Genomic DNA, 57,671 nt, shown 5'->3' on the forward strand with positions numbered 1-57,671 from the left:
GTGGAATTTAATTATAACGATTTATGGAATGATATATTATTAGAATTAAAAAAAAGTCTTTCAGATATTAGTTTTAATACCTGGTTTTCAGATGTAAAAATTTTAAATATTTATAATTCTAATATTATCATTGGTTGTAATAACTCTCTAATATCAGAAACTATAAATCTTAGATATTTAGATTCATTAACTTCAATAATATTTAATTTAACAAAACAACACTATACTGTTAAATGTATCTTAAAAGATTCCTTTAAGAGTGAATACTCTAAAGATTTAAATAAAACTATTACATTAAGTGCTCACGATAACGTTTTAAATACTGCATTAAGCTCTAATTTAAATTCTAAATATACATTTGAAACTTTTGTTGTTGGGAATAGCAATAGATTTGCTCACGCTGCATCATTAGCTGTAGCAGAATCTCCATCTAAAGCATACAATCCACTATTTATATATGGGGGAGTTGGTTTAGGAAAAACACACTTAATGCATGCCATAGGTCATTTAATTAATGAAAATAACTCTAACTTAAAAGTTGTATATGTTACCTCAGAAAAATTTATCAATGAGCTAATTAGTGCAATAAAAGATGATAAAAATATAGAATTTAGAGATAAATATAGAACTGTAGATGTTTTACTTATTGATGATGTTCAATTTATTGCTGGTAAAGAACGTACTCAGGAAGAGTTTTTCCATACATTTAATTCTTTGCATGAATCTAATAAACAAATTATATTATCAAGTGATAGACCACCCAAAGAAATAAAAACACTTGAAGAAAGGTTACGATCAAGATTTGAATGGGGACTTATTGCTGACATACAACCACCAGATTACGAAACAAGAATAGCTATATTAAGAAAAAAAGCAGATGTGGATAAATTAAACGTTCCTAATGAAGTACTCATATATATAGCAACAAAAATTAAATCAAATATTCGTGAATTAGAAGGAGCTCTCTTAAGAGTTGTTGCTTATACAAATTTAACAAACAGCAACATTTCCCTTGAGTTAGCTAAAGAAGCACTAAAAGATTTAATTAATATTAAAAATTCAAAAATTATTACAATTGAATACATACAAGAAACAATATCTAATTACTTTGATTTAACTATAGATATAATAAAATCCCAAAGAAGAACCCAAAATATAGCTTTTCCTAGACAAATTGCAATGTATTTATGCAGAAAACTTACAGATTCGTCTCTACCTAAAATAGGTGAGAAGTTTGGAGGAAGGGATCATACCACAGTAATACATGCTTATGAAAAAATATTAAATAAAATAGAATCCGATCCTGAATTTAATAATTTAATCATTGAATTATCTAATAAAATAACTAATAATAAATAATTTTCTAAATAATGTTTATAACTTATTTTTTTATTATTTAAAATTATAAATTTCCACTTAATAATTTACTATATTTTTTACATTATTCCAAATTAATATCAACAAAATTATTTCTATTAAACAACTTATTTTGTACAAAAAATGTTGTTTCCACAAAACTAACATAACCTACTACTATTACTACTAATATTTTATAATTTTTTATTTAATTTTTAAGGATGGTTTAAATATGAAATTTTTTTGCAATAAATTAGAATTAGTTGAAAAAATAAATATTGTTCAAAAGGCTATAATTAGTAGGGGAAATTCTCCTGTTTTAGGTTGCATATTTATGCAAGTTGATGATAATAAATTAACAATGACTGCTGTAGATACAGATTTATCAATTGAAACAAATGTTAATGCAGAAGTTATTGAAAAAGGAAACTTGCTTTTAGATTCTAAATTATTTGGGGAAATAGTAAAAAGATTACCAATGGAAAAAATAGAAATTAAGAATAATGAATTAAATAAAAAAAATATAATTATTTCATCAGGTAATACTGAATTTAATTTATTAAATTTAGATTCTGAAGAATATCCTAAAATACCTCAAGTGGATTTTAAAAATAAAATCTTTTTAAAACAATCTGTATTAAAAAATATGATAAAAAGCACAACATTTTCAGCATCATTTGATGAATCAAAAGGCATAATTACGGGAGTTCTTATAAATATAAAAAATAATATTTTAACTTTTGTAGCTCTTGATGGATTTAGACTTGCATTAAAAAGTGAAATTGTAGATAATAGTTATAATATAAATATAATAGTTCCTGCTAGAACTTTGAATGAATTAAATAAAATACTTAAAGAAACAGATGATTTAATTGAAATATATCTTACAAGTAATTTCATAATGGTAAATATAAGTAATGATAAAATAATATTAAGATTACTTCAGGGTGATTTTATAAAATATGATTCAATACTTCCAAAAGAATATAAATTATCTATTATTGTATCTAAATATGAGTTAATTAATGGATTAGAGAGATCAACATTATTAACTAAGGATAAAAATAATAATTTAGTTAAAATGGAAATAAAAAAAGATAAATTATTATTGAAATCTCACTCATCTTTTGGACAATTAAAAGAGGAAATATTAATAAAAAAAGATGGAATAGATTTAGATATAGCGTTTAATTCTAGATATCTTGTAGATGCAATTAAATCGATTCCAGAAGATGAAGTTGAATTAAAATTTAATAATAATATAACCCCATGTATAATTAAAAGCATTAAAAATGATAATTCAAAATATATGGTTTTACCTGTTAGATTTATTGTTTAATATATTTAGATTTTAAGATCATTTATTTTAAAATAAATGATCTTAAAATTTTATTTGGAGATAAAATGTATTTTAACGATATAAGATTAAAAAATTTTAGAAATTATAAAAATATAAGTATTAATTTACATAAAGATTTAAATATTTTAATAGGTAATAATGGTGAAGGGAAAACAAATATACTAGAGTCAATTTATTTTCTTTCACTATTAAAGTCTCATAGAACAATAAAGTTAAATGATTTAATTAATTTTAAAGAAGAATATACAGAAATATTTACTAATATCACAAATGATAATGATAAAAAAATAGTAACATATTTAAAATTTGATAAATTAAAGGGTAAGAATGTTAGCATAAATAATTTGGATATTAACAGATTAGCAGATTTTATAGGTTATATAAAAGTTGTTATGATTGCTCCAGAAGATATGAGAATAATTAAAGATTCACCAAGTATTAGAAGGAAATTTTTAGATATTAACATATCTCAAATTGATAAAATATACTTAAAATCTATTCTTAAATATAATAAAGTTCTGAATTTAAAGAACAATTTGTTAAAAGAAAAAAATATTAATGATAAATTATTAGATGTGTATGATGAACAAATATCTTTATGTAGTGGAATTATAATTAACAAGAGATTACAATATATAGATATGTTAAATAAATTTTCTAAAAGTATACATAACGATATATCTTGTAATAAAGAAAATATAAATATAGTTTATAAATCTTTTATTGATTTAGATGTATATAAAAATAATGAGAATATGAAAAATAAAATTTTAGATATATTAAAAAATAATAGAAATATTGATAAAATTAAGAAAAGCTCTAGTAGTGGGATACATAGAGATGATTTTATGATTTTCATAAATAATAGGGAAGCTTTGAATTATTCATCACAAGGTCAGCAAAAAAGTGCAATTATATCTATAAAATTAAGTATAGTAAAAATAATAAAAGAAATTACAAAAGAATATCCTGTTTTGCTTTTAGATGATATATTATCAGAACTTGATAGTAAAAGAAGAAAATTTTTGTTAAATTTCCTTCCATATGTTCAAACGTTTATAACTTGTACTGAAATACATGAAAAAATTTTAAGACCATGTAAGATTTTTAATATATCTAAAGGTGAAATCTTAGAGGAGTGTTAAATTGTATATTCAAATAGGAAATGAAGTTAGTGTTAGGGAGCGAGATATAGTAGGAATATTTAATGTTGATACAACATTTAGGTCTAAAGATAGTAATGATTTTTTAAAGATATCTGATGAGGAGGGATTTGTATATAAATCATATGATTATTATATTAAATCTGTTGTAATAACAGAGATTGATAATAAAAGTAAGATTTTTTTATCACCAATCTCATCTCATACATTAATTAAGAGAATTGGTGATGGTAAAAATTAAATTTTAATATAAACCGTTTGGAGGAATTTGATTGCAACATAATAATTACAATCAATATGATGAAAATCAAATAGAGGTTTTAGAAGGACTTGAAGCTGTCCGTAAAAGGCCAGGAATGTATATAGGTAGTACTTCAAAAAAAGGGCTTCACCATTTAGTGTATGAAATAGTAGATAACAGTATTGATGAAGCATTGGCTGGGTTTTGTGACGAGATAACTATAACAATAAATGATGATAATTCAATACTTATAGTTGATAATGGAAGAGGAATACCTGTTGGTGAACATCCAAAATTAAAAAAGTCTACATTAGAAGTTATTATGACTGTATTACATGCTGGTGGTAAGTTTAATGGTAATGGTTATAAAATTTCTGGTGGATTACACGGTGTAGGAGCGTCAGTTGTTAATGCTTTATCAGAAAGATGTTATGTGAAAGTTAGTAGGGGTGGTCATGTATATTTTCAAGAATATAAAAGAGGAAAGCCGGTAGACTCTGTTAAAAAAATTGGGAATAGTATGTATACCGGTACTGAAACATATTTTATTCCGGACAAAGAAATTTTTACAGAAACAACAGAGTATGACTTTGACGTTTTAAGTCAAAGATTGAGAGAATTAGCATTTTTAAATGCAGGAATAAAAATAAATTTAAATGATCTTAGATTTAATAATTCTGAAGAGTTCTTCTATAGTGGAGGAATAAGAGAATTTATAAAGCACATAAATAAGGGGAAAAAGGCTCTTTTTGAAGATGTTATATTTTTTGAACACTCGAAAAATGATTTAAACTTACAGATAGCTATACAATATACCGACAATTACAATGAGAACATATTAACGTATGCAAATAATATATTCACCCAAGAAGGTGGTACACATCTTGTAGGGTTTAAAACTTCTCTTACTAGGTGTGTTAATGATTATGCTAAAAAATTTAATTACATAAAGGAAAGTAATAAAGACGAAATAAAAAGTTTGATTGGTGAAGATATTAGAGAAGGCTTAGTGTGTGTATTATCAGTTAAAATGGCTAATCCTCAGTTTGAAGGACAAACAAAAACTAAATTAGGAAACAGTGAAGTTAGGAGTATTGTAGATAATATATTTTTCAATTGTTTTTCTGAATTTTTAAATGAAAATCCTAATATTGGAAAAATAATATGTGAAAAAGCTATTATTGCAGCTAAGGCTAGAGAGGCTGCGAAAAAAGCGAGAGAAACAACAAGAAAATCTGTTTTAGATAGAACAGCATTACCGGGTAAACTTGCTGATTGTTCGTCAAAGAATCCAGAAGAATGTGAAATTTATATTGTTGAAGGTGATTCTGCTGGGGGATCAGCGAAGCAAGGAAGAGATAGAAAATTTCAAGCAATATTACCGTTATCAGGTAAAATTATGAATGTTGAGAAGCAGAGAATTTTTAAAATATTATCATCTGAAACTATAAGATGTATGATAACGGCATTTGGTTGCGGAATAGGTCAAGATTTTGATGTAGATAAGATAAGATATAACAGGATAATTCTTATGACTGATGCCGATGTTGATGGATCTCATATTAGAACCCTTTTATTAACATTTTTATATAGGTATATGCCTGAAGTCATAGAAAAAGGATTTGTTTATATAGCAAGACCGCCTTTATATAAAGTTTCAGAAGGCAAGAAAGAATTTTATTGTTATACGGAAGAAGAGTTGAATTTAAAATTAAAAGAGATAAATAAGAACAATCTAGTTATTCAGAGGTATAAGGGCTTAGGAGAAATGAATCCTGTTCAATTATGGGAAACTACTATGAATCCGGAATCAAGAACTCTTTTAAGAGTGACAATTGAGCATGCTAGTTATGCGGATGAAATATTTTCTATATTAATGGGAGATAAAGTAGAACCTAGAAGAGAATTTATACAAAATAATGCCAAGAACGTTAAAAATTTAGATATCTAATCATGGGAGGATCTATATATGTCAAATAATGAAGGAAGAATATTAAATATAGATATAAGTTCAGAAATGAAGAAATGTTATATGGAATATTCTATGAGTGTAATAATAGGCAGAGCACTCCCTGATATTAGAGATGGATTAAAACCGGTACATAGAAGAATTTTATATTCAATGTATAGTTTATCTCTTTACCCAGATAAACCATATAGGAAGAGTGCAAAGATAGTCGGAGATGTTTTAGCAAATTTTCATCCTCATGGAGATTCATCTGTTTATGATGCCCTAGTTAGAATGGCACAGGATTTTTCAATGAGAAATCCTTTAATTAATGGTCATGGGAATTTTGGATCAATTGATGGAGATTCTGCTGCAGCTATGCGTTATACAGAAGCTAAAATGAGTAAAATTACTTTAGAAATGATAAGGGATATAAATAAGGAAACAGTAGACTTTTTGGATAATTATGATGGATCTGAAAAAGAACCAGTGACTCTCCCAAGTAGAATACCTAATCTACTTATTAATGGATCATCAGGTATTGCTGTTGGTATGGCAACTAATATACCTCCACATAATTTAGGGGAGGTTATAGATGCTATAATTTATTTAATTGATAATGAAGAAGAAAATATAAGTATAGATGATTTGATGAAGTATATAGAAGGTCCTGATTTTCCTTTAGGAGGTATAATATTAGGTACGAGAGGAATCAAAGATGCCTATGAAAAAGGAAAGGGTAAGATAATAGTAAGATCTAAGGTTTTGATTGAGGAAGTAAACAACAGGAATTGTATAATAGTTACAGAAATTCCATATCAAGTTAATAAGGCAAGATTGATTGAACATATAGCTGAGCTTATAAGAGACAAAAAAATTATTGGGATACATGATTTAAGAGATGAATCAGATAGAGAAGGTATAAGGGTCGTAATTGAATTAAAAAAAGATGTTAATGCTAATATAATATTAAATCAATTGTATAAATTAACTAAACTGCAAGATACATTCGGAGTTATAATGCTTTCTTTAGTTGATAATGAGCCTAAAATTTTAAATCTTAAAGATATTTTGATTCATTATTTAAATTACCAAAAAGAAGTTGTAACGAGAAGAAGTAAATTTGATTTAAAAAAGGCTGAGAATAATAAGCACATATTAGAAGGATATAAAATTGCTTTAGATAATATTGATGAAATTATTAAAATAATAAGAGAATCTAATAATAATGAAATAGCTAAGCAAAGTTTAATAGACAGATTTAAGCTTACAGAGATTCAAGCTTTATCTATACTGGAAATGAGACTCAGAAGATTAACTGCCTTAGAGAGAGATAAGATAGAATCAGAATTACTTGAAAAAATGAATCTTATAAAAGAGTTAAAAGAAATATTAGATAATGAAAGATCTTTATTGAATCTTATAAAGGATGAATTGCTGGAAATAAAGTCAATACACAATACTGACAGAAGAACTTATATAGATAAGACGTATTATGAAGATGATATAAATAAGGATAATTTGATACATAGAGAAGATATAGTTGTTACCTTGACTCATGATGGTTATATTAAGAGAATGGCGTCTAATACATATTCTAGCCAAAAAAGAGGAGGAAGGGGTATGCAAGCTATGACTGTAAAAGAAAATGACTTTATAGAAAATATTTTTCATACAACAACTCATCATAACTTGCTATTTTTTACAAATTTAGGAAGAGTATATAATATAAAGGCATATGAAATACCTGATTCATCAAGGACGGCTAAGGGAATAAATATAATTAATTTAATAAATTTAAATAGTAATGAAAAAGTTCAAGTAGTTTTATGTTTAGATGGATTAGATAATTGTGGTTACATATTGATGGCTACTAAACTTGGATTAATCAAGAAAACTAAAATTTCTGAGTTTTCTAAGATAAGAAAAAATGGATTAATCGCTATAGGAATAAAGGATAATGATGAATTGTTAAATGTAAAACAAACAAAGGGTGATGCTAATATTGTAATGGTAACTAGTGGTGGATATGCTATAATATTTAATGAAAAAAATATACGATCTATGGGGAGATCTGCAGCAGGAGTTAAAGCTATTACTTTAAGAAAAGGAGATAGTCTTGTTGCAATAGATCTTGCTACAGATGGAGAAGATTTATTAATTACAAGTGAAAATGGATATGGTAAGAGAACTCCTTTAAAAAGTTATCCTATACAAAATAGAGGTGGGAAAGGTATAAAAACCTATAAAATAACAGAAAAAACGGGTAAAGTATCTTGTGCATGCGTAGTTAATGAAAATAATGATGTTATGTTGATTAATTCGAATGGTGTTGGAATACGAATAAAAACTAGTGATATTTCTAAAATAGGAAGAAGCTCATTAGGAGTTAAACTTATGAAAACAAACAATAATGAAAAGATAACAACTATAGGTAAAATAAAAGAATAATAACATTAAAAAATAACTAAGAAAAGCATTGACAACTTATATTATTTAATATATAATTAGCGTATAAGTTGTTCTTAGTAAGGATCTTTAGCTCAGTTGGTTAGAGCAACCGGCTCATAACCGGTTGGTCCGGGGTTCGAGTCCCTGAAGATCCACCATGGGGGTATAGCTCAGTTGGGAGAGCACCTGCCTTGCACGCAGGGGGTCAAGGGTTCGAGTCCCTTTATCTCCACCATTATAAGTATAGAAAAGAGCGCGTATTGTATACGTGCTCTTTTCTATTTGCTACGAAAAATATTAAGTGTTAGGAAATAAATAATGAATAGAATAAAACAATTTATATTTTACATGTTTAGTGTATTCTATAAAGTAGACAAAGACTTTTTAAATCTATATTTAAATAAAAAAGAATTATATTATTTTAATAAACTTTTAAAAAGTGAAAAACAGCATTGTATAAAAGTTGCTAAAAAATGTTTAAAGGTATATGATAAGTTTGGGATATATAATTATGAAATTAATTTAGTTATAAAGATGTGCTTACTTCATGATGTTGGAAAGATATATTCGAAATTAAATTTGTTTTTAAAACCGTTTGTTGTTATTGTTATAAACAATAGGAAAACAAGAAAGTTAGTGTTATTTATGAATAAAAAACGGATTTTTAGATATATAAAGCATTCAAAATACAGTTATGATATTCTAAAAAATTTTGAATATTCCGATGAGTTTTTAGATTCTATTAGATATCACCATTCTGAAAAAAGAATAATAAATAATAAATACATAAATTTGTTAAAATATTGTGATTCTAATTATTGTTAATCTTAAAAGTGACAGTTTAATATTTTACAATTAGAGAAATTAAAAATATTTAGTATAGGAGATTTTTATGTTAGATTTAAAATTTATTGTTTCAAATAAGGATTTTGTTAAACAGAAGCTTACTAATAGAGGAGAAGATTTTCCTATTGATTTAATAGATGATCTCATTGAATTTTATAAAGAAAAAAATTCATATATACTTAAAGTGGAAGAATTGAAGAATAAGAGAAATATCTCATCTAAGAGTGTAGTTTCATTAAAAAAAACTGGTAAAAATGTTGATAGTATTTTTAAAGAGATGAAAGATTTAAGTGATTATATTAAAGAATTAGATAAAAAAATATTTATTTTAAATGATAAAATAAATTATATTATGCTTAGAATACCTAATATACCAAATAACAATGTTCCAGAAGGAAATGGTGATGACGATAATGTTGAGATTAGGAGATGGGGAGAGCCAACTAAATGTGATTTTGAGATAAGATCGCACTGGGATATAGCTAAAAATTTAGATATATTAGATTTTGAGAGAAGTGCTAAGGTTACAGGATCTAGGTTCGTATTTTATAAGGGATTAGGTGCGAGATTGGAAAGATCTTTAATAAATTACTTCTTAGATGTACATACAATAGAACATGGGTATGTTGAGCTTATTCCTCCATATATGGCAAATAAAGATAGTTTTATAGGAACAGGTCAATTACCAAAATTTAAAGATGATGCATTCTCAGTTGAAAATAGAGATTATTTTTTAATACCAACTGCGGAAATACCAGTGACTAATTTTTATAGAGATGAAATAATATCTTTGAATGATCAAAATCCTGTACAAAAGTTTGCAGCTTATAGTGCTTGTTTTAGATCTGAAGCTGGTTCTGCCGGTAGGGATACACGAGGATTGATAAGATTACATCAATTTAATAAAGTTGAGTTAGTTAAGTTTTGTCGAGAGGAAGATTCATATAATGAATTAGATAGTCTTGTTAATGATGTTGAGGTTTTATTAAAAGAATTGAAATTACCATATAGGGTTGTTAAGGTATGCAAAGGTGATTTGGGATTTTCACAGGCTTTTAAATATGATATAGAAGTTTGGATGCCAAGTTATAATAGGTATGTTGAAATATCTAGTTGTAGTAATTTTGAAAGTTTTCAGAGTCGTAGGAGTAATATAAGGTACAAAGAAAATAGCTCGTCTAAAGCTAAATTTGTTCATACTTTAAATGGATCGGGCTTAGCAGTTGGCAGAACATTTGCTGCTATACTTGAAAATTTCCAAACATCAGAAGGTAATGTTGTTATACCAGAAATACTCAAGAAATACTTTAATGGATTGGAAATTATATCTTAATTGGTATTTAATTTCTAGGAGGTTATTGATGACTAAAAATATTAAAAAAGGAATTGTTTTAATATTAGTAGTATTTATTTTGGGGATTATTTCCATTTTGATCAATTTAAATAGTTTAACTAAGAAAGTATATATGTATAATAATGGTATTATAGAGTTTGATAATGAAGAGTTCATAAAATTATACAATGATGATTTTAATTATATAGGTTTAAGTAATAATAATTATCCCAATATAGGGTATTTGGATAAGAACAATTACTTTAAAGAAAATATAAATATTTTGGAAGTAGATTCCAGAAAAATTATATATATAGACCCATTCCAAGATTATATAAACGTTGAGGATCCGTATTTATACGGAGGTGTATATGTTTATAGTAATTATTATAATGAATTTATATTGGATTTTGATTTTACAAAGTACTATAAAGAATTGTCAAGTATAGATGGAGGTAAAAGTTTTGATTTATCAAACGAAGAGTCTGAAATTATTAAGAGTATAGTTTTAGATAATGTTTATAATGAGATGAGTTATAATGGGATAAAGCAATATTTATCAGAATATTCCTATGATTTAAATATAAAACATAAAAAATATCCTGATATTTATTTAAAGTTAAGAATTTATAGAGATAAGAACGATAATTTAGTTCTTAGATTTAATGATAAAAATTACTATGTTAATGAATTCAAAGATAATAGAGAAATAGATTTGAATACTCCTTATTATACATATAGAGGTGATGATTATGGATATTTATATAACAATATAATTAGTAATGAGGATCTAGAAAATTTTGCATTTCATGATTATATAATTGAAAATATGGATTCAAAGGTTTATGTAAATTATGTTAATGATGTATTTAGAATCATAAATAATGAGAAATTATCTATTAAGGATAAGATATCATTAATAAAACAAATTTTATATATAAAGTATAAGCCTACTAATAGAGAGGATTTTTCATTAAGGATTGAAAGAATAAAGAATTTAAATATTGTAGGTGATAATAGAAAGACGTATAGGATAAATCATAAGTTTTTATTTGATATATTTAATTATCCAGCTAATGTGTATTCTTTAGCGTTTTATGAAGATGATCTTTTGTATAATATTCCCGAAAGATATAAGGAGCTTTATGAGAATTTTGTAAATATTATTATTAATGATTCTAATATTGAATATTTAAAAAAGAATGATATGATAGTTGAACTTCAAAATCATTTGGTAGTAGTAGATGAGGAACAATTAAAATCATTAAGAGATAAGTATGGAGAAATTGAAGTCTTAGAAGAAAACAATGAGCGTATAAAATATGCACCAGGATATTATGGTTTTTTATATAGTGATATTAAAAATATTGATGATTTAAAAGAATTAGCTTTACATGAGGAAGTTTTGAATAATATTTTTAATGATTATTTCAAAAGTATTTATGTAAATAAGATTAATGATATAATAAATGGTGATACCAATTTAGATGAAAAATTAAAAAGTATTGTAGAATGCCAATTAAAGTTTACATTGATACCTATAAGCAAACAGAAATATTATCGAGAAATGTATAAAAATAATTATTTTAAGGAAAGCTATATAAATAAATCCAAGGAAATTTTATCGTAAAAAATAACTATTATATTACTAAAAAACATTGACAAATATATTTGTTTGTAATATAATAGCTATGAACTAATGGAGAGATGGTCGAGTGGTTTAAGGCACCGGTCTTGAAAACCGGCGTGCGTTGATAGCGTACCGTGGGTTCGAATCCCACTCTCTCCGCCATTGTTTTTGGAGAAATACTCAAGAGGCTAAAGAGGCACCCCTGCTAAGGGTGTAGATCAGGAAACTGGTGCGAGGGTTCGAATCCCTCTTTCTCCGCCAAAAGGTGCTATTTATATTATAGCACCTTTTTTGTATTTTATTTTAAAAAGTGTATTTAGCATATACTATCAAATAAAATTAATGTATTAATGTCTTTATGTAATATTTTCATATAGACATTTTTGTTTTTATAGGTAAAGTATATTTTTTTATATGAATTTTAATAATTGAGTATTTTGAGTTTTTATCAAATTATATTTGGGGAGAGTAAAATTGAAATTTAAATTTATATTTGGGAAAAAAGGTTATGGAAAAACACAGTATATATTGAATGAAATAAAGAATGAAATGAAAAATGTTAATGATCATAGAATTTTAATTATAGTTCCTAGTCATAACACTTTTATGATGGAAAATAGGATACTTGAGTATTTAGGAGAAAATGCACTGTCAAAGCTTGAGATAATGGATTTTAAGAAATTCACGTTTAAGTTATTAAATATATTTAAGGGAAAAACAAAAAATAGGATATCGAATATAGGTAAGTCATTGTTAGTTAATTATTTGATTAGGAATAATTATGGTAAGTTTTTATATTTTAAAGATAATAATAACATTGATTTGTCTGATGAAATATTATCAATGTTAATAGATTTTAAGAATTATAATATAGATAATAATTGTATTAATTGTATATTAAATGCTATTAATCCTAATACGGAGTTATATAGTAAGATTAGTGATTTGATGTATATAAATAATTTATATAATGATTATATAGATAATAATTATTTAGATTCTTTAGATGATATGAGAATAGCAAATGATATTATACAAAAAAATAAGGATCTATTTAATTCTTATAATATTTATATAGATGGGTTCGATATATTTACATATTATCAATATGAGTTTTTAAATATAATTATTGATAGGTCAAATAAATTAGTTGTATCTCTTACAATAGATGAGTTATCAAATAGTATTATTTATAACGATATTATTAAAATAAAGAATAGAGTTCTAACATTACTTTTCAACAAAGATTGTTACGATATTGAAGAAGTATATTTAAATGATGTACATAAAAGCGATGAACTTAAATATTTAGATAGAAATTATTTGAAATATAATGTTAGACCTTATCCTTATGAGGTTAAGAATATATTTTTAAATAAATGTTTAAATAACTTTTATGAGGTTGAAGAATTATGTAAAAAAATTAGATATTTAGTTATAAATATAGGATATAGGTATAAAGATATAGGGGTTATATGTAGGGATATTGATTCATACGAGAATTTTATAAGAGTTTCTTTTGATGAATTTAATATTCCTTATTTTATAGATAAAAAAAATGAGATAACATCAAATATGTTTAGTATTTTTATATTTTCTATATTTGAAATTTTTGATAATAATTTTTCTAATAATGCTTTATTTAAGTATATAAAGAGTGGACTTTTAGATTTAGATGATGATGAAATATTTTTAATTGAAAATTTTTCGTTGGAAAATGGTATATCAAAATATAAATGGAAAACTGATTTTATAGATGAGTATTATATAAGATACAAAATAGAAAGAGGAAATGAAGATAACATTGATATAAACAAAATAAATGCTATACGAAGAATTATTATAGATCCATTAATGGCCTTATTTAATAAGGTAAAAGGGAAAAATAGTGTAAATTATTTTATTAAAGAGTTATATAATTTTTTAAAAGATTTTGGTTTCTTAGATAAAATACAATATATATGTGAATCACTTAAATTAAGAAATGATTTTATTAATGCTAATGAAATAGTTCAAATTGTAGATAATATTTTTAATGTTTTAGATGAGATAAATGATATATTTAGGAATGAGATGTTAAGTTTTTCTGAGTTCGGAAAAATTCTGATAAATAGTATATCAAAAATTGAAATATCCCATGTACCTATGAGGATGGATGAAATATTAATAGGGGATATTGAAAGATTAAAGATAGGTAACTATAAGGTATTATTTGTTATAGGGTGTAACTCTATAAATTTTCCTAAAATTTATAAAAAAGAGGATTTAATAAATGACTTAGAAAAGAATTATATAAGGAATTTAGGATTTGAATTTTCAGGTACAAATATTGATAAGAATTTATCTGAAAATTATCTTATATATTCTCTATTAAATATACCTAAGGAGAGTTTATATATTAGTTATTCTATATCAAATATGGATAGTAGATCTATGAATCCATCGATTTTAATATCTAGAATTAAGAAAATATTTCCTAAAGTAATTGAAGATAACAAAACTATTATAAAAACTGAATTTTCAATAGATAATATATATTCTATGAATAGTACGTTAAGTAGTTTTATATTGGATTTTAAAAATTGTATTTTAAATAATAAATTATCTAAGATTCATACGGAGTTATATAATTTTTATAAAAATAATGATAAATTTAAGGATTTTATATCTATATTTTTAATGAGAATAAGAGGTAAGAATTATAAAGATTTACTTGATTTGGATATGTTAAATTATATATATAAAGATACAAAATTTTCTATATCATCAGTAGAAACTTATTCTAAGTGTCCATTCAAGTATTTTTTAGATTATATAATAAAAGTAAGGATTAGAAGGATATTTTCTTTTGAATCTTATGATTATGGTAACATAGTTCATTTTTTAATGGAGAATATATGTAAGAATATAATAAAATATTATAATTTTAGGAATTTATCTAAAGATGAAATTGATAAATTTACCTTAGATTATTTTAATAATATAATTTTTTCTTATGATAATGGGAGTTATATTTTAAATAATAATTTTAAATTTAGAACTTTTGGGAAAAAAGTGAGGAAGATTATAAGTGATGCAATATTTTTTACTTGTAAGCACTTAGGAAATACAGAATTTTTTCATAAATATTATGAATTTGAATTTGGAAAAAATAGTTCTAAAATAGAATTAATTTTAAATGATGGTAGAAGGGCTTCTTTTGTTGGGAAAGTTGATCGCATTGATTTTTGTAAGAGTAATGATGAGATGTTTATAAATGTTATTGATTATAAATCAAGTATTCATGATATAGATTATGGTAAAATTTATAATGTTTTAAATATACAAACAATTGCGTATATGGATTATATTATAAGATTATATAGAGATAATTATAATATTGATCTAAATCCTTGTGGTATTTTTTATTTTACTATAAGTAAACCTATAATTAAGAATAAGAAGAATATAGATTTGATAAAAGAAACTGAGAAGTATTACAGATATAGTGGATTTATTATTAATGATATTAAAAAGATTAATCTTATCGATAAAAATATTTTAAATAATGGAAATGGAAGCAGTATATCTTTAAAAATAAATAAAGATGGAGAAATATCTAAGGTTAATTCTCTAGAGAGTATTTTATCTGAAAATGAATTTAGTGATATATTAGAATTTGTACACGAATCTGTTAAGGATAAAATTATGGAAATTTATGATGGAAATATAGAGGTATGTCCTGTATTAGATGATATTAATCAATCGAGATGTAGTTATTGCAATTATGTAGGAATATGTAAATTTACAAAGAAAACAAATAAATTTAGGATTATTAATGAATTAGATAAAGATTTATTTTTTAATTTAATACGAAAGGGAAATAATTAGTGGATTTTAGTAAGAATCAGAAAAATGTTATTGAATTAATTAACGGAGATTTGCTCGTATCGGCTTCAGCTGGATCAGGAAAAACAGCAGTTTTAGTTCAGCGTATAATAAATTTAATATTGAATTATTGTGTATCTATAAATGAAATATTAGTAATTACATTTACAAATGCTGCAGCAGTTGAAATGAAAGAGAGAATTGTAAAAGCATTAGAAGATAACATTAATGATATAAACAAACATATTTTAGAAGAGCAATTAATGTTAGTAAGTAATTCTAATATTCAAACCTTTCATTCTTTTTGTTTGGATATTTTAAAAAATAATTATTATAAATTAAATTTGGGATCTAATTTTAAAATAATTAAGGATAGTCATAGAAAGATGCTAATTGGTGATGCACTTGATGATACATTTAATTTTTATTATGAAAATGAGGATGAGGATTTTTTGACTATAGTAAATATTTATGGAGGAAAATATTCAGATGTAAAATTAAGGGAGATAATTGTATATATTTATGAATTTATACAAAATATAGTTGATATTGATGGATTTATAGAAAAAAGTACAGATATTTACATAATAAAAGATAATGATGATATATTTTCAACCAAATTAGGTAAGGTATTACGGTTACGATTAATAAATAAATTTACATTGTATAAAAAAAAGTTAATTGATTTTTTATTGGGAATTAGTAATAATAAAAAGGTTTATAGTATTATAGAGAATGATATATTTATAATTAATTCATTTATAAAACGATTAAATAATTCTTATGAAGATGTATATGAGTATATTTATAGTTTTAATTTTTTGAGATTATCAAAATTATGTGATGATTATAAAGAAATAAGGAGTGGATTAAAAGATTTTATAGACTCTTTAAAGAAAAACATATTTATTGTAAGTGAAAATATATTAAAGTTGCAAATTGGTGATTTGAAAAATATTGTTATTAAATTATTTGAGATTGTATGTAAATTTAAGGAGAAATTTGAATTAGGAAAATTATCAGAAAACTATGTAGATTTTAATGATATGGAACACTTAGTAATTAAACTCTTGAATGATACCAGGATATGTGATAATTATAGAAATAAATTCAAATATATTTTTATAGATGAATATCAAGATACTAATTACATACAAGAATATATAATAAATAAAATAAAGAATAATTATAATGTATTTATGGTCGGCGACATTAAGCAGAGTATTTATGGTTTTAGAGGTGCAAAAGTAGATTTATTTAGTAAAAAATACAAGAATTTTAAAAAAGTAGATGATATAACTTTTGTAGAAGGAAATGAGAATAAGATATTATTATATGATAATTATAGGAGTAGGAATGAAGTAATTAGTTTTGTTAATTTTATATTTGAGAATATTATGATAGATGGAATATCTAATATAGAATATACACCTGAGGAATATTTAAATTGTGCAAGTGACTATAAAGTGATTAAAAATAATAATGAAAATTGTGAAGGAGAGGTTACTCTTTCAATTATAATAAATGATGAAAAAAATTCAGATATTATTAATGAAATGGAGGATGTGGAGTGTAGCTTAATTATTGAATATATAAATAAGCTTATTAATTCTGAAGATACAATATATAAAATTTATGATAAAAGTATTAATGGATATAGGAAAATTGAATATAAGGATATTGTTATTTTAGTAAGGAATGTAAATGGTGCATGTATATCAAAATTATTACATGAAGAGCTTGAGAAAAACAATATACCATCATATTTTGATGGAGGGGATCAATTTTTTGATTGTATTGAGGTAATCACAATATTAAGTTTACTTAAAGTTATTAATAATCCTACTGATGATGTTGATATACTTACAGTTCTTAAAAGTGAAATATTTAATTTTTCAAATAATGATTTAGCATATATAAGAATTGTAAATAATGATGAGTACATATATAAAAATATTAAGTATATTTTGAATTTAAATTGTTGTGTAGAAAATAGAGTGTTTTTAAATGATGAATTTTCAATAACCTATGACAGGTTTAAAATTCTTTATGATAAGTGTATGTTTTTTGTAGAGAAGATAAATGAATATAGGGAAAAGTCATTGTTTATGAAAATTGATGAGTTTATTTGGTTTATATATAAGGATAGTAAATATTATTTTTTACTGTCAACTATGGAAGATGGATTAACTAAGCAGAGTAATTTAAGAATTATATTTAATAAGGCAAAGGAGTTTAGGGTTGCTAGTTTTTCAGGATTATTTAATTTTATAGAGTATTTGAAGTATTCAAAGAAATTTGGAGATGATATATTAGTCCCTAAAAATATATCTGAGAATGAAAATGTAGTACGTATAATGAGTATACACAAAAGTAAAGGACTTGAATTTCCAGTAGTAATACTTTGTAATACATCAGGTAGATTTAATTTTAAGGATTTGAATAATTCTATAATATTGCATGATGAGTTTGGTATTGGATTAAATCACATAGATTACAATTTGAATTTAGAAACAGATATGTTTATTAAAAATATTATTAAAGAAGATCATAAAGACAATATTATTTCAGAAGAACTTAGAATACTATATGTGGCTTTAACAAGAGCTAAGGAGAAATTATTTATAACAGGTACATACAATTCGGATAAAGATTTTCAAAGAGTAGCTGATATTTATAAATGTAAGAGTTATTTGGATTTTTTGTGTAATTCACTTATGAAACATAGAGATGGATATATTCTTAGAGAATATAAAGGTGAAAATGGATTACACAATGATTTAAATAAGTGTGAGTTTAAAATTAATGTATATAATAAATCAGATTTTTTAAAGGGTGAGAAACATGATAGTGAAAATGATGATATAAATTTAGAAAGTATTATGGAGAGAGAATCCTCAAGTTATAATCATATAAATGATATTTTTAATTTTAAGTATGATTATGATGATGTGATTAATATGCCGATTAATTTATCTGTATCTGAGATATTATCTTATGATGAGGAAGAGAAATTAAATATAAATTTTAAGGTTCCTAAATTTATTGATGATAGCAAAAATGAAAAGTTGTACACAGCTTTAGATATAGGTAATTTATATCATTTTTTTATGCAAAATATAGTTTTAGGACCAAGTATGGTTTATGATTATTTAGAAAGTGAGCTAAATCGTATGGTTAAATGCGAGATGCTTTCTAATGATGATATTAAGTATTTGAATTTAAATAAGATATTAAAATTTTTTGAAAGTAATTTAGGTAAGAGAGTTATAGAGTGTTTTAATAAGGATAGAAGAAAAGTTTATAGGGAATTTGAGTTTTTGATGAATCATAGGGTAGATAAGATAAATAAAAATAATGATTTGAGAATTCAAGGAATAATTGATTTGTTTTTCTTTGATGGAGATAACATAGTTTTAATAGATTATAAAACAGACAAGCATATATTTAATAATAAAGTTATTCCTAATAAGTATAAAGAACAACTTTATTATTATAAGATTGCTCTGAATAAAATATTTAATTTAGACATTTCTGAGAGTTATATTTATTCTTTTGAGAATAATAAAGCTTTTATGGTTTGAAAAATTTTATCAAATGTATTAATGTATTATATTCATTTAAAGATGGTTTAAGATGGAGAAGTGTTATTAGATATTTATTATATTTAATAACATCTTTTTTGTTTTTTACGAAGTTTTGTGTGTTTAGATTTATATGTTTGAATTTTAATGGAGAATATCCCCACTTTATTTTATAAAAAATTTTTAATATCATTTTGTCTATATAATGAGATATTATTAAAATTATTTTAAGGGAGAATTTATAATTTTCCTTTAAAATAATTTTTTTTATAAATAGTTTATTATTTTGGAAGTTTTTTATGGCGTCGTATACCTTTTTTATTTCTATCATCTTTTTTTTGTTTATGTTATAATCACTTTCTAATATTTGAAAAATGAGATTATCACTTATTTTTGAGTGAAAATAAAACAAACAAAATATCCTTAGGTGGAAATCAGTTACTGAATTTATTAAGGAATTTATATTAAATAATTTTACCTCTTTATTTGAAACAAGTGAAAAGAAGTTTAATAAGTTTAATAATTGTATAGATTTTATAAAATTTACTCCTTTAAAAATTTTTTTTAATTCCTCATTTATTCTGTATTTAGATAAGTTTATTATTAAATTGAAGTTATTTTTGAGTGCAAGTAAAGTTAAGTATTCTATGTTAAAATCAAGTTCTGATTTGAATCTAATGCATCTTAAAATTCTTAGGGGATCTTCTTTGAATTTTATGTTTCCATCTCCAATTACTCTTAGAAGTTTATTTTTTATATCATTAGTTCCAAGCATCGGATCTATTAGCTTATTACCATCATAATAAATTGAATTGATTGTGAAATCGCGTCTTAATGAATCTTCATATGGTGAGTTTATAAATTTTATATAGTTTGCATGTCTAAAATCTATATACTCTTTTTCAATTCTGAGTGTTGTTATTTCAAACCAATCTCCTTTAAAATGGATTTTTATACACCCAAACTTTTCACCTATGTTTATATGTTTTTCAAATAAAGATTTAATGTATTTTGGATGAGCATTTGTACATAAATCAAATTCATAAATAGGAATATTTAATAAATAATTTCTTATGGCTCCTCCAACAACGTAACATTCAAAATTATTTTGATTAAATATATTGATTAATTCTTTTACATTATCTTTTAAAAAATTTTTCATAATGAACTATTAATTCTTAAAACCTTCCATTTTTATATAAAATACTTTAATATAATAATATTATAAAAAATCGAGGTGTTAAATGAAAGGGCATATAAATATAAAGGATTTTAAAGTAGGAGAAAGAATTCAAGGAGTATATCTTATTAGAACTATACATGTAAAACTTACAAACTCTAGTAATAAAAAATATTTAGATATTAATTTTTCTGATAAAACTGGTAATATAAATGCTAAGCTTTGGGATTTAAAAGATGATTATAATGATGAATTTAAAGAAAATACTTTAGTTAAAGTAAAAGGATGCATTTTGAGTTGGCAAGGTAGTATGCAACTTAAGATTGAAAATTTATCAAATGATTTTGATAAAGAATATATAAATATTGATGATTATGTTCAATGTGCTCCTATGGATTCTAATTATATGTTTGATGAGCTTTATAATTTAATATCTGGATTTAAACAAAAGGAGATAAGAAGTGTTTTATTAGCTATACTCGATATAAAAAAGGATAAACTTTTATATTATCCAGCAGCTAAAAGTAACCATCATTCAATAAAAGGAGGATTATTATATCATATTTTAAGTATGATAAAGCTTGGTGAGAGCATATGTGGACTTTATCCTTTTGTTAATAGAGAATTACTATTTGCGGGAATAGTGCTTCATGATATTGAGAAAACTGAAGAAATGGATTCAAATGAATTAGGTATAGTAAGTACATATACAGTGGAAGGTCAAATGCTTTCACATTTAATACAAGGTATAACTCTTGTTGATAGGGTTTGCAATAGTTTAAACATATCTAGTGAAGTTAGGATGTTACTTCAGCATATGATATTGTCTCATCATTATGAGGCTGAATATGGAAGTCCAATAAAGCCAATGATAATTGAAGGGGAACTTCTTCATCATATAGATGTTATAGATGCAAGAATGTATGATATGAAAAAGATTATAGATAATATAAATGAGGGAGATTTGTCAGATAGAGTATTCTCTTTAAATAGCAGGAGAATATATAAACCTAAGAAATTATTAGAGGAGTAGGTTATGAAAAAAGAAGATAGTTTTTTAAGTACTCTACGTATTGCCATGTTTGATTTTAAGAAATATACAGTTTTTTTGGGTATGAAACCTTCTAAGGTAATTTTAAATAGATTTATATTTGTTTTACTTATAAGTGTGTTTTATTTCATGTCTTTTCATAAGAATATAAAGCAGGTTGAGGAATTTAATAATAATAAGCAGGAGATATTTGAAGATATTAGCTATTCAAACGGAGTTTTAAATATAAAGAATTCACCTGTAATTTTTAAATCAAATGTATTTAGGGAAAATAATTTTCTTTTAATTGGAGATACAAGAGATGAATTTAATATAAATGACTTTAGTGATTATAGTTATCATAGAGATGCTATAGTACTTACGAAGGATTATGTTATAATCAAAAATGGGCTTAGAGAAATTACGTTAAAATATTCAGACCTCGTATCTTTTGGAGTGATACCAAAAGATATCGTTGTAAATAAGGAAATGTTTTTTAGTTCATTTGATATTGTTGTTAGGGTTTTAAAATACGTATCGTATATAATTTTTCCTTTAAGCAGGGTTTTTGATTATTTCTTATACGGGTTTATTATTTCATTATTTGCTTTTATATGTGGGTATATAATAAGATTCAGAGCAAGTTTTGGTAGTATTTATAAAATGATTTTATTTGCACAAACAATACCTTATTTAATTATTTCTGTTTTTGATATAATTACTGAGCTTAATGGAATTAAAGTTATGTTTCCACTACATATTTTGGAGCTATTAACCTTGTTTATATTTTTAAGGAGTGTATATTTAATAAAGAAAGATGCATTGATGAAGTATCTTAAAAAATGAGGTTAAATAATTTAATTGAAAAATATAATATGTTTTGATATAATTAGGTTATTATGCACAGGTAGCTCAGTTGGATAGAGTAGCTGGCTACGAACCAGTTGGTCGGGGGTTCGAATCCTCTCCTGTGTGCCAGATGATACCATCTACTAATGAAGGATTTTCATAGGTAGATGGTTTTTTAATTGATATTGGGTGAAAGGTTAGAATCCTTTCACTCTTTTTTATTTTATAGTAAAGATGAGATTTTAAATAGTATTGACATTTCAACTATTATGTAATACTATTTAGTAATAATAAGTATTACATAATAGTATTTATATAGGAACAGGCGGTGTTTTTATGGAAGATATAACCGAAATGCTAAAAGGTATTTTAGAAGGTTGTATTCTTGAGATTATTAATCGGAAGAACACTTATGGATACGAAATTACTCGTAAGCTTAATGAATTTGGATTCAAAGACGTTGTTGAAGGGACTGTTTACACTATTTTGATTAGATTTGAGAAAAATAAATTAGTGGATATTCAAAAAAAACGGTCTGAACTCGGACCACCACGAAAAATTTATTCGCTTAATGATAAAGGGCGTAAGGAGTTACGAGTGTTTTGGAAAAAATGGGAGTTTTTGTCATCAAAAATAAATGAATTGGGGGAAAATAAAAATTACGAATAAAATTTTTAACGATTATTTTAATATAAGCAAAATAAGAGAGAGTCGTCGCGTGTATAAACAACAGATGCAACGTGTTAAGGATTTACCTGAGAATTATCAGTATGTATTTAAGAAAATTCAAAACCATATGTGGCAGTTTGTAGCAGCTCCTGATTATGATATGATGGAGGTTCATTATGGATTGATCGATTTGTTTGAGGAAGGAGCGTCTAATGGTAAATCTATTTTGGAAGTAACTGGTGAAGATGTTGCCGCATTTGTAGATGAACTTTTGAAAAATACTAGAACATATACAGATGATTGGAGGACTAAATTAAATAATGAGATAAAAAATAAAATTGGAATCGATAAAAACACAAAAAAGTAGAAGTATAATTAAAGTCGATAATTTAGAGCTTAAAAATTTTCTTTTTTTTATACATTGATAAAAGAATCCCTTAAAATTGTTTGAGTTTTAGGGGATTCTTATTTTATTTCTAAATGAGGAGAATAAAGATGGCAAATCTTTAAAAGACATTGAAGATGTAGTATTATAAGTATGTTTCAATAATTATTATAGAAAAAGTTTTTAGGAGGTAAAATTATGGTTAAACCTTTTATTACATTTAAGGGAGATGCAAATGAGGCTATTAACTTTTATGAAAAAGTATTTAATGGAACAGATAAGAAGGTAATGCATTACGGAGATATGCCAAGTAATTCTGAATTTCCAGTAGATGAAAGTAAGAAAAATTGGGTACTTCATGGAACACTTAATATTTGTGGATCAGAGGTTATGTTTTCTGATACAGATGAGAGTTTACATGATAAAAATACTTTTGTACCATCTTGCATGATCTCTATTGCTGTTGATTTTAATAGTGAAGAAGAAATACGTATAGCTTATGAAAAGCTTAAAGAAGAGGGACATGTTATGATGGAACTTTCCCCTCAGTTTTTTGCAGGGCTTTATGCTTGGGTTTCTGATAAATTTGGGGTGACTTGGCAAATGACATATCATACTCATTAATGATATTTGGAGGAAGATATGAGTGTAAAGAAAAATAATACGGCATCGATTAGTTTTGAGCAGCAGATTTGGTCTGCTGCTGATATTTTAAGAGGTAATATGGATGCAGCAGAATACAAGCACGTTGTTCTCGGGCTTATATTCCTTAAGTACATATCTGATAGTTTTGAGAGAAGATATCAGGAATTATTAAGAGATGATGATGATGTTGAAGATAAGGATGCTTATACTGAAGTTAATGTATTCTTTGTTCCTCCTGAGGCAAGGTGGAGCGTAATACAAGCCTCTGCTCACAAAGAGGAAATAGGTATTGTAATAGATAATGCCATGAGAGCAATTGAGAAAGAGAATAGGAGATTAAAGGATATTCTTCCCAAAAATTATTCAAGAGAGGAACTTGATAAACGCCGTCTTGGGAATGTTGTTGACTTATTTACAAATATTCATATGATAGATCATGGACGGGACAAGGATATATTAGGGAGAACATATGAGTATTGCCTTTCTAAATTTGCAGAGCAAGAAGGAAAGAGAGCTGGAGAATTTTATACCCCTTCTTGTATTGTTAGAACGCTCGTTGAAATATTAGAGCCATTTAATGGTAGAGTATATGATCCATGTTGTGGTTCTGGGGGAATGTTTGTGCAGTCTGCAAAGTTTGTTGAGCATCATTCAGGGAATATAAATAATTTATCAATATTTGGTCAGGATTCAAATCCAACGACTCGTAAAATGGCAATTATGAATCTTGCAATTAGGGGTATAGAAGGGGACATTGGACCTCATAGTGCGGATACATTTTATAATGATTTACATAAAACGCTTAAGGCAGATTTTATATTATCAAATCCACCATTTAATCTTTCAAATTGGAATGATGGAAGTTTGAATGATGATGTTAGATGGTCTTATGGTTTGCCACCGTCTGGGAATGCAAACTTTTCTTGGCTTCAGCATATGATTCACCATCTTTCACCAAGAGGTAAGATCGGAATGGTTTTAGCAAACGGTTCTCTCTCATCTAAAAGTGGAGGCGAGGGGGATATTCGAAAAGGCATAATTGAAGATGATCTTGTTGAAGGGATTGTTGCTATGCCGAGTCAATTATTTTATACAACTCAGATTCCTGTGTCATTATGGATTATAAATAGGGATAAAAGTCAAAAGGGTAAAACTTTATTTATAGATGCAAGAGATATGGGAAAGATGGTAAATAGGAAATTAAGAGAGATGACAGAAGAAGATATTAAAAAGATTTCTGATACATTTCGTGCGTTTGAGGAAGGGACGCTTGAAGATGTGAAAGGTTTCTGTGCAGTTGCAACAACTGAGAAGATATCAAAAGAGGATTATATTTTAACTCCTGGAAGATATGTTGGAATAAAAGATAGAGAAGATGATTCTGAAGGATTTGATGATAAGATGAAGAGACTCACTGGGGAACTTCGAGAGATGTTTAATAAATCTCATGAACTTGAAGAAGAGATTCGAAAAAGACTTGGGAGTATAGGATATGAAATATAATATTCCTGAAAGAGTTATAAAGGATATTTTTTCTTGAGATTAATGAAGGAGTATATAATGAAAAAGATAGATAATTTTTCTGCAAGCCTTAACGCACTTAAAACTGCTAATTTTGAAGAGACGAGGGATGATATTATTTATAGAACTGGGATTGTAGGACAATTTAATTTAACAGAGGATATTGATACACTTGTTATTCTTATACGCGATAATTTTATTTATGCTTTTGATGATCTTCTAGAAATTTTAATTTTAAAAGAGAGGGAGGCAGGAAGCGATAATTGGGATGATTAGAAAAGGGGTTAATTCATTATGATAGATGGGTGGAGAATTACATCTATATCTAATATTTGTAAAATTAATCAGAGTACATATTCTATTCTAGATAAATGGGAATTTGTTAATTATCTAGATACAAGCAGTATAGTAGAAAATAATATTGATAGTATTCAACATTTTATAATTGGTAAAGATAAATTACCGAGTAGAGCACGGAGAAAAGTTAATGTTGATGATATTTTATATTCAACAGTACGTCCGAATCAAAGGCATTATGGTATCATGAAAGATGTATTAACTAATATGCTTGTGTCTACTGGATTTGCGGTAATTACTACAGACAAGTTAGTTGCTGATAGTAATTTTATTTATTATTATTTAACTCAAAATGATATAGTAAATTTATTACATAGTATTGCAGAACAAAGTGTATCTACGTATCCATCGATAAAACCATCAGATATAGGTAAGTTAAAAATTATTTTACCACCGTTAGAAGAGCAACAAAAAATTGGACAACTACTTAAGATTTTAGATGACAAAATCGAACTCAACAAGAAAATAAATAAAACTTTGGAGGAAATGGCGAAGGCGATTTTTAAATCTTGGTTTGTGGACTTTGAACCTTGGGGCGGTAAGATGCCAGATGATTGGAAAGAAGTAAAACTTGGTGATATTGCAAACATTACTACTGGTAAACGACCTAAGTTACGTATGTCTACAGTATCTATGGAAGCTTATATACCTATTATTGGGGCGAGTTCTGTGATGGGATTTACTAGTGATACTCTTTATAATGAAAAGATTTTAATAACTGGTCGGGTTGGTACTCATGGAGTTATACAGAGATTTTGTTCTCCTTGTTGGCCGTCTGATAATACATTAGTTATAAAAACTGAATATTATGAATTTGTATATCAACAATTATGTATTGTAAAATTTTATAATATGAATAGAGGTTCTACTCAACCATTAATAACGCAAACAGATATGAGGAATATACCAATTATATTACCAAATTACGAATTTTTAAAAATATTTGAGGTATTAATTGGACAATTAATGGATTTATATGATCATAATATTTTTGAATCAACTAATCTCTCTTCAATTCGTGATACATTACTTCCAAAATTAATGTCTGGAGAGATCAGAGTTAAATAGAGAAATATTTAAGTATATAAAATTTTTGATACAAGGAGGTTAATATATGTCATACACAGAAGCGAATTATGAAAATGCTTTGATTGAGGTTTTCAGAGATACTCTTTCTTATAATTATTTATACGGACCAGATATAAGCCGTGATTATTCAGATGCTATTTATATGGATGAGCTTACACCATCTCTTAAGAGAATAAACAAAGACATCCCACAATCTGCAATTAATGAATGCATAAATAAACTAAGAAACATTGAAGGTGGAACCTTACTTGATAAAAATAGAATATTTATGAATTATCTACAAAATGGAGTGAGCGTCAACTGTTTTAATAACGGAAATCAGGAAAGCTATTTAGTTAAGCTTGCCGATTATAACTGCCTAGAGAAAAATACCTTCACAATAGTTAATCAGTGGACAATTGTTGAAAATAGTGAGAAGAGACCAGACCTTATTTTATTTTTAAATGGTATTCCTATTGTGGTATTTGAGCTTAAGTCTCCAAGTCGTGAAGAGACAAGCGTGTCAGAAGCATATAATCAGCTCAGAAATTATATGTACGAGATACCTTCTCTTTTTAATTACAATGCTTTTTTAGTTATGAGTGATCTTGCAGTATCAAAGGCTGGAACTATAACAAGTAGTGAAGATAGATTCATGGAGTGGAAAACTAAGGATGGAAGCTATGAAAATACCTCTTATGCTCAGTTTGATACTTTTATTGAAGGAATGTTTGATAAAGCTCGCCTACTTGATATCATCAAAAATTTTATATGCTTTTCTGAAAATTCAAAAATATTTTCAGCCTATCATCAATATTTCGCTGTTAGAAAAGCTATTAAATCGACTCTTAATGCTTTAGAAAGCGATGGAAAAGCTGGAGTATTTTGGCACACACAAGGGAGTGGTAAATCCCTATCTATGCTATTTTATGCTCATCTTCTTTGTGAAACCATAAATTCTCCAACTATACTTGTACTTACAGATAGAAATGATTTAGATGATCAACTCTTCTCTCAGTTTTCTAAATGTAAAGATTTTCTTTATCAAGTTCCAAATAAGGCAGAAAGCCGTGAGCATTTGAAAAAACTTCTTGCTGGAAGAGAGGCAAATGGAATCATTTTTTCAACAATTCAAAAGTTTGAGGAAAGTACAGAGCCTCTATCAGAGAGAAAAAATATTATAATCATGGCAGATGAGGCCCATAGGGGACAGTATGGATTAGATGAGAAAGTTGATAAAAATACAGGGCGTATAAGTTTTGGTATAGCTAGAATAATACGAGATAATTTCCCTAACGCAACATATATAGGTTTCACAGGAACTCCGATTTCATTAAAAGATAGATCTACAATTGAGGTGTTTGGAAATTATATTGATATATATGATATGACTCAAGCTGTAGAAGATGGAGCAACTCGCCCAGTTTATTATGAAAGCCGTGTAATTAAATTGAATTTGGATAACTCTATATTGGAGATGATAGATAAAGAGTATGAAATTTTATCTAATAACGCTGAGATTCATGCAATTGAGAAGAGTAAAAAAGAACTTGGAAGATTAGAGAGTATACTTGGAGCAGATCAAACTATAGACTCTTTAACTAGAGATATCGTAATGCACTATGAAGAAAACAGACAGTATGAATTAACAGGTAAAGCAATGATAGTTGCATATTCTCGCCCTATTGCTATGAAAATTTATCATAAAATTTTAGAATTAAAGCCTGAATGGGAAGAAAAAGTATATGTTGTTATGACTTCAGGAAATAACGATCCAGAAGATTGGAGAAAAATAATAGGAAATAAACGTTATAAGGATGAACTAGCCAAAAAATTTAAGGATAATGGATCTTCATTTAAAATAGCAATTGTTGTTGATATGTGGCTTACTGGATTTGATGTTCCATCTCTTGCAACTATGTATATATATAAACCTATGAGTGGTCATAATTTAATGCAGGCTATAGCTAGAGTTAATAGAGTTTATAAAAATAAAGAGGGCGGACTTATAGTTGATTATATTGGAATTGCAGGAGCTTTGAAAAAGGCGATGAGCGATTACACAAAGAGAGATAAGGTAAATTATGGGGAGAGTGATATCTCAAAAATTGCTTATCCAAAGTTTATAGAAAAACTTGAGGTATGTCGTGCTCTTTTGCATGGGTTTGATTATTCCTCATTTATGCTTAAATCATTAACAGATCTTACGCGTGCAAAACTTATAAGTGGAGGCGTTAACTTTCTATCAGATCCATCAAGAAAGGAGGATAAAAAATTCTATATAAAAGAGTCGCTTCTCTTGCGTCAATCTGTTTCACTTTGTCGCTCTATTTTAACTAAGGATCAAAGACTTGAATCTGCATATTTTGAAGCACTTCGTACACTACTTACACGCATAACAGGAGAAAATAAACCTCTTTCTTTAAAAGATATAAATAAGCATATTAATGACTTATTAAAAGAGAGTATAAAAAGTGATGGTATTATAAATTTATTTTCTGATATTGATATTGGGGTTTCTATATTTGATGAAAAATTTTTAGAAGAAGTTTCAAATATGAAAGAGAAGAATTTGGCAGTTGAAATGTTAAAGAAACTTTTAAATGAACAGATTTCAGTATATAAAAGGAATAATATTGTTAAATCACAAAAATTTTCGGAAATGTTAAATAAGGCTATGAGGTTATATATAAATGGAATGATCACAAATGAAGAGATAATAGAAGAGCTATTAAAGATGGCACGAGATATATCACGCTCCTCAGAAGAGGCAGAATCACTTGGACTTAGTGATGAGGAGATGGCATTTTATGATGCACTAACTCGACCAGAGGCTATAAAAGATTTTTACACAAATCAAGAACTTGTAGCACTCACTCGTATGCTTACAGACAGCTTAAGAAGAAGTAGAACTATAGATTGGCAGAAAAAGGATACTGCGAGAGCAAAAATGCGTAGAATGGTTAGAAAACTTTTAAAAGACTATGATTATCCACCAAAAGGTTTAGAGGATGCCGTGGCAACAGTATTATCTCAATGCGAAATTTGGGCAGATTTTGGAGAAGAAAGTTATAGAGTTTAAAAAATGCATCTCAAAATTTATTGAGATGCATTTTTATTTTAAAAAAATTACTCCAAGTATTCCTGATAGCAAAATTATTTTTAGAGGTGATAGTTTAAATTTTAAATTAAATAGGAGCAAGATCAAAAATAATATTAGATTTATTTTATCTATTCCTGATGATGAAAAAAGTGATTTACTTGCAATATTTATAACGGAATAAATTAAGAGTGAAAGTATTACAGGTCTTATATTTTTTAGAGTGCTTTCAAGATAAATGTTATTTTTAAATTTGTTTATGAATTTTGATACAAGGATAATTATTATAAAAGATGGAAGAACTACTCCAAGCGTTGAGAATATAGCACCTATTATTCTAGAATTTCTGAAACCAATGAATGTACTTATATTAATTGCGAAAGGTCCCGGGGTTGATTCTGATATTGCGATGAATTCTAGGAGTTCATTGTTAGTTGCCCAAGAATATTTAAGTATGTATTCTTTAATTAGAGGTATCATTGCATACCCACCACCGAATGTAAAGAGACCAATTTTAAAGAATACAGAAAGAAGCATAAAATTTATTCCCATTTAAATCTTCCCTCTAAATCTAATTATTAAAATGTTTATAATGATAGATATAATTAAAATTGTAATTGAACTTATAGGAGTAAAGAAACATAACAAAAGTACAAGTACCATTATTGGATAATAGTATTTAGTTTTTTTAGATTTTTTGTTCATCTTTAATACTGTAAATGCGAGCATAACTATAACTCCTATTTTTATACCGCTAAGAAAACCAGATATTATTCTAATTTCTTTAAAGTAATCTAAGAAAAATGATATCAAGAGTATTATTATAAAGGATGGAAGAACTATGCCAAGAGTTGATACAGTTGCACCAATAAAACCACAAAGTTTGTAACCAATAAATGTCGCACAATTTATAGATACAGGTCCTGGTGTGCATTCAGAAATTGAAAATATATCAAGCAGCTCATCTTGAGTTATAAATTTGTTTTTCTCAGTTATTTCTTTTTCGATAAATGGTAACATTGAATATCCACCGCCAAAGGTTAGTAGCCCAATCTTAAAAAAAGTAGTAAAAAGAGTATATAAAGTTTTGCGCTTCAAGTTATCCCTCCATTAATTTTGTTTTATAAATATAAAATTCTTATCTTCACAAAAGTTTTTTATATTGTAGTAGATTAGAATCTCTTCTAAATTATTTTCCTTAAGATAGTTAATTATATTTTTTGTGTAAAACCTTAAATCTAATACGTGTATTTCCTCAAAGTGATTTACTAAAAAAGGTATAAAAGAGTTAGCATAAGAGTCTTTTATTATACACAATTTTTTATTGTTATGAATAGATGTAGTTATTTTAATTAAGGGATGATTGTTATCAAGAAATATATTATAGTGATCTCTAGCGTTATTTAAATATGAAAAGTTATAAAGAGAAGTTGACTTTTTAGTAACATAGTCAACTGTTAAATCATTTTTTTGTTTACTTCGGAAAATGTATACTTCGTCTGGAGTAATGCCAATTAGGTTAACTTTAGAGAATAATGATCCAAGAAATGTATTAGACACCCTTTTAATTAAAAAATTATCTTTGTTAAGTGGGGTAATGATATTTTCTTCGCAAAATTTTAAATAGGAGTAATAAGCTCCGAGAGTTGTGTAATGATGATCTGTTTTATAGTAGATATATTCATTTTTATGTAAGTTAAATATCTCAATTGGATTTATAAATTTAATATTATTATTTAATGCATTTTCTATGTATTTTAACAGTTTAACCTGATCTACATTTACTGAATATGGAGGAAGATAATCTTTTAATATTTCTGTAGAAGTTGGTATTATCATTAAACTAATTTTATAGTTTGTAGATAAATCATTTATTAAGTTTAAGTTATTATTAATTATATTTAAATTGATATCTTTGAAAGTTTCTATTAAGTAATTATTTTTTGCGATGTAAATGTTATTTATATCTCTTCGACCTATTAAAAATTCAAATGATGACTTTAAAGTTATGAAGTTATTTCTAAAAGGAAAATGGTCTTCAAGGTAAGAAGAAAATTCATCATTAAATTTTCCAGATGTAAGTGATTCCATAGAGAATTCTGGAAATTTTTGATAAATATCTATTTTCTATAAATGAAAAATCCTTATCTTTAAATAAAATGTGTAAAACAGGAAAAATAAAAATTATTATTAAAAATATAATGCTAAGTAAATAGTTCCTTTTAATTTATACCACTTCCTTTTATTAAAATCTGAAGTATAGAAATGGGTTGAATGATGAATTAACTATAAATGATATACTTATTAAAAACATTATAATTAAAAATATTTTTGCTAGGATAGGGGATATTTTTGATTTAATATTTTTTATTATAGGAGTCGAAAATATGATTGATATAATAAAATAAATGATGAAATTTGTAAAATAATATAAAAATGTCATATCTATAAAATTGTCTATAGAAATCATTTTAAATATAAATCCTTTTAGATAATTAAAATCTTCAAATACAAAAATACACCATCCAAATAACACTATAATTATTAAATAAATTCTAGATAATATTTTGCTATTTTCGAGAAATTTAAGTAAAAATATCTTTTCAATAAGTATAAATATAAAAAAGTAAATTCCCCAGAGTATAAAGTTAAAATTAGCACCATGCCATAGACCTGTGAACATCCAAACAATAAATAAATTAAAATATTTATGTCGTCTATTCCCTCCTAGAGGTATATACAAATAGTCTTTAAACCATGATCCTAAAGAGATATGCCATCTTCTCCAAAATTCAGTTACACTTCTTGACATATAGGGGTAGTTAAAATTTTCGTTAAATTTAAACCCAAACATGTATCCAAGTCCTATTGCCATATCTGAATATCCACTGAAATCAAAATAAATTTGAAAGAAGTATGAAAATATACACATCCATGCTGTGAGAGTTGACATATTAGATAGAGGTAATTCTGTTAGTGTACTAAATAGGTATCCCATATTATTTGCAATGATTACTTTTTTGCAAATCCCTTCCATAAATCTAGTTACCCCATTATCAAACAATTTAATATTCTCTCGAGATTTATTATTTATATCTTTTTCAATACTTTTGTAAGTAACAATTGGTCCTGCGATGAGTTGAGGAAATAATGATATATATGCTCCAAATGATATGAAATTTTTTTGCACGTCTATTTTATTTAAGAAGATATCTACTGTATATGAAAGAGTTTGAAAGGTGTAGAATGATATACCTATTGGTAGAGGAAGAGGAGAATAATTTATATTTAAATTAAATACTACATTTAAAGACTTAATAATAAGTGACGAATATTTAAAGAAACATAGCATAGATAAATTAACTACAATAGATAGTGTAAGGAATGCGATTTTTAAATATTTAAAGTTTTTGTATTTATCTATCAATAATCCTATTGTGTAATCTAAGATGGTTGAGAAGATCATGAGGAAAATATACAAAGGTTCTCCAAAGGCATAGAACAAAAGACTTGCTAAGAAAAGTACAGCAAGCCTAATTGATTTTGGAGATATATAATAAATAAATAATGTAATTGGTAGGAAAAAAAATATAAATATTAAACTAGAGAATACCATTAAACATCCAATCCCTTTATTATTTTTCAAATAATTTTAATATATCATCACTATTTTTTGAGAAACAAAATAGTATATGATCTTCTATACTTAAAAGAAGAACATTATTTTCAATTTTAAATTCATTATTAGTATGTTCATTAATCGAACTTAAAATACTAGATATTCTCAAATTAAGTTTATTCATTAAAGATTGATCTGATAAGTTTTTAGGTTTAAATATAAAAAGTTCAAAATAGTTTGAACTTAATTCTTTAGAATGTATGAGTTTATAATCTTCTATTTCAGTTATGTCAATACCATAATTTAATGAAATGAAAGAATTATTAGCGTATGTGTATGGTTGTAAGGTAATGTTTTCTAATATTTCATCTAGTATAAGTTTCGAAGTACTCTGAGGTTGCCCTTGTATAGGTTCATAGTCATTAGTATTTTTAGCCGAATTATATAAAGCCTTTTCATAAATTGCGTTTATTTCTTCTTCTCTAGTTAGAAATTTATTATTGTTTGTATTATTATTTTCATTTTCTTGGGGTGTATCTTCAAAAGATGGTGGAGGAATATTAGGAATGACTTCATCTTCTTTGTCTGTTTCATCTTGATAATTATTATCTAGATAGTTTAAAAAATCATTTAATAAGTTTGTATATTCAGTCTCTAAGTTTGAGTAGTTATTCTCAAGTGAATTTATATATTTTTCATATTCATTAGTTAAATATGTCTCGTTTTCTGATAAATAATTCATATATTCATTTGATATATCTTCAGCAATTTTTTCAACTTCACTAAGTGTAAAAAGTTCTTCTAAAATTTCTTTATTTTCAGGTGATTTATCTAAAGGTATATTTTCTATAATAGGATATGATGATAGTCCTATTGTGTAATCATATAATCCAAGGGAAGGAGTTTCCTCATTATTTAAGTTTATTACATTTTCATTTGTATCTATGGTTCTTGTTGATATTTGTAAATTATCTTCTGTATTTTCTGTGACTTTATTTTCAGATATAGTGTTTCCATTACAAGATGTTAAACCAAATAGTGTTAATGATGATACAATTATAGCTGATTTTTTATTTATAATCATAATTAAATCTCCTTATAATTTTAAGGAGAATAATAATTCTCCTTAAATTATTTTAAAAAATATTATTTAGATTGTTTTCAAATGTTTTTATATCCTTGTGTAGTGCAAATATAATGTAGTTACCGATAGTATTTAAGTATGGATTCGTTATTAAATCATATTCTGATTGTTTAACAGTTCTAAAATCATTTTCTAATATTTCAATTCTTCTTTGTATGCCTAATATAACCTCATTTGCGTTTGTTTTATCTTTTAAATGGAATATAGATATCTCAACACCAGATGTATTTTCCTGAGAAACGTTTGATATATAGTCTATCAAAATGCTTGGATCTAAAGCGTACAAATCTAAAATTTCATCTTCATTTAAACTTTTAAATTTTGGTAGATCTAATCCTTTAGTGGCCATATCGAAGATTTCATTAGAGGAAATATTAAGGTCATTTGTATACTCATCACTAACATTTAAATAATCAGTATTACAAGATGTTAAACACAAAAATATAAATAGGAGTGAAATAAATTTAAGTAATTTCATAATTTTATGCTCCTAATAAGATTTACCAAACAAAACCATAGTATCAGTAGGTTTATTACAGCAAATACATTTATCATATAATTTTGTTTGATCAAACGGTATACATCTTGATGTTATAGATACTTCATTTTTTATTTTTGTTTCACATTCCTCATTGTCACATAGCATAACTTTAGTAAATCCAGATTTAGATTTATAAATGTTTTTTAAATCTTCTATTGTCTTAGCTACGTATGTTTTTTGTTCTCTAATTTTAAGAGCTTTTTCAAATAATTTTTCATGAACTTTATCTAGATATTCTTTTATAATTTCATTTAAATTTGAGTTTAAAGGTATCATAACTTTTTCACCAGTATCACGTCTATATAAAGTTATTGAGTTTTTTTCAAAATCTCTCGAACCAAGCTCTAGCCTTAGGGGAATTCCCTTCATATCATATTGATTGAATTTCCATCCTGCAGATTTATTTGATTTATCTATTAAACATCTGAAATGTTTTTTGAGATGATCATATATTTCATAGGCTTTATTTATGATTTTGTCATCTTTAATGTTAATAGGAACAATTATAACTTGTATGGGAGCAATTCTTGGAGGAAGACAAAGTCCCTTATTATCACCATGAACCATAATTATAGATCCTATTAATCTTGAGGATACTCCCCATGAAGTTTGATGTACATATTTTTGTTCTCCATTTTTATCTGTAAAGGTAATGTTAAATGCTTTAGCAAATATATCAGAAAAATAGTGAGTTGTGCCACTTTGAAGCGCTTTTCCATCATGCATCATACTTTCGATTGTGTAAGTTTGTTTTGCACCAGCGAATTTTTCAATATTTGTTTTTTTACCCTTAATAACTGGAATTGCCAATATGTTTTTACATAATTCCTCATATATATCGAGCATTTTTAATACTTCTCTCATAGCATCATCTTCATTTTCGTGTGCTGTGTGTCCTTCTTGCCATAAAAATTCCGTTGTCCGTAAAAATGGTCTTGTTGATTTTTCCCATCGAACAACAGAGCACCATTGATTATAAAGTTTTGGTAAATCTTTATAAGATTCAATAATGTTTGAGTAGTGTTCACAAAATAAAGTTTCTGATGTTGGTCTAACACACATTCTTTCATTTAACTTTTCATTTCCGCCATGGGTTACCCAAGCAGCTTCAGGAGCGAATCCTTCGACATGATCACTCTCTTTTTTTAGTAAAGATTCAGGTATGAACATGGGCATATAAATATTCTCATGTCCTGTTTTTTTAAATTTTTTATCTAGATAGCTTTGTATATTTTCCCAAATTTTAAATCCATAAGGTCTGATTATCATACAGCCTTTTATGCTTGAATACTCAGCTAGCTCTGCTTTTTTAATTATGTCTGTATACCACTTAGAAAAATCTACATCCATAGATGTAATTTCCCTAACCATTTTTTTCTCATTACTCATTATGTAGACACCCTATCCTTATTGAAAAAATTTCATTTATATAAATTATAACATTAATACATATTTTATGGAATATTTATAATTGTGTAATAATAAGTGTGTGGAGAATTATGAGCGAAGTTGAAATAATAATAGGATTTAATGGGAGTGGAAAAACATTATTTTTGAATTCATATATAAGAATGAAAAATATAAAAAATAATGAAAAGATACTTGTTTTATGCTTTGATAGGGGTAATACGAGTATTAATTATGTTATAAATGATAATATTAAGATTAAATTTGTGGATTATAATTTTCAAATTGATGATAATAAATTGTTGTATTTGATAGAGATACATAAACCTCATTTTATATTCATTGAAGGAGATTATATATTGATAAAGTATATAGATAATATTCTTAGTAGCAAGTTATTAAAAGATAAGATATTTATTACCTCAAGAATAAATATTATAAATTCAAAGCATATCAATCTTGTATTAAAAAATAGAGTATGTAAGATCTATAGTAATATAGTTATAATCAATAATTTTGATGATATTGAATTATATAACAATGATTTATTTATGATTAAAGATATAAATAGAAATGCATTTGTATTTTGTGTTAATCATTATGGAGAGTTGTATGAAAAATTTAAGAATTATAAACTTATTAGGAATGATTTTTATGAAAATATATTTAAATGTATTAAGTATTTAATATAAAACATATTTTATATTTGACAATGGTTATAAAATTTAATACAATAACATACGAAATATTATATATGTTTGCTCTCATAGTTTAATGGATAGAATAGCTCCCTCCTAAGGAGTAGATACAGGTTCGATTCCTGTTGAGAGTGCCAAAGAGTGCCATTTGATATGGCACTCTTTTATTTAATTATTATATTTATTAACAAATAGAGATTATAATTTTATGTAATATAGAATTAATTCAAAATTAAAATTATTTAGGAGTGGTTATTTTTGGAATCTAGTGGTTGGCTTGTAGTATTTTTAGTATTTCTAATTTTACTTTCAGGTTTTTTTTCAGCAGCTGAAACAGCACTTATGTCTATTAATAAAATTAGGATTAAACAATTTATAGATGATGGAATAAGAGGGGCTAAAGAAATTCAAGAATTAGTAGAGGATCCTAGTAAAATTTTAAGCACAATACTGATTTGTAATAATATAGTTAATATATTGGCATCTTCAATTTCAACTATCATATTTATGAATTTATTTGGTAAGTTTGGTATAGGATTTGCAACGTTTATGTCTACATTAGTTTTAACAATTGTAATATTGATTTTTGGAGAGATTACACCTAAAACTATCGCTGTGTTAAAAGCTGAAAAATTAGCATTAGTATTATATAGACCATTAAAAATAGTGCTTTTATTACTAAAACCAATTGTTTTTATATTTTCGAAGATATCTAAAATAATAATGCTTATTTTTGGAATTAAAGAGGGAGAAGGTCAAGTTAATATAACAGAAGAAGATATTAAAAGTATGGTTAACTTCAGTCAGGAGGAGGGTGTTTTAGAAGTAGAGGATAAGAGACTCATATATAATGTGTTTGAGTTCGGAGATTTAAAAGCGAAAGATATCATGATACCAAGAGTTGACATGGTCACGCTTTCTATAGACTCAAGTTACGAGGAAATTGTATCTATATTTAAGACTGAACGATTTTCAAGAGTTCCTGTGTTTAAGGATAACATAGATAATATTATCGGTTTAATTAATATAAAAGATTTGTTTTTTATAGAAAAGGATAAGGATTTTAAAATAGATAAGTATATAAGAAGCATATATTCAAGTTATGAATATAAGAAAATACGTGATTTATTTAATGAAATGAAGAAGAACAGGAATCATATGAGTGTTATAATAGATGAATATGGTGGCACTATTGGACTTGTAACTATTGAAGATTTGATAGAGGAAATAGTTGGAGATATAGAAGATGAGTATGATGAAATAATAGATAAGGAAATTCAAGTTTTAAATGACAGGGAGTATTTAATAGTTGGCACGCTTAAACTTGATACACTTGAGGATATGTTAGGCATAACAATAGAATCAGAATTTGAAACAATCGGAGGGTATATAATTGAAAAATTAGGAAAATTTCCAGAAGCTGGAGAGGTTGTTGATATTAATAATATATCATTTATTATTGAGAATATAGGAAAAAATCGTATAAAGAGATTGAGGGTTAGGATTAATAGTTAAAGCTATAATTTGCATTATAGCTTTGTTCGTTTTTTAATAAAGAATTTATTTATAAGAAATTCAGATGTAGTATCATTTAACCATGTAATATTCAAATTTGGAAGATGATTATAATAATTTTTAGAAAAAAATCCATTAAAGGGATTAGAAGACCCTATAAATATGTTTTTAATTCTACTTTCAATTATAGCACCTGTACACATAGTACAAGGTTCCAAAGATATAAACATAGAACAATTATCAAGATATAGTGAATTTAAAATTTTACATGAATTTATTATTGATAGAATTTCTGCATGGTTTATTGGAATATTCGTTGAGTATTTAGTATTATAAGATCTGCTAATTATTGTATTATTTTTTACAATTAAACATCCTACTGGTATTTCATCAAGTTTATAAGCTTTGTAGGCTTCTCTTATCATTTCTTTAGTGAAGTATTTTATATCCATAATATACACCTTATTTAATAATTTTTAATATAATTTTATTGCAATATAAAATTTTATACTATATAATTTTATGTTGTATGGAGAGATGCTCGAGTGGTTTAAGAGGCATGCCTGGAACGCATGTATAGGAGAAATTCTATCGAGGGTTCGAATCCCTCTCTTTCCGCCAATTGTTGTGCTAGATGGGGAACTAGCGGTGCCCTGTATCTGCAATCCGCTACAGCAGAGTTGAAGGCTCTCTTCGGTTATGTACGTAAGGGTTTGAGTTAAGTCGGATTCGTTGAGAATTAAACTCTATGCATTAAGAGATCTATAAACTCCGCCAGGATCGGAAGATAGCAACGGTAAGTAGATGTTTTTAAGTGATGTAGAATAATTTAATTTGAGTTGATGACTTATCTATCACTTTGGGTATATTTATCAACGGGAGAAGCACAACATGTTAATAAATAGAGCATATTACTTATTTTAAAGCATCCTATTAATTTAGTAGGATGCTTTAAAATAAAAGGATGATTTTATGGATAATAATTCTTTATACATTAAGTATAGACCTGTTAAGTTTAAAGATATATGCGGTCAGGAAAATGTGTCTAGTATATTGAAGAATCAAGTCAAATCGCATAAATTTTCTCATGCATATTTGTTTTCTGGAATAAGAGGTACTGGTAAGACTACTTGTGCAAGAATTTTTGCGAAAGCTATAAATTGTATAAATAACGTTAATGGTGAGCCGTGTTATGAATGTAGATCTTGTAATTCTACATATGAAATTCTTAATATAGTTGAGCTAGATGCTGCATCTAATAATAGTGTAGATCAGATTAGAACACTAGTTGAAGAATTAAGATATTCAAATTTTGTAGATGGATATAAAGTTTATATTTTAGATGAGGTTCATATGCTCTCAATAAGCGCTTTTAATGCGTTACTTAAGAGTTTAGAAGAGCCCCCATCAAATGTTGTTTTTATTTTATCGACAACTGAAATAAAAAAGATACCTAAAACGATTATATCTAGATGTCAGAAATTTGAGTTTAAGAATATAGATAATAAAAACATAATAGATAGACTAAAATACATAGTTGAAAGTGAAAATATAAGTATTGATTTCGAGTCAATTTCATTAATATCTAAATTAGCTGATGGGTCTATGAGGGATGCTATAAGTATTTTGGAGAGAGTGATGTTGTCAGCTGATAATATTACATTTGAGCATTCTCGTAGGATTTTAGGTATTACATCTAGTGAGATGATATTCGATATTATAGATAATTTAAGATTAAATAAGTTAAATAAGATTCTTTTAATAATATCAAAAATATTTGAAGATAGTCTTAATATTAAAAGTTTTATTAATGATTTCAGAAATGTATTGAGAGATATTATGTTTTTAAAAATAAACAAGGAAAATTTAAACATATTAATTGAAAAAAATAGTTTAAATATAAAGAATATTATGGCTATATCAGAAATTTTGGATTTTGATTACATATATATGGTTTTAAGTGAATTAAATAAAATAAATGACATGGGAAATTTAAGTGATATTGAGTATAGAGTTTATTTAGAGATGCTTATAGTAAGAATCGTATATGATGGTGGAGAATCTTTGTTAAACAAATCAGGTTTTGATTTGCAGAGCGAAGTAAAAAAATCTGATTTTAATGATACTGCAAATAAAAATATTAAATTTGATAAATGGAATGATTTTTTAAAGTATCTCAAGATGAATAAACATATGGTTCTATATTCTCTTTTGACTAATGGAGATTTGAAGGATATGAGTAGTGATAGTATTGTTTTTAAGTGCAATACAGAGGGAATATTAAATAGATTGAAAAAGAGAGATACACTTAGGGAAATTAAAACAAATTTGTTTGATTTTTTTGGAGGTAGTATAGAATTTGAGTTATTTTTCTCAAATGAAGTTGAGGAAGACAATATTCAACATAAGTTAAAAGGTTATTTTGGTGATGAGATAGAAATACAAAACAAGTAGTAATAGTATTAATGATTTAAGAAAGGAATGATTTGTAATGAAAGGATTTTCAGGTGGATTTGGTGGAGGAAATATGAATAATTTATTTAAACAAGCCCAAAAGTTGCAAAAAAATATGGAAGAAACAAAGAAACAATTAGAGGAGATGGAGTTTGAATCTACATCTGGAGGTGGGGTTGTTTTTGTTAGAATGAATGGAAAGAAAGAAATAATCGATTTAAAATTAAAGCCAGAAGTGGTTGATCCAGATGATATTGAAATGCTACAGGATTTAATAATAAGTTGTATAAATGATGTATATAAAAAAGTAGACGATGAAACTAATAGAGAAATGTCCAAATTAACTGGTGGTTTTAATATACCAGGATTTTAATAAAATTAGGTTTAGGTGGGTGTATACTCGCCTTATTTTATTTTTAAATTATGGGGGTAAATATGATAGAGTATCCAGAGTATATACAAAAAGTTGTTAGTGAGTTTTCTAAATTACCTGGAATAGGATATAAGACAGCTATAAGATTAACCATGCATATTTTGAATAGAGAAATAAATGAGATCAATGAATTTTGTGATTCTGTAAAAAAATGTAAAGAAAAATTAAGATATTGTGAAAAATGCAATAATTTTTCTGATGATGATATTTGTTTGATTTGTAAGGATACGAGTAGAGATAAATCTACAATTTGTGTTGTACAAGATGTAAAAGATGTTTATGCATTTGAGAAGATAGGAAGTTATAAAGGGTTATACTATGTGTTGCACGGATTAATATCTCCTATTAAAGGTATCGGTCCGGATGATCTTAAGATAGAATTGTTTGTTAAGAGAGTAAAAGAAGAAAAGATAAATGAAGTTATATTAGCGACAAACCCAACTCTCGAGGGAGAGGCAACTAGTATATATATATCAAAATTGTTTTCAAATGAACAGAAATTAACTAGATTAGCATATGGAGTGCCTTTAGGAAGCGATTTAGAATATGTTGATGAAATTACTTTAAGTAGAGCTTTAGATTTTAGACAAAGAATTTAGGTAAAATGTGTAGAAAGGTATTGACATGGTGGTATGAAGTTTGGTAATATGAGTGAGTTAGCTGTGGGACAGCCAGGAGGAAGGTTAGATAGATTATAGATCATTGACAATTGGATAGGGAAAAGGAATGAAGAGAAGAAGTCAACGTTAATTTTGAGAGACTGGGAGAAGGATAAGAGTTTGATCCTGGCTCAGGACGAACGCTGGCGGCGTGCCTAACACATGCAAGTTGAGCGGAGATATATGGAGCTTGCTTTATATAACTTAGCAGCGAACGGGTGAGTAACACGTAGATAATCTATCCTATACTGGGGGATAGCCCGATGAAAGTTGGATTAATACCGCATATAGCTATATAGTTGCATGATTATGTAGTGAAAGATTTATTGGTATAGGAGGAGTCTGCGGCACATTAGCTAGTAGGTGAGGTAAAGGCTTACCTAGGCGACGATGTGTAGCCGGTCTGAGAGGATGAACGGCCACAATGGAACTGAGACACGGTCCATACTCCTACGGGAGGCAGCAGTGGGGAATATTGCACAATGGGGGAAACCCTGATGCAGCAACGCCGCGTGAGTGAAGAAGGTTTTCGGATTGTAAAGCTCTGTTAGCAGGGAAGAGGAAGGACGGTACCTGCAGAGGAAGCCACGGCTAACTACGTGCCAGCAGCCGCGGTAATACGTAGGTGGCAAGCGTTGTTCGGAATAACTGGGCGTAAAGGATGCGTAGGCGGTTAAACAAGTTATATGTTAAATATATAGGCTTAACCTGTAGAAAGCATATAAAACTGTTTAACTAGAGTGCAGGAGAGGTAAGTGGAATTCCTAGTGTAGCGGTGAAATGCGTAGAGATTAGGAAGAACACCAGTGGCGAAGGCGACTTACTGGACTGTAACTGACGCTGAGGCATGAGAGCATGGGGAGCAAACAGGATTAGATACCCTGGTAGTCCATGCTGTAAACGATGGGTACTAGGTGTGGGTTGTGAATAACAATTCGTGCCGTCGCAAACGCAATAAGTACCCCGCCTGAGGAGTACGATCGCAAGATTAAAACTCAAAGGAATTGACGGGGACCCGCACAAGCAGCGGAGCATGTGGTTTAATTCGAAGCAACGCGAAGAACCTTACCTAAACTTGACATACCTTGAATTACCTTGTAATGAGGGAAGCTCGCAAGAGCAAGGATACAGGTGGTGCATGGTTGTCGTCAGCTCGTGTCGTGAGATGTTGGGTTAAGTCCCGCAACGAGCGCAACCCTTGTTGTTAATTGCTAACAGGTTAAGCTGAGCACTTTAGCGAGACAGCCTAGGTTAACTAGGAGGAAGGTGGGGATGACGTCAAATCATCATGCCCCTTACGTTTAGGGCTACACACGTGCTACAATGGTGAGAACAGAGAGAAGCAAGCTAGTGATAGTGAGCAAAACTTATAAAACTCATCTCAGTTCGGATTGCAGGCTGAAACTCGCCTGTATGAAGATGGAGTTGCTAGTAATCGCGAATCAGAATGTCGCGGTGAATACGTTCCCGGGTCTTGTACACACCGCCCGTCACACCATGAGAGTTGGCAACACCCGAAACCTGTGGGCTAACCATATAGGAGGCAGCAGTCTAAGGTGGGGTCAGTGATTGGGGTGAAGTCGTAACAAGGTAGCCGTAGGAGAACCTGCGGCTGGATCACCTCCTTTCTAAGGAAAGAAAGAAGTGGATAACTTTTTCCTATTCAATTGTGAGTGACCTATAATTGGAAGGTTACTTAAGGATATAGATCTTTGAAAATTGTATATAAATAGTAAAGATGCGAAAGGTAGCAAGTTAAATTATTAGCAATAGTAATTTAAGAGCTGGAAGAATATAGAAAGAAAAATAGGTCAAGCTACTAAGAGCGCACAGAGGATGACTTGGCATCAGGAGCTGATGAAGGACGTGATAAGCTGCGATAAGCTACGGGTAGACGCAAATAGTCATGGATCCGTAGATTTCCGAATGGGGGAACCCACATAGTGAGAGACTATGTATCTAGTAATGAATTAATAGTTATTAGAAGGTAGACGCAGGGAACTGAAACATCTAAGTACCTGTAGGAAGAGAAAGAAATATCGATTCCCTAAGTAGTGGCGAGCGAAAGGGGAAGAGCCCAAACCCAAGGAAACTTGGGGGTTGAGGGGGTCTATAATTGAGAAAGTAGGTTAGATGAATATAGATGGAAATCTAAGCCGAAGAGTGTAATAGCCACGTAATTTAAAACTGAAATTGAGAGAGACTTACCCAGAGTACCACGAGACACGAGGAACCTTGTGGGAAGCAGGGTGGACCACCACCCAAGGCTAAATACTACCTGATGACCGATAGAGGAGTAGTACCGTGAGGGAAAGGTGAAAAGAACCCCGGGAGGGGAGTGAAATAGAACCTGAAACTGTGTGCTTACAACCGCTCAGAGCACGTAATATGTGTGATGAGGTGCTTTTTGTAGAACGAGCCAACGAGTTACGATGTGTAGCGAGATTAAGGTCTTAAGGACTGTAGTCGAAGAGAAATCGAGTGTTAATAGCGCGAATAGTTGCATGTTGTAGACCCGAAACCGGGTGACCTATCCATGATCAGGTTGAAGCGAAGGTAAAACTTCGTGGAGGACCGAACCACGTTGGTGTTGAAAAACCATGGGATGAATTGTGGATAGCGGAGAAATTCCAATCGAACTCGGAGATAGCTGGTTCTCCCCGAAATAGCTTTAGGGCTAGCGTTAATACATAGAATATAGGAGGTAGAGCACTAAATGGGCTAGGGGCCGTAAGGTTACCGAACCTTATTAAACTCCGAATGCCTATATTTGTTTATTAGCAGTCAGTCTAAGAGTGATAAGATTCTTGGACAAAAGGGAAAAAGCCCAGATCACCAGCTAAGGTCCCAAAGTATGAGTTAAGTGGTAAAGGATGTGGAGATTCTAAGACAACTAGGATGTTGGCTTAGAAGCAGCCATTCATTTAAAGAGTGCGTAATAGCTCACTAGTCGAGAGTTTCTGCGCCGAAGATAAACGGGGCTAAAACTCATCACCGAAGCTGTGGAATGGAAACATTGGTAGGGGAGCGTTGTATAAGAGTTGAAGCTAAAGCGGGAGCAATAGTGGATTTTATACAAGAGAGAATGTTGGCATAAGTAGCGAGAATTAGGTGAGAATCCTAATGGTCGAAAGCCTAAGGTTTCCTGGGGAAGGTTCGTCCGCCCAGGGTAAGTCGGGACCTAAGCTGAGGTCGAAAGGCGTAAGTGATGGATAATCGGTAGATATTCCGATACCACTAATTATTGATTGATCGATGGAGGGAAGCAGAAGGATAGGATAGCCAACAGATGGAGGTTGGTCTAAGAGAAGAGATAGCATGTAGAGGCAAATCCATATATGCGATTAAGTTGATTCTTTATGGGGAGACGAATGAGTTGAAGTATCTGATTTCACACTGACGAGAAAAACTTCTAGGTAGATAATTAGTGCCCGTACCACAAACCGACACAGGTAGGCGAGGTGAGAATCCAAAGACCAGCGGAAGAATTGCAGTTAAGGAACTCGGCAAATTGACCCCGTAAGTTAGCGAGAAGGGGTGCCATAGAGATATGGTCGCAGAGAATAGGCCCAAGCAACTGTTTATCAAAAACACAGGTCTCTGCAAAAGCGAAAGCTTAAGTATAGGGGCTGACGCCTGCCCGGTGCTGGAAGGTTAAGGGGAGCTGTTATCGTAAGAGAAGCAGTGAACTTAAGCCCCAGTAAACGGCGGCCGTAACTATAACGGTCCTAAGGTAGCGAAATTCCTTGTCAGGTAAGTTCTGACCCGCACGAATGGCGTAATGACTTGGGCGCTGTCTCAACTGCAAATCCGGCGAAATTGTAGTGCAAGTGAAGATGCTTGCTACCCGCGATTGGACGGAAAGACCCCGTAGAGCTTTACTGTAATTTAGCATTGAGTTTTGGTAATATTTGTACAGGATAGGTGGGAGACTGGGAATCTAGATCGTCAGATTTAGAGGAGTCGATGTTGGGATACCACCCTGATATTGCTGAAATTCTAACTGGGATCCATGAACTGGGTACAGGACACTGTTAGATGGGCAGTTTGACTGGGGCGGTCGCCTCCAAAAGAGTAACGGAGGCGTTCAAAGGTTTCTTCAGAAGGGATGGAAATCCTTCGTAGAGCGTAAAGGCATAAAGAAGCTTGACTGCGACACCTACAAGTGGAGCAGGTACGAAAGTAGGACTTAGTGATCCGGTGGTACCTCGTGGGAGGGCCATCGCTCAACGGATAAAAGCTACCTCGGGGATAACAGGCTGATCTCCCCCAAGAGTTCACATCGACGGGGAGGTTTGGCACCTCGATGTCGGCTCGTCGCATCCTGGGGCTGAAGTAGGTCCCAAGGGTTGGGCTGTTCGCCCATTAAAGCGGCACGCGAGCTGGGTTCAGAACGTCGTGAGACAGTTCGGTCCCTATCCGTCGCGGGCGCAGGAGATTTGAGAGGAGCTGTCCTTAGTACGAGAGGACCGGGATGGACTAACCAATGGTGAACCAGTTGTTCCGCCAGGAGCACGGCTGGGTAGCTAAGTTAGGAAGGGATAAACGCTGAAGGCATCTAAGCGTGAAGCCCACCTTAAGATAAGATCTCCCATAGCGTAAGCTAGTAAGACCCCTTGAAGAACACAAGGTTGATAGGTAAAAGGTGTAAGTATGGTAACATATTTAGCTGATTTATACTAATAGGTCGAGGGCTTGACCAAAATTAGCAATATATTATTTATATACAATTTTGAGAGATTAAAATATTTCTCAATATCTGGTGATTATAACGTGTAGGCAACACCCCTATCCATACCGAACAGGAAGGTTAAGCTACACTGTGCTGATGGTACTATAGGGTTACCCCTATGGAAGAGTAAGTCATTGCCAGTTGGTTCGTTAGCTCAGGTGGTAGAGCACATGACTTTTAATCATGGTGTCCGGGGTTCGAGTCCCCGACGAATCACCAATTTTAAAGAGGTAAGTTTTTACCTCTTTTTATTTGTTTCTGTATAATTCTATTTTTAATATATTATTTTTTAAATTTACTTTGACATAATCTGTCATAACTCCTATTAATGATAATTCGCAATCCACATCAGATTCTCCTGTTAAATTCCAATAATATTCTTCCATTTCTGAGCACCTTGGCACATTTAAAAGTTTATTGATTAATTCAAGTTTGGATTTTTCTATATTTATTTCGCTAGCCTCTATAATTATTATTGTTGTAGATTCTCTGTTTTTTATGTTTAGATTTATATCTTTTGCTCCATACCTATATGCTAATAATATAAGCTCTTCAGCTATTCTAGTATTTCTTTGTCTTGCGTGTTTCATTTAAATATCTCCCTTTTTAAAACCATCTATTATTGGAATTAGTATTATTGCAAGGATACCCGCAATAAATCCATTATTATATAAGTTGATTCCACCACTTAAATGTCCAATATATTTCATTAATATTAGATGTAAACATCCAGTTATAAAACCTATTATTACCCCGAATTGACCTGATATTGGAGCGAGAGCTGTTGAACCTAAGCTTGTTAATATTGTTGTTGGTGTATTTAATTGTATATTGCTTATGTACGCTGTGAATGATACTCCGAGAACTAAAGGGATTGTGTTTAGTGGATGTTTTCCAATTGCTCCAAAACCAATTATGCAAAATAATAGTGCTATTGTAGGTCCATTTAAATCACCATTTACTATGACTATATATGATAAAAATATGATACCAAGTATACCCATATTTAGATAGGAAGAATTGCCATACATTAAGTAAAAGTCTGTTATAGTTCTACCTGAGTGTCGTAATATATTACTTAGTTTTGATAAATGAAATTTTTTAATTCCAAGAGATATTAAAAATATTATTAAGCTGATTACTAAAAATAGTGAAATGGTTTTATATTCAGTACTCCATAATAAATTTTGTTTAATTTCTATTCCAAAATAATTGAGTATTGATATAATTAATACAGTGATTAATCCATTTGCAAATCCAACATTGTATAAATTATATCCTTGATGCATTTTAAGTGTAAATTTAGCCAACGGAGGTAGTATCATACCTATTAATATAGAAATTGATATGGAAAGTAATAGAGTTATATAAGAATTAAGATTTAATATTTCAAACAGTTCACTAGAGATTGGAGAGAGAGATGTAGATAGAGTTGCAATGAGTACATAGTTAGAAAAACTGTCTTTTTGAATTTTAGAATATAAGTACACGCCTATTATTGTGGGCCAAATATTTATAAAATTTTTGCCAACCATCGAGAATCCAAGTGTTAACCACAATGTCATTATCATTGATCCATTTGGTTTTGTTTTATTAATTTTATATATCATTAAAATTAATAATGAGGTTATAGATGCATTTAATAGAGTTGCTCCAATACCACTTACATACATATAGTCTGTAAGAAGTATGCTACGAGTGGTAATAATTTTTTTTATACCTATAAAAAGATCTTTATATGGTGTGCTGAATATTCCAACGAGTCCTATAAATAAGAAAATAATTAGATGTATAATATATACATCTAGACATTTTTTATTGAATTTTAATTTGTAGTTCATTTTTCCATGCGACTAATTATTTGTTTTAATATTAGATAAGAATTTTTTGATGCATCTTTCAAAAATTTATAGAATTCATCTCCAGCAATATTACCACCATTGTCTGATATTGATCTTATAATTATATATGGAATATTATTAAGATAACATGTTTGAGCTATTGCGGCGCTTTCCATTTCACAGGCAAGTGCGTTAAATTCATTTTGTAGTTTATTTGATATTTCATCGTTAGATATAAATTGATCTCCAGTTATTATTCTTCCTATGTGGAATTTAAAATCAGCTTTATTTTTAGAAATATCTTCACATATAGATTTAGCTAATTCCACTAAGTAACCATCACATTTAAATGAATAGGTACCAATGTTAGGTATTTCTCCCAATTTATATCCAAAATTACAAATATTGACATCATGTTGTATTAGATCATTTGCAATGACAACATCTTTAAATTTAATATTCTTATTAATTCCGCCTGCAACACCGCTATTTATAATATGTGTACATTTGAATTCAGAAATTAAAATTTGTGTACATATAGCTGAATTAACTTTACCAATTCCACAAATAACTCCAATGATTTTCTTTCCATTTAGATTTCCTGAGATAAACTCTAAATTTAATTTTTTGATTAATGATTTGTCTTTTATATCATTTGATATGAGTTCAAATTCTTCTTGCATAGCACATACTATTCCTATTTTCATTATTATCCTCCCTTAATTATTTTTAAATAAATTATAATAAAATATAGATGGTATATACAAGAAAAATATATTTTATGTTAGAATATGCAAGTAAGAATTTAGTTTGTAGAGGTGATTATTGTATGATTCAACATGGGTTATCGAGAATGGAATTAATTATAGGAACTGAAGCGTTGAAAAATTTAAGGAGTAAGAAAGTTGTTGTATTAGGTCTTGGTGGAGTTGGATCTTATAGTGTTGAGGCTTTAGCAAGGGCTGGTATAGGAAATATTGTTATAGTTGATGATGATACAGTTTGTTTGACTAATTTAAATAGACAACTTCATGCTATTTATAAAACAATTGGTAAATTTAAGACTAGTGCTATGAAGGAAAGAATTGAGAGTATAAGTAAAAAAATTCATGTTACTGAAATTATAAAGACAGTTAGTAAAGATAATATAGCAGATTTTATAGAAAGTGAAGTTGATTATGTTATAGATGCCTTAGACACAGTGACAGCAAAGATTGCATTAGCAGAATATTGTGAAAAAAACAATATTAATTTGATTAGTTGTATGGGAACTGGCAATAAACTGGATCCAACTAAATTTAAGATTGCAGATATATATGAAACCAAAAATTGTCCCTTGTGTAAAGTTATGAGATATGAACTTAGAAAAAGGGGGGGTAAAAAAGTTAAGAGTAGTTTTTTCTGAAGAGATACCGAAGAAACCTAAAATGAATGAAGTGGTTAATTGTATGACGGGATGTGTATGCAATTATGATAATGGAAGAAGTTGCACTAATAAAAGACAAATACCAGGAAGTATTTCATTTGTTCCACCAGTAGCAGGATTTATATTAGCAGGAGAAGTTATTAATACATTTTTAGACAAAGAATTTAGGTAAAATGTGTAGAAAGGTATTGACATGGTGGTATGAAGTTTGGTAATATGAGTGAGTTAGCTGTGGGACAGCCAGGAGGAAGGTTAGATAGATTATAGATCATTGACAATTGGATAGGGAAAAGGAATGAAGAGAAGAAGTCAACGTTAATTTTGAGAGACTGGGAGAAGGATAAGAGTTTGATCCTGGCTCAGGACGAACGCTGGCGGCGTGCCTAACACATGCAAGTTGAGCGGAGATATATGGAGCTTGCTTTATATAACTTAGCAGCGAACGGGTGAGTAACACGTAGATAATCTATCCTATACTGGGGGATAGCCCGATGAAAGTTGGATTAATACCGCATATAGCTATATAGTTGCATGATTATGTAGTGAAAGATTTATTGGTATAGGAGGAGTCTGCGGCACATTAGCTAGTAGGTGAGGTAAAGGCTTACCTAGGCGACGATGTGTAGCCGGTCTGAGAGGATGAACGGCCACAATGGAACTGAGACACGGTCCATACTCCTACGGGAGGCAGCAGTGGGGAATATTGCACAATGGGGGAAACCCTGATGCAGCAACGCCGCGTGAGTGAAGAAGGTTTTCGGATTGTAAAGCTCTGTTAGCAGGGAAGAGGAAGGACGGTACCTGCAGAGGAAGCCACGGCTAACTACGTGCCAGCAGCCGCGGTAATACGTAGGTGGCAAGCGTTGTTCGGAATAACTGGGCGTAAAGGATGCGTAGGCGGTTAAACAAGTTATATGTTAAATATATAGGCTTAACCTGTAGAAAGCATATAAAACTGTTTAACTAGAGTGCAGGAGAGGTAAGTGGAATTCCTAGTGTAGCGGTGAAATGCGTAGAGATTAGGAAGAACACCAGTGGCGAAGGCGACTTACTGGACTGTAACTGACGCTGAGGCATGAGAGCATGGGGAGCAAACAGGATTAGATACCCTGGTAGTCCATGCTGTAAACGATGGGTACTAGGTGTGGGTTGTGAATAACAATTCGTGCCGTCGCAAACGCAATAAGTACCCCGCCTGAGGAGTACGATCGCAAGATTAAAACTCAAAGGAATTGACGGGGACCCGCACAAGCAGCGGAGCATGTGGTTTAATTCGAAGCAACGCGAAGAACCTTACCTAAACTTGACATACCTTGAATTACCTTGTAATGAGGGAAGCTCGCAAGAGCAAGGATACAGGTGGTGCATGGTTGTCGTCAGCTCGTGTCGTGAGATGTTGGGTTAAGTCCCGCAACGAGCGCAACCCTTGTTGTTAATTGCTAACAGGTTAAGCTGAGCACTTTAGCGAGACAGCCTAGGTTAACTAGGAGGAAGGTGGGGATGACGTCAAATCATCATGCCCCTTACGTTTAGGGCTACACACGTGCTACAATGGTGAGAACAGAGAGAAGCAAGCTAGTGATAGTGAGCAAAACTTATAAAACTCATCTCAGTTCGGATTGCAGGCTGAAACTCGCCTGTATGAAGATGGAGTTGCTAGTAATCGCGAATCAGAATGTCGCGGTGAATACGTTCCCGGGTCTTGTACACACCGCCCGTCACACCATGAGAGTTGGCAACACCCGAAACCTGTGGGCTAACCATATAGGAGGCAGCAGTCTAAGGTGGGGTCAGTGATTGGGGTGAAGTCGTAACAAGGTAGCCGTAGGAGAACCTGCGGCTGGATCACCTCCTTTCTAAGGAAAGAAAGAAGTGGATAACTTTTTCCTATTCAATTGTGAGTGACCTATAATTGGAAGGTTACTTAAGGATATAGATCTTTGAAAATTGTATATAAATAGTAAAGATGCGAAAGGTAGCAAGTTAAATTATTAGCAATAGTAATTTAAGAGCTGGAAGAATATAGAAAGAAAAATAGGTCAAGCTACTAAGAGCGCACAGAGGATGACTTGGCATCAGGAGCTGATGAAGGACGTGATAAGCTGCGATAAGCTACGGGTAGACGCAAATAGTCATGGATCCGTAGATTTCCGAATGGGGGAACCCACATAGTGAGAGACTATGTATCTAGTAATGAATTAATAGTTATTAGAAGGTAGACGCAGGGAACTGAAACATCTAAGTACCTGTAGGAAGAGAAAGAAATATCGATTCCCTAAGTAGTGGCGAGCGAAAGGGGAAGAGCCCAAACCCAAGGAAACTTGGGGGTTGAGGGGGTCTATAATTGAGAAAGTAGGTTAGATGAATATAGATGGAAATCTAAGCCGAAGAGTGTAATAGCCACGTAATTTAAAACTGAAATTGAGAGAGACTTACCCAGAGTACCACGAGACACGAGGAACCTTGTGGGAAGCAGGGTGGACCACCACCCAAGGCTAAATACTACCTGATGACCGATAGAGGAGTAGTACCGTGAGGGAAAGGTGAAAAGAACCCCGGGAGGGGAGTGAAATAGAACCTGAAACTGTGTGCTTACAACCGCTCAGAGCACGTAATATGTGTGATGAGGTGCTTTTTGTAGAACGAGCCAACGAGTTACGATGTGTAGCGAGATTAAGGTCTTAAGGACTGTAGTCGAAGAGAAATCGAGTGTTAATAGCGCGAATAGTTGCATGTTGTAGACCCGAAACCGGGTGACCTATCCATGATCAGGTTGAAGCGAAGGTAAAACTTCGTGGAGGACCGAACCACGTTGGTGTTGAAAAACCATGGGATGAATTGTGGATAGCGGAGAAATTCCAATCGAACTCGGAGATAGCTGGTTCTCCCCGAAATAGCTTTAGGGCTAGCGTTAATACATAGAATATAGGAGGTAGAGCACTAAATGGGCTAGGGGCCGTAAGGTTACCGAACCTTATTAAACTCCGAATGCCTATATTTGTTTATTAGCAGTCAGTCTAAGAGTGATAAGATTCTTGGACAAAAGGGAAAAAGCCCAGATCACCAGCTAAGGTCCCAAAGTATGAGTTAAGTGGTAAAGGATGTGGAGATTCTAAGACAACTAGGATGTTGGCTTAGAAGCAGCCATTCATTTAAAGAGTGCGTAATAGCTCACTAGTCGAGAGTTTCTGCGCCGAAGATAAACGGGGCTAAAACTCATCACCGAAGCTGTGGAATGGAAACATTGGTAGGGGAGCGTTGTATAAGAGTTGAAGCTAAAGCGGGAGCAATAGTGGATTTTATACAAGAGAGAATGTTGGCATAAGTAGCGAGAATTAGGTGAGAATCCTAATGGTCGAAAGCCTAAGGTTTCCTGGGGAAGGTTCGTCCGCCCAGGGTAAGTCGGGACCTAAGCTGAGGTCGAAAGGCGTAAGTGATGGATAATCGGTAGATATTCCGATACCACTAATTATTGATTGATCGATGGAGGGAAGCAGAAGGATAGGATAGCCAACAGATGGAGGTTGGTCTAAGAGAAGAGATAGCATGTAGAGGCAAATCCATATATGCGATTAAGTTGATTCTTTATGGGGAGACGAATGAGTTGAAGTATCTGATTTCACACTGACGAGAAAAACTTCTAGGTAGATAATTAGTGCCCGTACCACAAACCGACACAGGTAGGCGAGGTGAGAATCCAAAGACCAGCGGAAGAATTGCAGTTAAGGAACTCGGCAAATTGACCCCGTAAGTTAGCGAGAAGGGGTGCCATAGAGATATGGTCGCAGAGAATAGGCCCAAGCAACTGTTTATCAAAAACACAGGTCTCTGCAAAAGCGAAAGCTTAAGTATAGGGGCTGACGCCTGCCCGGTGCTGGAAGGTTAAGGGGAGCTGTTATCGTAAGAGAAGCAGTGAACTTAAGCCCCAGTAAACGGCGGCCGTAACTATAACGGTCCTAAGGTAGCGAAATTCCTTGTCAGGTAAGTTCTGACCCGCACGAATGGCGTAATGACTTGGGCGCTGTCTCAACTGCAAATCCGGCGAAATTGTAGTGCAAGTGAAGATGCTTGCTACCCGCGATTGGACGGAAAGACCCCGTAGAGCTTTACTGTAATTTAGCATTGAGTTTTGGTAATATTTGTACAGGATAGGTGGGAGACTGGGAATCTAGATCGTCAGATTTAGAGGAGTCGATGTTGGGATACCACCCTGATATTGCTGAAATTCTAACTGGGATCCATGAACTGGGTACAGGACACTGTTAGATGGGCAGTTTGACTGGGGCGGTCGCCTCCAAAAGAGTAACGGAGGCGTTCAAAGGTTTCTTCAGAAGGGATGGAAATCCTTCGTAGAGCGTAAAGGCATAAAGAAGCTTGACTGCGACACCTACAAGTGGAGCAGGTACGAAAGTAGGACTTAGTGATCCGGTGGTACCTCGTGGGAGGGCCATCGCTCAACGGATAAAAGCTACCTCGGGGATAACAGGCTGATCTCCCCCAAGAGTTCACATCGACGGGGAGGTTTGGCACCTCGATGTCGGCTCGTCGCATCCTGGGGCTGAAGTAGGTCCCAAGGGTTGGGCTGTTCGCCCATTAAAGCGGCACGCGAGCTGGGTTCAGAACGTCGTGAGACAGTTCGGTCCCTATCCGTCGCGGGCGCAGGAGATTTGAGAGGAGCTGTCCTTAGTACGAGAGGACCGGGATGGACTAACCAATGGTGAACCAGTTGTTCCGCCAGGAGCACGGCTGGGTAGCTAAGTTAGGAAGGGATAAACGCTGAAGGCATCTAAGCGTGAAGCCCACCTTAAGATAAGATCTCCCATAGCGTAAGCTAGTAAGACCCCTTGAAGAACACAAGGTTGATAGGTAAAAGGTGTAAGTATGGTAACATATTTAGCTGATTTATACTAATAGGTCGAGGGCTTGACCAAAATTAGCAATATATTATTTATATACAATTTTGAGAGATTAAAATATTTCTCAATATCTGGTGATTATAACGTGTAGGCAACACCCCTATCCATACCGAACAGGAAGGTTAAGCTACACTGTGCTGATGGTACTATAGGGTTACCCCTATGGAAGAGTAAGTCATTGCCAGTTTGTTTTAGAAGTAAGAGCATCGCTCTTACTTCTTTTTGTTGTTTTTTTGAAATATAGAATTTCTGATATCCTTGAATTTAGGAAATATTTTTTTGAAAAGTAGATATATATTTTTATTTGAAATTAATGTATATTCTCCTATAAATTCAACAAAATCGCCATTAAACATCTTTTTGAATCTATATAGTCCATATAATGGATTATCCTCATTTAAATCTCCAGAAACACCTCTAAAATCATATATATAGCAGTTATTATCTATGCTATCTTTAATCATTTTATATTGCATTAAAAAATTTGGCATTGTATCCCTTAAAATATTGTGGGATGCTCCATATAGATACCAAGCCTTATTACCCCAGGTTAAATATATTGCACCTGATAAGTAGATTTCTTTATTTTTATATACAGAAATTGTATTTAATTTATTTTCAAGTGACGTTAATTGAAGTTCATTGTTTTTTATTTCTTTATTTTTATTATCTATTTTAGATTTAATTTTAATGATCTTTTTTTCATCTGTTGTAGAGTTTAAGGATTCTTTTAAATTTATTAATTTTAATTTTATATTATCTAAAGTAATTTTACAGTTATTTAGTTTCTTGTAAATATTATTTTTATCAGTTTCATATGAATATTTTACTAGATAGAGTTTACAATAAGGATTTAGAGTTTTTAGCATATCTAAGAAGTATTCTTTTTTTCTGACTATAAAATTATCACGCTTACCTGTTATATTCATAAGTTCTTGAAATATATCAAGTTTATTTTCTTTTAGTGTATATTGAAAGTGTAGCTTTCAACACTGAGTCCACGTTCAATTCCAATTTTTATATTGTATCTTGCTTTACTTGAAAAACTATTTAATATATCTAGTTTGATTTCATCGTTTGTTTTATTTTCGCATTTTGTATTTAAATTTAATCTAAATACAAAATTAGGCTGAATATTCTCGAAATTTTTTGAACTATTTTCAATATACCCAAGTTTTTTAAGATTTGATATAATATCTTTATTTTCAATTATGTCATTAGTATTTTCCCTAATATGTATATCAGGATCTATTGTAATAAAGGCTATTTTATTATTTTTAGAGTATGTTCTAAGGTATGAAGTAAATTCTTCTAGAAGAGAAAAGTTTTTATAGTCACATACAAAACCACGAGGTATATATCCTATATTTTTATTTAATATTGGCAAATTTCTTGTTAGTATGATACAAGATAATACAATATTGTTTTTGTTATCTAATCCTAATATTGATTTGCTTGTCCATTCTTTTTTAAAGCTTCCCCAATATGTAGTTTGGAAGATATGACCTTTAGTAGAATTAAATGAAAAGTTATTTAACTCTTCAGGACTACCTTCTCTAAATGTATAAGCCATTTAAGAACTCCTTCCAATTATAGTCAGTTAATAGTATATAGTAAAAAAAAAACATTTTCAATAAAAGAGAATTATAATATAATCTTTATAAATTAATTTATATGGGAGGATTTATATGGTTTTATATATA

General features: G+C 29.4%; 40 protein-coding genes, 8 tRNA genes, 6 rRNA genes, 1 other RNA gene and 1 pseudogene (1 of these 56 running past the window's edge). 42 read left to right on the plus strand and 14 right to left on the minus strand.

The window, feature by feature from the left end:
- The 15 genes from dnaA to addA all read left to right on the plus strand — a co-directional run bounded on the left by dnaA (window position 1) and on the right by addA (window position 19,779).
- Window positions 1–1,359, plus strand: a complete 1,359-nt coding sequence (gene dnaA / locus SFBM_RS00005; RefSeq protein WP_007439964.1) for a chromosomal replication initiator protein DnaA — start codon at window positions 1–3, stop codon at window positions 1,357–1,359.
- A 229-nt stretch (window positions 1,360–1,588) separates the two neighbouring features.
- Window positions 1,589–2,695 (plus strand): DNA polymerase III subunit beta, encoded by a 1,107-nt coding sequence (dnaN, locus tag SFBM_RS00010; protein ID WP_005805009.1) that lies wholly within the window; start codon window positions 1,589–1,591, stop codon window positions 2,693–2,695.
- 65 nt (window positions 2,696–2,760) lie between these two features.
- Complete coding sequence (gene recF, locus SFBM_RS00015; protein WP_014017783.1) at window positions 2,761–3,861, plus strand: DNA replication/repair protein RecF; 1,101 nt, start codon at window positions 2,761–2,763, stop codon at window positions 3,859–3,861.
- Between the two features lies 1 nt (window position 3,862).
- Complete coding sequence (remB, locus tag SFBM_RS00020) at window positions 3,863–4,120, plus strand: extracellular matrix regulator RemB (RefSeq protein WP_005805007.1); 258 nt, start codon at window positions 3,863–3,865, stop codon at window positions 4,118–4,120.
- A gap of 31 nt (window positions 4,121–4,151) precedes the next feature.
- Complete coding sequence (gyrB, locus tag SFBM_RS00025) at window positions 4,152–6,071, plus strand: DNA topoisomerase (ATP-hydrolyzing) subunit B (RefSeq protein ID WP_014017784.1); 1,920 nt, start codon at window positions 4,152–4,154, stop codon at window positions 6,069–6,071.
- Window positions 6,072–6,089: 18 nt separating this feature from the next.
- Window positions 6,090–8,519, plus strand: a complete 2,430-nt coding sequence (gyrA, locus tag SFBM_RS00030) for a DNA gyrase subunit A (RefSeq protein ID WP_005805005.1) — start codon at window positions 6,090–6,092, stop codon at window positions 8,517–8,519.
- Between the two features lie 81 nt (window positions 8,520–8,600).
- Window positions 8,601–8,677: transfer RNA gene (locus SFBM_RS00035), tRNA-Ile, on the plus strand.
- Between the two features lies 1 nt (window position 8,678).
- Window positions 8,679–8,754 (plus strand) — tRNA-Ala (locus SFBM_RS00040).
- 83 nt (window positions 8,755–8,837) lie between these two features.
- On the plus strand, window positions 8,838–9,344 hold the full coding sequence (locus tag SFBM_RS00045) for an HD domain-containing protein (protein WP_005805004.1): 507 nt from the start codon (window positions 8,838–8,840) through the stop codon (window positions 9,342–9,344).
- A gap of 67 nt (window positions 9,345–9,411) precedes the next feature.
- Window positions 9,412–10,698: a serine--tRNA ligase gene (serS, locus tag SFBM_RS00050; RefSeq protein ID WP_005805003.1), complete on the plus strand. Its 1,287-nt coding sequence runs from the start codon at window positions 9,412–9,414 to the stop codon at window positions 10,696–10,698.
- A 28-nt stretch (window positions 10,699–10,726) separates the two neighbouring features.
- On the plus strand, window positions 10,727–12,328 hold the full coding sequence (locus SFBM_RS00055; protein WP_009068178.1) for a hypothetical protein: 1,602 nt from the start codon (window positions 10,727–10,729) through the stop codon (window positions 12,326–12,328).
- A 71-nt stretch (window positions 12,329–12,399) separates the two neighbouring features.
- Window positions 12,400–12,490, plus strand: a tRNA-Ser gene (locus tag SFBM_RS00060).
- Between the two features lie 8 nt (window positions 12,491–12,498).
- Window positions 12,499–12,589, plus strand: a tRNA-Ser gene (locus tag SFBM_RS00065).
- 213 nt (window positions 12,590–12,802) lie between these two features.
- Window positions 12,803–16,198, plus strand: coding sequence for a PD-(D/E)XK nuclease family protein (locus tag SFBM_RS00070; RefSeq protein WP_014017785.1), 3,396 nt, complete (start codon window positions 12,803–12,805; stop codon window positions 16,196–16,198).
- The gene (gene addA / locus SFBM_RS00075) at window positions 16,198–19,779 is read left to right on the plus strand and encodes a helicase-exonuclease AddAB subunit AddA (RefSeq protein WP_014017786.1); all 3,582 of its coding nucleotides are present in this window, start codon (window positions 16,198–16,200) and stop codon (window positions 19,777–19,779) included. Before SFBM_RS00070 ends, addA begins: the two co-directional genes overlap by 1 nt.
- Here addA and SFBM_RS00080 read toward each other — a convergent pair.
- Entirely contained in the window at window positions 19,769–20,941 is a 1,173-nt protein-coding gene (locus SFBM_RS00080; protein ID WP_005804997.1) for a CCA tRNA nucleotidyltransferase, read from the minus strand. The two genes, addA and SFBM_RS00080, sit on opposite strands and share 11 nt — an antisense overlap.
- 82 nt (window positions 20,942–21,023) lie before the next feature.
- Here SFBM_RS00080 and SFBM_RS00085 point away from each other — a divergent pair, with 82 nt between their 5' ends.
- The 10 genes from SFBM_RS00085 to SFBM_RS00130 all read left to right on the plus strand — a co-directional run bounded on the left by SFBM_RS00085 (window position 21,024) and on the right by SFBM_RS00130 (window position 30,565).
- Window positions 21,024–21,992, plus strand: coding sequence for a 3'-5' exoribonuclease YhaM family protein (locus SFBM_RS00085; RefSeq protein ID WP_005804996.1), 969 nt, complete (start codon window positions 21,024–21,026; stop codon window positions 21,990–21,992).
- Window positions 21,993–21,995: 3 nt separating this feature from the next.
- Window positions 21,996–22,835 (plus strand): DUF1189 family protein, encoded by an 840-nt coding sequence (locus tag SFBM_RS00090; RefSeq protein WP_005804995.1) that lies wholly within the window; start codon window positions 21,996–21,998, stop codon window positions 22,833–22,835.
- A 55-nt stretch (window positions 22,836–22,890) separates the two neighbouring features.
- Window positions 22,891–22,967, plus strand: a tRNA-Arg gene (locus SFBM_RS00095).
- A 207-nt stretch (window positions 22,968–23,174) separates the two neighbouring features.
- On the plus strand, window positions 23,175–23,507 hold the full coding sequence (locus tag SFBM_RS00100) for a PadR family transcriptional regulator (protein ID WP_005804994.1): 333 nt from the start codon (window positions 23,175–23,177) through the stop codon (window positions 23,505–23,507).
- Between the two features lie 49 nt (window positions 23,508–23,556).
- Window positions 23,557–23,874 (plus strand): DUF1048 domain-containing protein, encoded by a 318-nt coding sequence (locus tag SFBM_RS00105; RefSeq protein WP_014017787.1) that lies wholly within the window; start codon window positions 23,557–23,559, stop codon window positions 23,872–23,874.
- Between the two features lie 216 nt (window positions 23,875–24,090).
- On the plus strand, window positions 24,091–24,516 hold the full coding sequence (locus tag SFBM_RS00110; RefSeq protein ID WP_005804991.1) for a VOC family protein: 426 nt from the start codon (window positions 24,091–24,093) through the stop codon (window positions 24,514–24,516).
- A gap of 18 nt (window positions 24,517–24,534) precedes the next feature.
- Window positions 24,535–26,040 (plus strand): type I restriction-modification system subunit M, encoded by a 1,506-nt coding sequence (locus SFBM_RS00115; RefSeq protein ID WP_005804990.1) that lies wholly within the window; start codon window positions 24,535–24,537, stop codon window positions 26,038–26,040.
- 57 nt (window positions 26,041–26,097) lie between these two features.
- Window positions 26,098–26,334, plus strand: a complete 237-nt coding sequence (locus SFBM_RS00120; RefSeq protein WP_007440965.1) for a hypothetical protein — start codon at window positions 26,098–26,100, stop codon at window positions 26,332–26,334.
- 18 nt (window positions 26,335–26,352) lie between these two features.
- The gene (locus tag SFBM_RS00125; protein ID WP_005804988.1) at window positions 26,353–27,483 is read left to right on the plus strand and encodes a restriction endonuclease subunit S; all 1,131 of its coding nucleotides are present in this window, start codon (window positions 26,353–26,355) and stop codon (window positions 27,481–27,483) included.
- Window positions 27,484–27,529: 46 nt separating this feature from the next.
- Window positions 27,530–30,565 carry a type I restriction endonuclease subunit R gene (locus SFBM_RS00130; RefSeq protein ID WP_005804987.1) on the plus strand — a complete coding sequence of 1,012 codons (3,036 nt, stop codon included), beginning with the start codon at window positions 27,530–27,532 and terminating at the stop codon, window positions 30,563–30,565.
- Window positions 30,566–30,598: 33 nt separating this feature from the next.
- Here the strand turns inward: SFBM_RS00130 and SFBM_RS07875 are convergent, their stop codons facing one another.
- The 7 genes from SFBM_RS07875 to proS all read right to left on the minus strand — a co-directional run bounded on the left by SFBM_RS07875 (window position 30,599) and on the right by proS (window position 37,276).
- Entirely contained in the window at window positions 30,599–31,135 is a 537-nt protein-coding gene (locus SFBM_RS07875) for a chromate transporter (protein WP_005804986.1), read from the minus strand.
- Window positions 31,136–31,603: a chromate transporter gene (locus SFBM_RS00145; protein WP_242821339.1), complete on the minus strand. Its 468-nt coding sequence runs from the start codon at window positions 31,601–31,603 to the stop codon at window positions 31,136–31,138.
- 90 nt (window positions 31,604–31,693) lie between these two features.
- Window positions 31,694–32,674, minus strand: a complete 981-nt coding sequence (locus SFBM_RS00150; protein ID WP_005804984.1) for a DHHW family protein — start codon at window positions 32,672–32,674, stop codon at window positions 31,694–31,696.
- 154 nt (window positions 32,675–32,828) lie between these two features.
- Window positions 32,829–34,199: an MBOAT family O-acyltransferase gene (locus tag SFBM_RS00155; RefSeq protein ID WP_007440367.1), complete on the minus strand. Its 1,371-nt coding sequence runs from the start codon at window positions 34,197–34,199 to the stop codon at window positions 32,829–32,831.
- A 19-nt stretch (window positions 34,200–34,218) separates the two neighbouring features.
- On the minus strand, window positions 34,219–35,286 hold the full coding sequence (locus SFBM_RS00160) for a hypothetical protein (protein ID WP_005804982.1): 1,068 nt from the start codon (window positions 35,284–35,286) through the stop codon (window positions 34,219–34,221).
- A gap of 52 nt (window positions 35,287–35,338) precedes the next feature.
- Window positions 35,339–35,824, minus strand: a complete 486-nt coding sequence (locus SFBM_RS00165) for a DUF4358 domain-containing protein (protein WP_005804979.1) — start codon at window positions 35,822–35,824, stop codon at window positions 35,339–35,341.
- A gap of 12 nt (window positions 35,825–35,836) precedes the next feature.
- Entirely contained in the window at window positions 35,837–37,276 is a 1,440-nt protein-coding gene (gene proS, locus SFBM_RS00170; protein WP_005804978.1) for a proline--tRNA ligase, read from the minus strand.
- Window positions 37,277–37,386: 110 nt separating this feature from the next.
- Between proS and SFBM_RS00175 the strand changes: the two genes are divergently transcribed.
- The 3 genes from SFBM_RS00175 to SFBM_RS00185 all read left to right on the plus strand — a co-directional run bounded on the left by SFBM_RS00175 (window position 37,387) and on the right by SFBM_RS00185 (window position 39,507).
- Window positions 37,387–37,986 (plus strand): hypothetical protein, encoded by a 600-nt coding sequence (locus SFBM_RS00175; RefSeq protein ID WP_005804977.1) that lies wholly within the window; start codon window positions 37,387–37,389, stop codon window positions 37,984–37,986.
- Between the two features lie 68 nt (window positions 37,987–38,054).
- Window positions 38,055–38,129, plus strand: a tRNA-Arg gene (locus SFBM_RS00180).
- Between the two features lie 121 nt (window positions 38,130–38,250).
- Window positions 38,251–39,507, plus strand: coding sequence for an HlyC/CorC family transporter (locus tag SFBM_RS00185; RefSeq protein WP_005804976.1), 1,257 nt, complete (start codon window positions 38,251–38,253; stop codon window positions 39,505–39,507).
- A gap of 14 nt (window positions 39,508–39,521) precedes the next feature.
- Here SFBM_RS00185 and SFBM_RS00190 read toward each other — a convergent pair whose 3' ends face one another.
- Window positions 39,522–39,959: a nucleoside deaminase gene (locus SFBM_RS00190; protein WP_005804975.1), complete on the minus strand. Its 438-nt coding sequence runs from the start codon at window positions 39,957–39,959 to the stop codon at window positions 39,522–39,524.
- Window positions 39,960–40,038: 79 nt separating this feature from the next.
- Here SFBM_RS00190 and SFBM_RS00195 point away from each other — a divergent pair.
- The 9 genes from SFBM_RS00195 to SFBM_RS00230 all read left to right on the plus strand — a co-directional run bounded on the left by SFBM_RS00195 (window position 40,039) and on the right by SFBM_RS00230 (window position 48,004).
- Window positions 40,039–40,128, plus strand: a tRNA-Ser gene (locus SFBM_RS00195).
- A gap of 4 nt (window positions 40,129–40,132) precedes the next feature.
- An RNA gene (gene ffs / locus SFBM_RS07840) (signal recognition particle sRNA large type) lies at window positions 40,133–40,397 on the plus strand.
- 82 nt (window positions 40,398–40,479) lie between these two features.
- A complete protein-coding gene (gene dnaX / locus SFBM_RS00200; protein WP_005804972.1) occupies window positions 40,480–41,961 on the plus strand; it encodes a DNA polymerase III subunit gamma/tau in 1,482 nt (493 codons plus the stop codon).
- 37 nt (window positions 41,962–41,998) lie between these two features.
- Window positions 41,999–42,334, plus strand: a complete 336-nt coding sequence (locus SFBM_RS00205; protein WP_005804971.1) for a YbaB/EbfC family nucleoid-associated protein — start codon at window positions 41,999–42,001, stop codon at window positions 42,332–42,334.
- A gap of 62 nt (window positions 42,335–42,396) precedes the next feature.
- Complete coding sequence (gene recR / locus SFBM_RS00210; RefSeq protein ID WP_007440366.1) at window positions 42,397–42,993, plus strand: recombination mediator RecR; 597 nt, start codon at window positions 42,397–42,399, stop codon at window positions 42,991–42,993.
- A 168-nt stretch (window positions 42,994–43,161) separates the two neighbouring features.
- Window positions 43,162–44,681: ribosomal RNA gene (locus SFBM_RS00215) — 16S ribosomal RNA — on the plus strand.
- A 181-nt stretch (window positions 44,682–44,862) separates the two neighbouring features.
- A 23S ribosomal RNA gene (locus SFBM_RS00220) occupies window positions 44,863–47,756 on the plus strand.
- 55 nt (window positions 47,757–47,811) lie between these two features.
- Window positions 47,812–47,928: ribosomal RNA gene (gene rrf / locus SFBM_RS00225) — 5S ribosomal RNA — on the plus strand.
- The 16S, 23S and 5S rRNA genes sit together here with 1 tRNA gene alongside, the layout of an rRNA operon.
- Window positions 47,929–48,004, plus strand: a tRNA-Lys gene (locus SFBM_RS00230). It begins immediately after the preceding rRNA gene.
- A gap of 29 nt (window positions 48,005–48,033) precedes the next feature.
- Here the strand turns inward: SFBM_RS00230 and SFBM_RS00235 are convergent.
- Genes SFBM_RS00235 through SFBM_RS00245 form a run of 3 tightly spaced genes read right to left on the minus strand, consistent with a single transcriptional unit; the run spans window position 48,034 to window position 50,333 of the window.
- Window positions 48,034–48,375, minus strand: coding sequence for a hypothetical protein (locus tag SFBM_RS00235; RefSeq protein WP_005807667.1), 342 nt, complete (start codon window positions 48,373–48,375; stop codon window positions 48,034–48,036).
- Window positions 48,376–49,626, minus strand: a complete 1,251-nt coding sequence (locus SFBM_RS00240; RefSeq protein ID WP_005807666.1) for a DUF1576 domain-containing protein — start codon at window positions 49,624–49,626, stop codon at window positions 48,376–48,378.
- On the minus strand, window positions 49,623–50,333 hold the full coding sequence (locus SFBM_RS00245; RefSeq protein WP_005807665.1) for a 5'-methylthioadenosine/adenosylhomocysteine nucleosidase: 711 nt from the start codon (window positions 50,331–50,333) through the stop codon (window positions 49,623–49,625). Before SFBM_RS00245 ends, SFBM_RS00240 begins: the two co-directional genes overlap by 4 nt.
- A 122-nt stretch (window positions 50,334–50,455) precedes the next feature.
- Between SFBM_RS00245 and SFBM_RS00250 the strand changes: the two are divergent.
- The 4 genes and pseudogenes from SFBM_RS00250 to rrf (SFBM_RS00265) all read left to right on the plus strand — a co-directional run bounded on the left by SFBM_RS00250 (window position 50,456) and on the right by rrf (SFBM_RS00265) (window position 56,155).
- Window positions 50,456–51,224: pseudogene (locus SFBM_RS00250) on the plus strand (tRNA threonylcarbamoyladenosine dehydratase).
- 164 nt (window positions 51,225–51,388) lie between these two features.
- Window positions 51,389–52,908: ribosomal RNA gene (locus SFBM_RS00255) — 16S ribosomal RNA — on the plus strand.
- A 181-nt stretch (window positions 52,909–53,089) separates the two neighbouring features.
- A 23S ribosomal RNA gene (locus SFBM_RS00260) occupies window positions 53,090–55,983 on the plus strand.
- A gap of 55 nt (window positions 55,984–56,038) precedes the next feature.
- Window positions 56,039–56,155, plus strand: a 5S ribosomal RNA gene (gene rrf, locus SFBM_RS00265).
- Window positions 56,156–56,180: 25 nt separating this feature from the next.
- On the opposite strand, the gene SFBM_RS08265 is transcribed toward rrf (SFBM_RS00265), so the two are convergent.
- Both SFBM_RS08265 and SFBM_RS08270 read right to left on the minus strand, forming a co-directional pair.
- Window positions 56,181–56,897 carry a peptidoglycan bridge formation glycyltransferase FemA/FemB family protein gene (locus SFBM_RS08265; RefSeq protein WP_007442135.1) on the minus strand — a complete coding sequence of 239 codons (717 nt, stop codon included), beginning with the start codon at window positions 56,895–56,897 and terminating at the stop codon, window positions 56,181–56,183.
- A gap of 32 nt (window positions 56,898–56,929) precedes the next feature.
- Entirely contained in the window at window positions 56,930–57,541 is a 612-nt protein-coding gene (locus SFBM_RS08270; protein ID WP_371137052.1) for a lipid II:glycine glycyltransferase FemX, read from the minus strand.
- Between the two features lie 115 nt (window positions 57,542–57,656).
- Here SFBM_RS08270 and rsmI point away from each other — a divergent pair, with 115 nt between their 5' ends.
- Window positions 57,657–57,671 carry the start of a 16S rRNA (cytidine(1402)-2'-O)-methyltransferase gene (gene rsmI / locus SFBM_RS00275; RefSeq protein ID WP_005807653.1) on the plus strand. It continues 816 nt past the right edge of the window, so 15 of the gene's 831 nt are visible here — the first part of the coding sequence; its start codon is at window positions 57,657–57,659; the stop codon falls past the right edge of the window.

This window comes from Candidatus Arthromitus sp. SFB-mouse-Japan, assembly GCF_000270205.1.
In the GTDB taxonomy this organism is placed as follows: Bacteria; Bacillota; Clostridia; order Clostridiales; family Clostridiaceae; genus Dwaynesavagella.

Bases quoted from the DNA above. Each gene is read 5' to 3' on its own strand.
- dnaN (WP_005805009.1), top strand. From the start codon at position 1,589: ATGAAATTTTTTTGCAATAAATTAGAATTAGTTGAAAAAATAAATATT.
- recF (WP_014017783.1), top strand. From the start codon at position 2,761: ATGTATTTTAACGATATAAGATTAAAAAATTTTAGAAATTATAAAAAT.
- gyrA (WP_005805005.1), top strand. From the start codon at position 6,090: ATGTCAAATAATGAAGGAAGAATATTAAATATAGATATAAGTTCAGAA.
- SFBM_RS00045 (WP_005805004.1), top strand. From the start codon at position 8,838: ATGAATAGAATAAAACAATTTATATTTTACATGTTTAGTGTATTCTAT.
- serS (WP_005805003.1), top strand. From the start codon at position 9,412: ATGTTAGATTTAAAATTTATTGTTTCAAATAAGGATTTTGTTAAACAG.
- SFBM_RS00055 (WP_009068178.1), top strand. From the start codon at position 10,727: ATGACTAAAAATATTAAAAAAGGAATTGTTTTAATATTAGTAGTATTT.
- SFBM_RS00080 (WP_005804997.1), bottom strand. From the start codon at position 20,941: ATGAAAAATTTTTTAAAAGATAATGTAAAAGAATTAATCAATATATTT.
- SFBM_RS00085 (WP_005804996.1), top strand. From the start codon at position 21,024: ATGAAAGGGCATATAAATATAAAGGATTTTAAAGTAGGAGAAAGAATT.
- SFBM_RS00090 (WP_005804995.1), top strand. From the start codon at position 21,996: ATGAAAAAAGAAGATAGTTTTTTAAGTACTCTACGTATTGCCATGTTT.
- SFBM_RS00100 (WP_005804994.1), top strand. From the start codon at position 23,175: ATGGAAGATATAACCGAAATGCTAAAAGGTATTTTAGAAGGTTGTATT.
- SFBM_RS00110 (WP_005804991.1), top strand. From the start codon at position 24,091: ATGGTTAAACCTTTTATTACATTTAAGGGAGATGCAAATGAGGCTATT.
- SFBM_RS00115 (WP_005804990.1), top strand. From the start codon at position 24,535: ATGAGTGTAAAGAAAAATAATACGGCATCGATTAGTTTTGAGCAGCAG.
- SFBM_RS00120 (WP_007440965.1), top strand. From the start codon at position 26,098: ATGAAAAAGATAGATAATTTTTCTGCAAGCCTTAACGCACTTAAAACT.
- SFBM_RS00125 (WP_005804988.1), top strand. From the start codon at position 26,353: ATGATAGATGGGTGGAGAATTACATCTATATCTAATATTTGTAAAATT.
- SFBM_RS00130 (WP_005804987.1), top strand. From the start codon at position 27,530: ATGTCATACACAGAAGCGAATTATGAAAATGCTTTGATTGAGGTTTTC.
- SFBM_RS07875 (WP_005804986.1), bottom strand. From the start codon at position 31,135: ATGGGAATAAATTTTATGCTTCTTTCTGTATTCTTTAAAATTGGTCTC.
- SFBM_RS00145 (WP_242821339.1), bottom strand. From the start codon at position 31,603: ATGTTACCATTTATCGAAAAAGAAATAACTGAGAAAAACAAATTTATA.
- SFBM_RS00150 (WP_005804984.1), bottom strand. From the start codon at position 32,674: ATGGAATCACTTACATCTGGAAAATTTAATGATGAATTTTCTTCTTAC.
- SFBM_RS00155 (WP_007440367.1), bottom strand. From the start codon at position 34,199: ATGGTATTCTCTAGTTTAATATTTATATTTTTTTTCCTACCAATTACA.
- SFBM_RS00160 (WP_005804982.1), bottom strand. From the start codon at position 35,286: ATGATTATAAATAAAAAATCAGCTATAATTGTATCATCATTAACACTA.
- SFBM_RS00165 (WP_005804979.1), bottom strand. From the start codon at position 35,824: ATGAAATTACTTAAATTTATTTCACTCCTATTTATATTTTTGTGTTTA.
- proS (WP_005804978.1), bottom strand. From the start codon at position 37,276: ATGAGTAATGAGAAAAAAATGGTTAGGGAAATTACATCTATGGATGTA.
- SFBM_RS00175 (WP_005804977.1), top strand. From the start codon at position 37,387: ATGAGCGAAGTTGAAATAATAATAGGATTTAATGGGAGTGGAAAAACA.
- SFBM_RS00190 (WP_005804975.1), bottom strand. From the start codon at position 39,959: ATGGATATAAAATACTTCACTAAAGAAATGATAAGAGAAGCCTACAAA.
- dnaX (WP_005804972.1), top strand. From the start codon at position 40,480: ATGGATAATAATTCTTTATACATTAAGTATAGACCTGTTAAGTTTAAA.
- SFBM_RS00205 (WP_005804971.1), top strand. From the start codon at position 41,999: ATGAAAGGATTTTCAGGTGGATTTGGTGGAGGAAATATGAATAATTTA.
- recR (WP_007440366.1), top strand. From the start codon at position 42,397: ATGATAGAGTATCCAGAGTATATACAAAAAGTTGTTAGTGAGTTTTCT.
- SFBM_RS00235 (WP_005807667.1), bottom strand. From the start codon at position 48,375: ATGAAACACGCAAGACAAAGAAATACTAGAATAGCTGAAGAGCTTATA.
- SFBM_RS00240 (WP_005807666.1), bottom strand. From the start codon at position 49,626: ATGAACTACAAATTAAAATTCAATAAAAAATGTCTAGATGTATATATT.
- SFBM_RS00245 (WP_005807665.1), bottom strand. From the start codon at position 50,333: ATGAAAATAGGAATAGTATGTGCTATGCAAGAAGAATTTGAACTCATA.
- SFBM_RS08265 (WP_007442135.1), bottom strand. From the start codon at position 56,897: ATGAATATAACAGGTAAGCGTGATAATTTTATAGTCAGAAAAAAAGAA.
- SFBM_RS08270 (WP_371137052.1), bottom strand. From the start codon at position 57,541: ATGGCTTATACATTTAGAGAAGGTAGTCCTGAAGAGTTAAATAACTTT.